Here is a 57,671-nt window from a genome sequence, read left to right on the forward strand (position 1 = left end):
GTACAACAATTAAACTATCTACCAGTTGACGCAGTTCAGCAATTCCTTCATCTGCATTTTTCTTTCGTTTTTTACCTTCCCAAGTGAAAGGTTTTGTAACGATACCGATTACAAGTGCACCAAGACTTTTAGCAATAGATGCAACAATCGGAGCTGCCCCTGTTCCAGTTCCGCCGCCCATTCCCGAAGTAACAAAAACCATATCGCTTCCTTCAAGCATGCGGGTAATCTTCTCCCGATCTTCTTCAGCCGCTTTCCTTCCTACATTAGGATCTGCACCTGCTCCAAGTCCGCGTGTTACATTTGTTCCGATTTGAATTTTATGAGTAGCCAAACTCTCTTCGAGAACTTGAGCGTCTGTATTTACAGCAATAAACTCAACGCCGGTTAATCCGCGTTCGATCATGCTGTCAATTGCGTTGCAACCGCCTCCGCCTACACCAACTACTTTTAATTGTGCTGACATTGGTCTTTGTGTTTCAAGAGTGAAGAATCGCGGTCTCTTTTCCATTGTGGACATAACTCCTCCTTGTTGTGGTATTTTAATTATAGTTTATCAAAAAATTCTTGTAATCTTTTGAATAGTTTGATCACATTTAATTTATGTTCTGAGCCACTTGCTTTTACAGTAGTAAACTGCTCTGAAGATGATTTTCCCGGTATACCTCTAATTAATCCTGCGACAGTTGCAAATTCAGGACTTTCAACTTCATTCGATAATCCTGAACCAAGATCAAGAGGAACACCGATACGAGCAGGCATTCCAAAAACTTCTTCGGCTAATTCCGTACATCCTTTTAGTAAAGATCCGCCGCCGGTAAGTACAACTCCTGCTTTAATTTTATTTTTGAATCCGGCTTGGCGGAGTTCATTATCAATCAGTGCGAATAATTCTTTCATGCGTACACTTATTATTTGAGTAAGTAGCGATAAAGGAATTTTCACGTTTCCTCTTCCGCCAACACCTTTAATAAAAATATCTTCATCTTTAATGATTGCATGTTCAGTTGCGTAGCCATATTCTTTTTTAAGTTTTTCTGCATCGGCAGTTACAATTCCTAAAGTCTCACGAACATCATTTGTAACCTGATTGCCGGCAACTCCAATTACTTTTGTGTGTTTAATTGCTTTACGGTGAAAGACTGCTATATCAGTTGTTCCGCCGCCGATATCAATCAACAGTACACCTAAATCTTTTTCGTTTTCATCAAGCACAGCAAAACTTGATGCGATCGGTTGAAGTACATAATCTTTAACTGTATAACCTGCACGCTCAACAGATTTTTTTATGTTTTGAATAGCAGGTATCGAAGCAAGTACTACATGATTCACAGCTTCCAATCGCGAACCGCACATCCCGATCGGGTCATCAATTCCGCCTTGATGATCAACTGAATATTCTTCGGGAATTATGTGAAGTATCTGGCGATCGGAAGGAATTCGTATAGTCTGAACATCAGCCCGTAAACGATCTAAATCATGCTCAGTTATTTCTCGTTCCGGATTATTAATTGTTACATAATTTCTATGACGTAAACTTGTTATGTGCTCGCCCGCTACACCAACATTTAATTCTTTCACGGTAAGACCTGCTCTGTTGGATGCAATATGCATTGCTTCGGTAATCGCTTCAGCTGTCTTAGAAATATTTGCAACCAATCCCCGATTTAATCCTTCCGAAGGAGCGACGCCGAATCCAAGTATATTCAGATGATTGTCAACCTGTTCGGCAATTATCGCACAAACTTTTGTTGTTCCAAGATCAAGTCCTGCTATAATATTTTTTTTCATGATTTCTTTTGACCCTCCTGGCTATTCTGTTCTGTAATGCCGAGATATACGTGTCCGCCGTAGCGCAAATCCACATACTCCATGTAATTATTTATTTCCTTCCCTTTCAAATAAGTCCAGAAATTATTGAAGTAGATTACTTTTCTAATTTCACTTCCTCTTCCAATAATTACCGGATAATTCAAACTCGAGAAATAGAGAACGACATCATTTCCGTTTTGCATATCAATTGATGATAAGCTGTCATACAATTCCGGATTTAGCAATTTTACTTCAGTAATTATTTTCGATGCTAATACGATGTCGCTAATATTTTTTAGAGAAGATAAGATTCTCACTCCGTTGCCAAGAACCGGATTGGAAATTATCGGGTAGTCAATTTTCTTTGTCTGAGGAAATACAGGAAGTATTTGAAGATTTTCTGTTATGATGTATTGATTAACACTGTCTACTAAAATTGAGTCAAATGTTTTTTCAATTATTTTTACCGAAACCTTACTGTTACCGTCATAACGTACTTCTGCTTGTTGAACGTAAGGATGCTTTTCAATCCTATCTTTTATGATTTGAAGTGTGAGCTTTTCATAATTATTCTTATCGAGCAGATTTGCATAACCTAAATATTGTTCTTTGGAAAGATGAATATTTCCGTCAAGTGAGATTAGACTTATCTTATAATCAATATCGTTTTTCAATCCAACCGATAAGTATATCATCAACCCGATCGTAAGAATTAAAAAAAGTGTGCTTAATATCTTTGCTGTCTTAGTCATTATTTTATTTTTGTTTCTCTTTTAAGAATGCAACAAATTTTTCGCCGTATTTCCATATATCACCGGCTCCCATTGTAATAATGAGGTCGTCTTTCTTATAAATTTTTTGAAGGAGTTCCGGAATTTTTGTTTTATCCGGTTCGTAGTAAACATTCTTATGACCAAAATCTTTTGCAGTATTTGCAATAAGTTCTCCGGTAATTCCTTCGATCGGTTTCTCTCTTGCCGGATATACATCAGTACATATAAATATATCTGAGTTCAGAAATGAACGCCCGAACTCAGCATAAAAATCTTTTGTGCGTGAATACAAATGCGGTTGGAATACTACAACCAATCTTCTATTCCATCCGCGGCGAATTCCATCTAACGTTACATTAATTTCTGTCGGATGATGACCGTAATCATCAATGACCATAACTTCTTTATTATACTTTGTTTCAAATCGGCGGTAAACTCCATTGAATGATTCGAGCGATTTTTTAATAACACCGAACTCAACACCCATTTCTTTGGCAATTGTTACCGCAACAAGAGAATTTTTTATGTTGTGTAATCCGGGAATATTGATTTTAATTCTTCCGAGTTCTTTTCCAAGATAAACCACACTAAACTCAGAATGATTTTCAGAATGGGAAATATTTGTTGCACGAATATCTGCTTGCGATGTTATTCCGTAAGTAAAAATTTTTTTATTGATCTGAGGAATAACATCCTGAAGAGCCGGTTCATCAAGACAAAGAACAACAAAGCCGAAAAACGGAACCTTGTTTGCAAACTCTACGAATGCGGATTTTATATCATTCAAATCTTTATATGTATCTAAATGTTCTCTTTCAAGAGTTGTTAACGCTGCAATTACCGGAGTAAGTTTTAAAAATGTTCTGTCAAATTCATCTGCCTCCACTACTATATAATCGCCTTTACCTAAACGGGCATTTGTTCCGCCAAGCCCGCTCAACTTTCCGCCGACAATAATTGTCGGATCTATTCCCGCTTCTGTTAATACCAATCCGACCATAGAGGTTGTAGTAGTTTTTCCATGTGTACCTGCAATTCCGATTCCGTATTTCATTCTCATACATTCGGCAAGCATTTCAGAACGTTTGATTACCGGAATTTTTCTTTTTAATGCTTCTTTCACTTCCGGATTTTCCAGATTAACGGCAGATGAATAAACAACCACATCGGCATTTTTCAAATTTTCCGGTGAATGTCCTTCATAAACTTTGATGCCCAAACTTTCCAATCGTTCAGTTACTTCAGTTTTATTTAGATCGGAACCGGAAATATTAAATCCTTGGTTTAATAATATTTCTGCTATACCGCTCATTCCAATTCCGCCTATACCGACAAAGTGAACATTTTTAACAGTCATCATCATCATAGTTTCATTCTCATATTGTCTCAGCAAATTTGATTGCACTTTCGGCAATTGTTTTTGCTGCTAATGGTCTAGCAAATAATGAAATATTTTTTTTCATAATTTCCTGACGTGCTTCATTAAAGATTAATTCATTCACCACAGGAAAGAATTCGTCTTTCAAATTTTTATCTTCTATCAATTCTGCTGCGTTCACAACTTTCAATGCTTTGGCATTCATATACTGATGATTTGCAGCAACATTTGCCGAAGGAACGAATACAACCGGCAACGATAGAAATGATACTTCAGCTATTGTTGTAGCTCCTGAACGTGCAAGTACAATATCTGCCGCTGAGTATGCGGAAGACATATCACTGATGAACGGAAATATTTTAACTGATTCGTTCGAGAATTTTTTATAATGTTCATAATAAAATTGGCCTGTCTGCCAAATGACTTGAATATTGTTCGATACTAATTGATCTACATTATCAGCAACAGCTTGATTGATAGATCGTGCACCACCGCTTCCTCCAACTACCAGCAATACTTTTTTCAATTCATTCAATCCGAATTTTTTCTTTGCTTCGGATTTATCACTCAACCTCAAATTTATTCTTATAGGATTACCGCTCAATTTTAATTTCGATTCGTCTCTGAAATATTTTTTTGATTCTTCAAACGCAATATGAATTTCGTGTGCTTTCTTTTCAAGGATTCTATTAGTAATCCCGGGATAACTATTCTGTTCAAGCAACATCACTTTTACACCAAGTACTGATGCCGACCAGACGACAGGACCCGAAACATATGCACCGCATCCTATAGCTACACGCGGCTTGAATCCATAGTTAATAACGAACGATTGAATCGCCGAAACAAATAATTTTACCGGGAACAGTAAATTGTTTATGTCTAACTTTCGTGAAAATCCGCTAACCCAAATTGCCTTGAAAGGGAAACCATATTCCGGTACTACACGTTCTTCAATTTTATTTTTTGCGCCAACAAATAAAATTTCAGATTCCGGTTTCATCAGACGAATCTGTTGGGCAACCGCAAGAGCAGGATATAAATGACCGCCGGTTCCGCCGCCAACAAAAACAAAACGATATGGAGTTCTATTCTTCATTACACTTGAGCAATTTTTAATTCTGTTGTCTTAACCGTCTGTCTTCCAACATTTACAATTATTCCAATTGACACTGCAAAAAGAATAATTGATGTTCCGCCGAAACTAATAAATGGGAAAGTGATTCCGGTTGTTGGAATTAATCCTGTGACTACACACGCATTTATAAAAGCGCTGACTATTATGTTAAATCCTAACCCTAAAACAAGAAGCTGACCAAATCTATCTTGTGCCTTTTTGGCTACGACCAAACAAACAGCGAACAAAAAAAGAAATAAGAAAAGAACTACTATTGCGCCTACAAAACCGAGTTCTTCACCAAGTATTGAAAAAATAAAATCGCCGTATGATTCAGGAAGAAATAAATCGCTCTGTCTGCTGTGTCCTAATCCAACACCTAAAAGACCTCCGCTGCCTAAAGCAATTTTTGCCTGCTTTACTTGTATATTAATATCACCGCCGTTTATCAAACTTTCGATGAATGTTATAACTCTTTCACGTGAGTGTCTGAATATCATCATGACAGAACCCAGAGATAAACCTACAGGAACAATAATGCCGAGTATATGTTTTATCCTAGCACCTGCAACAAATAAAATTACAATTGAAGTAATTACTATGATTAAACTTGTACTAACATTTGGTTGGATTAGAACCAATGCGCTAACAATGGCAACCCAGAATAACGGCAAAAGAAATCCTTTCTTAAAATCTTTTAGTTCGTCTCCCATTTTCTCCAGCATTACAGCCAAGTGAACAATTAAAATTACTTTAGCCGCTTCCGAAGGTTGGAATTGCATAAATCCAAGATCAATCCATCGTTGAGCGCCTTTAACTTTCGCCGCAAAGAGAAAAGTAAAAATCAATACGGTGATAATTAGTATTAATGCCCACTTACTGTACTCGCGGTATTTATCATAAGGGAAGTAGGAAAAAATTATCATCATCCCTACTGCAGCAAATACTTTCCATAAATGTGATTTGAATAAAAAGTAAAAGCTGTTAAATCTAGAAAAGCTGTAAGTACCGCTGGCAGTAAAAACCATAATTGCTCCAAGCATAATAAAACCCACAACTAATCCGATCAATATTTTAACCGATGTATTCATCAAACCAATTTGTTTACTTCTTCTTTGAAAACTTTTCCTCTATGTTCATAATTTTTGAACATATCAAAACTTGCACAAGCCGGTGAAAGCAAAATAACGCTACCCGGTTCTGCTTCTATTCTCGCTGTTTCTACACAAGCTTTAAGAGATTCTTTTATTTCTGTTAATATTACTGAATTGAAATAATCATAAACTTTCTGTGCAGATGAACCGATTGCATAAATTTTCTTAACATGCTGTTTAACTAATTCTTTAATCTGATCGTAATTGTTTCCTTTATCTTTTCCACCAAGTATTAAATACAATGGTTTATCAAAACTTTTTAGCGCTACGTAAACGGAATCTACATTTGTTGCTTTTGAATCGTTATAATATTCAACACCGTTAAGTTCACGTACAAATTCAATTCTATGCTCTACGCCCTTAAATGATGAAAATGCATTTCTAATTTTTTGATTCGGTACATTCAATAACTTTGCTATGATCAGAACAGGAAGTGCATTTGCAATATTATGTTCGCCCTTGATAAACAAATCGCTTGCAGAGCAGATCTCACTAATTTTTCCGAACCATGAAAAGAAGATCTTGCCTTCTTTATAAAAAGCGCCGGCTGGAACTTCGCTTAATAATGAGAAGGCAAGTTTCTGAACTTTTCTGTTCTTCAAATTATTTTTTATGTTTTGATCATCTGCGTTATAAATAAAAAAGTCTTCTTCGTTTTGGTTCTTTGCAATTTTGATTTTTGAAATAATGTATTCATCAAAATTATTGTTGTATCTATCAAGATGATCCGGAGTAATATTTAATATCATTGAAAAACGCGGCTTGAACTCATCTATAAAATCAAGTTGGAAACTTGAAGTTTCCAAGGAAACAAATTCATCTTCTCTCACATCAAGAGTAATCTCTGAAAATGCTTCGCCGATATTTCCCGCTGAATAACATTTTATTCCTGCTTGATTCAATGTGTAATTCATTAAAGCTGTAGTTGTTGTTTTTCCATTCGTTCCGGTTATGGAAATAATACTACCTTTACAAAACCATGATGCAAATTCAACTTCGCTGACTACTTTAATATTTTTTTTCAGTGCACTAGTCAGTACAGCAGAATTAGTCGGAACTCCGGGACTTGTTACGATTAGAGCGCAATCATAAACCTTCTCTGTATGAGCGCCGCATTCATAAGCAATTGATTCAGACTTCAAAACAGAAATTGAATCAACTAAATCTTTTTCCGAACTGCTATCGCTGATAAAAGGAACAGCGCCAAGTTTCTTTGCAAGTTTGGCTGCACCTAATCCGCTGCGTACGGCGCCAATGATCGATATTTTTTTCCCGCGTATATCCATTATCTTATTTTGAATGAAGCTAAACTCATTAATGCTAAAATTATTGTGATGATATAAAACCGGATTACAATTTTCGGCTCTGCCCAATTCAGTTGTTCAAAGTGATGGTGAATCGGAGCCATCTTAAAAACTCTTCTTCCTTCACCGTATTTTTTCTTTGTGTATTTGAAATAAAGACGTTGAATGATCACGGATAACGTTTCAATAAAAAATATTCCGCCAAGAATTGGAATCAGCAAATCTTTTTTAACGAGAATCATCATTACACCAAAAGCACCGCCGAGTGCAAGAGAACCTGTATCACCCATAAATACTTGAGCCGGATAAAAATTGAACCAAAGAAATCCTAGTCCAGCACCGATCAATGCCGCGATGAAAACCGTTAATTCTCCACTGCCTGGTAAATAAATTATATTTAGATAGTCCGAATAGATAACGTTGCCGGTTACATAAACTATTATTGCGAGCGCTAGCATGACAATAATTATCGTACCGATAGCAAGTCCGTCAAGTCCGTCTGTTAGATTTACAGCGTTCGAAAGTGCGGTAATAATGAAAACAACCCACGGTATATATAGATAGGAAAAATCCCAATTCAGATTTTTGAAGAATGGTAAAGTCGTTTGTGTATTGTATTGTGCAAATTCGGGTAAGTAATAAACCGCAAATCCAACAACGAGACCAACAAAAATTTGTCCCATTAATTTGTAACGGGCAATTAATCCTTGAGGAACTTTTTTAACTACTTTCAAATAATCATCTAAGAAACCAACTCCGCCTAAAAACACAGTGCCGAACAAAACCAAAATTATATAAATGCTTTTAATATCGCTCCACAATAGAACCGGAACAATGACCGATAAGAGAATTATTAAACCTCCCATTGTAGGTGTTCCTTGTTTCTTCTTGTGTGTCTGCGGTCCCTCATCGCGTATTGGTTGGTCAACTTGATTTTTCTTTAATCGTCTGATTATCTTTGGTCCGAAGATGAAAGAGATCAACAACGCCGTAATAGCTGCAACCGCAGATCGAAATGTCAAAAAGCGGAATACATCAAATCCGGGTGGACTAAAAACTTTATTAATGTACTCAAGCAAATAGTAAAACATTATTCAAACCTTTTCTCCAATACGTTTACAAATTCCTCCATCTTCATTCCGCGGGAACCCTTTACTAGAATAACCGAGTTCTCAATTTCTTCGTACTGTAAATAGAGAGACAATGCTTCGCGAATGTGAAAGTGGATTGATTTTACTTTTTTCTTTCTGAGTGCTTTGTTCAAATGTTTCATCATATTACCGGTAGTAAGAACAAATAAGTTTTTATCCGACGAAAAAAGCTTTGCTAAATCTTTATGTAATTTTTCAGATTGTTTACCGAGTTCTAACATATCTCCGAGTACGATTATTTTCCTTTTATGTGTTTTAATCTTTTTAATTAGATCTACTGCCGATTCTACCGAAGACGGACTAGAATTGTAAGTGTCATCAATAACAACAGCGTCCTTAAATTTCTTTACTTCTAATCTTCCATGAACCGGTTTAATATTTTTTGTTCCGTTGAGAATTTCTTTTTCATTCAATCCTAGTTTAAGAGCTATTGCAGCAGCAGCTAAGAAATTTTTTGCATTAGCTTCTCCATACAAATGAAGAATAATTTCTCTAAAACCCTCCCTAAAGGCGAAAGAGAGGGTTTTAGATTTAAGCTGAACACGAGAATTACCTTCATTTGTGTAGCCTAATATTTTCCCTTTCACATCTACCGAACCGTTAAATCCATATGTAACTTTGTTCCAATAATTTTTAGAATGTTTTTTTATTACCGCATCGTCCATATTCAGGAAAACTGTTCCGCCATGTATCTCGGTAATATCCAGAAGAGCAGATTTTTCTTTATATACTCCTTCACGATTTTTTAGAAACTCCAAATGTGAATCACCGATATTTGTAATCATTGCGTAATCCGGTCTGGAAATATTTGCAGAGTACTCAATTTCATTAAAATGATTTGTGCCTTGCTCGAGAACTAATACTTCGCATTTTTCATCAGTTCCTAAAATTGTTAATGGGACGCCGATGTGATTGTTATTGTTCGCCACTGTTTTAACAACATTATATTTTTCACTAAGTAGAGAAGCAATCATTTCTTTAACTGTAGTTTTACCATTACTTCCTGTGATTGAAATAACCTTTGCCGAAATTTTGTTGCGCCAAATTTTTGCAAGCTCGCCATATACTCTTGTCGTGTTATTAACAGCGACAACGGGAATTTCGAGGAAGCTAAATTTCTTCAACTTCCTCGAATCAATAATTACTGCATTAGCCCCTTTCTTAAGAGCATCGAGAATAAAATCGTGTCCGTCATATTTTTCACCTTTGATAGCAACGAACAAACTTCCTTTTTTTACTCTGCGCGAATCAATCTCAACGTTCGAAACCGGTTTGAATGCATCGGGATTGTAAATCACCGCAGATGAAATATTAAATAAATCCTCGATCGTAATTTTTATCTTGCCCATTCGGTCAAATATTTTTGTGCAAGTTCTTTATCAGAAAAGTGTTTTCTAACACCGTTAATTTCTTGATAACTCTCATGCCCTTTACCGGCAATGAGAATAATTGCATTGTCTTCGCTTTCAAAAATTGCAGAACGAATTGCTTCTTCTCTATTCTCAATAACTCGATAGTTATTCGATTTGATACCTTTTAAAATTTCATCAATAATAAAAAATGGATCTTCAGTTCTCGGATTGTCCGATGTTACATAAATTCGATCGCTCATAGAAGCTGCGATATCACCCATGATGGGGCGTTTTGTTCTATCGCGGTCTCCTCCACAGCCGAATACAGTGTAAACAGGTCTCTCTTCTTTAACTATATACCGAACAGCGGTAAGAGCCTGCATGAGTGAATCGGATGTGTGTGAATAATCAACAATAACTTTTTTATTTTTCTTTGAGATAACTTCAAATCTTCCGGGTACCTGCGGAGTATTTTTAATTCCTTCGATTGCAATTTGATAATCTATTCCGCTTACAACCGCAGTTTCAAAAGCAGATGCTGCATTGAAAGCATTAAAATGTCCGACCAAACTTGTTGAAAGATGATATTCTTTTCCCTTCCAGCTCAAATCAAAATTTGTTCCTTCGAGTGAATACATGATATTTTTTATTCTGCATGATGCAGTTTCGCTTATTCCAAAAGAAAATTTTTGTGCTGATGAATCTTTTATCAACTTGGTGGAGCTGTTATCATCAATGTTATAAATAATTTTTCCGGTAGAAGAAATCATATCAAATAAAATTTTCTTCGATTCAAGATAGTGTTCAAAAGTTTTGTGATAGTCCATATGGTCGGATGTGATGTTCGTAAAAATTCCGGTCCTAAAATTCAAATAATCTACCCTATTCAATCTGAGAGCGTGAGACGATACTTCCATTACACATTGCGAACAGTTTTCATTCACCATTTGCGCTAATAAAGAATTGATCTCATGTGATTGTGGAGTGGTAAGCAATGTCTTCACTTCGTTCTTGCCGATATAATTAGCAATGGTTCCGATTAATCCAGTTTTAAATCCGGTTTGTTCAAAAATATTCTTTAAAAAAAATGCTGTTGTGGTTTTTCCTTTTGTACCGGTGATACCGATTAGGTTTAATTTCTTTGAAGGTTCTCCGTAAAAAACATTTGAGAACTCAGCGAGTGATTTTCTACTGTCTTTAACAACAATCTTAATGCATCCTGAGTGAGAAAATATTTGATCCGGAATAGCTTTCGGATTTTGTAATACAACAGCAGCAACACCTTTATTAATTACATCGTTAATAAAATTATGTCCGTCAGTTTTGAATCCTTCAATAGCAAAAAAGAGCGAGTTATTAGATGATGTGCGTGAATCAATTGTTATTTCGGTGATCTCTTTCAGTTCGGCATTGCCGGCAACTTGAATAGTTTTCACCTTATTTAACAAGTCAGAAAGCTTCATTCAGTTAGTACTCGCAGTTACTTTTTTAATTAATGGTTCACATTTAAGTAGACAGACAGTACCTGGAATTATATTTGATCCCGGTTCGAGATTTTGCCAAACAACTTTGCCTGTTCCAACAACTTTATATTGCATTCCGATATCATTTAACCGTGCAATTGCATCTCTCATTGATTGATTGATAAGATTAGGCATGGTCGTCGGATTCTCATTATAAATTTTTCTTGTAGAAATATTTGTTAATGATTTATCTCCGATGTTTGAGAATGAAATAGATTTCGTTTTAGGTGTCGTTTTGATATCGGCTACAAGTTGATCTATTAAATTTTGTTTCCTTTCAATTTTCTTTTTGTTCGGAACTAAATTCATATCCGTTCCGATCATTCTTTTTGCAACCTCGCGGAAAATTGGTGCGGCAACTAAACCGCCGTACTGCCCAACTTGAGGAGCGTTGATCAGAATAAAACAAATCACTTTTGGATTATCTGCCGGGAAATATCCTATGAAGGATGAATTATGCTGACTACTTGAATATGATTTATTAACAAGCTGTTGTGATGTTCCAGTCTTACCGCCGACAAGAACATCGGGCAGTTGAGCTTCTATACCGGTACCATGCTCTACAACTCCAACCATAAAATCTTTTATTAAATCCGAAGTGGATTTTTCGATAACAGTTCTAATTTTTTTTGTTTGATTTTCTAATATGATCTTACCGTTTTGGTCAGTAATTGATTTTAAGATGAACGGTTGTAATAATGTTCCGCCATTAACAATTGCACTATAGGCAGCAATCATTTGAAGCGGTGTAACAGCTATCTCATAACCAAATGAAACAAATGGTTTTGTTATGGCAGAAAAACTTCCCGGTTTTTTTAGAAGACCGTTAGCTTCACTAGGAAGATCAACAGAAGTTGCATTACTAAATCCGAAATCGCGTAAATATTTATAAAGAGTTTCATCATCTATCCTTTCGGAAAGTTTCGCCATTCCGATATTACTTGATTGTTCCAGTACCTGACGAACAGTAAGGTTCTCGTGCTTGTGAGTATCTTGAATCTTTACGCTCTTGTAAACGTATGTTCCATTCTCTGTATTAATAACTTCATTCTCTTTTGCTAATCCGCGATCAAATAATATTGACATGGTGGCCGCTTTAATAGTTGATCCGGGTTCGTATGTGTCGGTTATGGCTCTGTTACGTCTTGAGTCTGCTGGAAATAATTCATAGTTAGCCGGATCAAAATCCGGTGAGTTTGCCAGCGCAAGAATCTCTCCTGTATTAGGATTCATTATTATTCCGACAGCAGATTGACCGTTATATTTTTGCAACCCGGTTGATAATTCTTCTTCTAATATTTTTTGATATGTTTTATTAATTGTTAAGTTGATGTTATTTCCCGGTACTGCTGCTTTAGATATGTTTTCATCTATTGAAAGGATTCTTCCCAATACATCACGTTCGTAAGTGTACATGCCGTCGGTTCCCGTCAATTCATTTTCGTAAACTTTTTCAATTCCTTCTACTCCAACCATATCGCGGTTAACATATCCCAAGACATGCGAAGCCAGACTTCCGTACGGATAAATACGGGTAAAGTCTTCTTCGGAGTATAGTCCTTCAATAACATTCTTTTTTATTTGGAAAGCTTTATCCATAGAAACTTTTTTTTCCAGGCAAACATTTGTAAATCCATCATCAATTATTTTTTTATAATATTCTTTCTGTTTGCCAAAGACACGGGAGAAAATGGAAACTACCGAATCAACTCTTTGCGGAGTCATCATTCTTCTGTCCACATAAAATGAAATATTATCCATAGTGTAACTAAGTACTTCTCCGTTCACATCTTTGATCGTGCCGCGTTCAGCTTTAACACTTTGCGGTTTATTCTGTTGTCTATCCGCAATGAGAGTATAATATTCATGTTTGGAAATCTGAATCGTAAATAATCTTGCGATCAATAAAACAAAGACCAGCAGAAGTAATCCGGTTATTATTAGTGCGCGCGAATTAATCATATTTTTGATTTAATAATTTTTCAACCTGTTTTATTTGATCTTTTGAAACAGATATGATTTCTAAATTATCGCTTGGACGAATGAGTCCGATCGAATCCTGAGCATAAACAACAATTCTGTCTTCGGCTGTCCATTTTTGAATTTCTACCATTTTCCCTTCAACTAAATTGAGTTTTACGTTGAGAGAATCTTGTTTACTTATTTTTTGTCTATTCATTCTTTTAATTTCTGTTACACTTGCTACGTAAGTAAAAAGTAAAATTGCAACCGCTGTAATAATTACAATAAAACTTTTAAGTGATGATCCTTTTTTCATTAAACTCTTTCCGCGACACGCATTTTAGCACTGCGAGCTCTACGATTAATATTTATTTCTAATTCATTAGGAGTTAATGCTTTTGTAATCTTTTTTAATCTCTGCTCCTTTTTACAGATACAAATCGGCGTTCCAGGCGGACATATACATTCTAAGCTTTCATATCTAATTTTTTCTTTAACAATTCTATCTTCAAGAGAATGATATGCCAAAACAACTATTCTGCCTCCCGGTTTTAATAGAGTTACTGACTTGTCTAAAAATATTTTCAATTCATTGAGTTCATCGTTAACAAAAATTCTTAATGCTTGAAAAACTCTTGATAAGGTTTTCGTGTGAAATCTTTGAGGTGTTATCTGTTCAATTATCTTTCGGAGTTGAGATGTGCGGGAAAATTTTTCCGTAGTTCTGAAATTGACAATTTTCTGTGCGATCTTTCTGGCGTTTTTTTCTTCACCGTATTCAAATAGGATTTTTGTAATCTCTTCTTGTGAAAATTTATTCAGCAGATCTGAGGCAGTAATTCCTTTTTCAATATTCATCCTGAGATCAAGAGCTGCATCCTCTCTAAAAGTAAAACCGGATTCTACTGAATCCAATTGAAAAGAAGACACACCCAAGTCCGCTAAGATGCCGTCAAAACCGTCAATGAACTCAATCCTTGATATTGAATCAATGTCTGTAAAACTTGTCCTGTAAATTGAAAATCTTTTATCGTTACTAAACTTTTCTTTACAATACTCAAATGTTTTAGAATCCTTATCTGTTGCTATTAACTTTCCGCTGCTGTTTAATTTTTCTAAAATCTTTTCTGAATGTCCGCCAAATCCCGCTGTGCCATCGAAATAAATTCCATCCTTTTTTGTAATTAAATAATCAATGCTTTCTTTCAAAAGCACAGGTGTATGAAAACTCATTTCGGTTTTTTCTGCATTATCTGTTTTGCAATTTCTGCAAACGGTTTTGTGTTCTCTTTTTTCTGAGTTTCGTAAAGTTCAGGATTCCAAATTTCGATCTTCTTATTTTGCCCGAGGATAAAAACTTCCCGTTCTATCCCGGCGAATTCCAATAAATTTTTTGGAACTAATAATCTTGATTGAGAATCAAGTTTATATTCTGCCGCTAACTCAAAAAGCATTCTTTTGAAAGCAGCTTCTTCAGGATCAAAATCATCTAGCTGGTTTACTCGGGTTAGTACTTCTTCTTTCCAAAAATCTTGAGGATAGATATCAATACACTGAACGATTCCGCGGGTCATTACAAAAGTTTCGTTCGCAGATTCATTAACATATTTTTTAAAAATGGAAGGAATACTTATTCTTCCTTTTGCATCAACCGAGTATTTAAAACTACCTATGAACATTGCTTATCCACTATTTGGGATTATTAAACACTATTACCCACCCAGATGCAAAATAACTGTTTTTCATTGGGATTGTCAAGATTATTTTTGCAAAAATGAAAGAAAAGGGGGAATTGTGCTTAAGAGTCAATTAGGGCTTTTGGAAGCATAATGTATAGGAATATTGAAAGAGTTGTAAGGGATTTCGATTGGATAGAGCCACCTGGCGGAATTGAACCGCCGACCCACGCATTACGAATGCGTTGCTCTACCAGCTGAGCTAAGGTGGCTTATTAAGAGAAGATGGACAATGGTTGACGGATGATAGAAAATAATCTACATTAATCATCAAACATCATTCATTACTTTATCTCAATTTCTTTTTGTGACGATTTTTTCTCAAGCGTTTCTTACGCTTATGGGTAGCCATTTTATGGCGTTTTCTTTTTCTACCGCAAGGCATTTACATTCTCCTTTTAATGTGTTTTAATTAATTCTTCTGCTTTTTTACCAATCTCACTTGTCGGATCTATTTCAACAGCTTTTTTCCACCATTCAATTGCTTTAACAGAATTTCCGGCTGTCATGTTTACAACACCTAAATTTAAATGTGCAATTTGATGTCTCGGCTGGTATGTTAATGCCTTTTCCATTGCGGCTATTGCTTCATTATTCTTGCCGGTTTCATAATAACAAACTCCCATATCTACAAGAACATCCGCATTTTTGGGATCATGTTTTAAATAATCGTTATATCTCTCGATCGCTTTTGTTTTCAATCCGGAATCATTTAACAAGTGTGCAAGATGTAATAAAGTTTCTTTATCGCCGGGATTCTTCTTTAGTGTTTCTTCATAAGAATTAATCTGCTCAAGATTATTAAGATCAACACCTGCATGAGGATTGTTTTTATCATTAAATTGAGTTGAAGTTATGGAAGCCAGACTATCAAATATTCCGGAAGAATATATAATCACTCCGCATGCAACTAATAAAAACAAAATTAAGTATATGAGTTTTGTTGACGAAAAAGTTCTTACCAAATTTTCTTGATGACTTGCCTTTTTATTTTTTTCTTTTTGAATATTTTTTTTTGTCTTGGAAAATTTAGATAATATATTGTTCTCTTCTTTGTTCAGATGCTGTTTATCATTTTTTGATTTTACAGCAACACCACATTGAGGACAAAATTTTACTTCATAATTTATTTCTTCACCGCAAACTTTACATTTAATCATTTATTATCCTTATTCATAACAACAAACAACTATTCGTTTACTAAATTATCTTTCATTCCAGAATCGACAGCAGATTTAAAATCTTTTGAAAACTTAAAGGTCGGAACATAATGTTCACCAACATAAACTTTTTCACCCGAACGAGGATTACGGGCATAACGGGCTTTTTTCTTTTTTACTTTGTAGCTTCCAAAACCCCTAATTTCAATACCCTTTCCTTCTCTAAGTGATTGGATTACAGTATTTAAGAATCCTTCAACTATCGCTTCGGTTTCTAGTTTGGTCAATCCAGTTCCGGTAGCAACTTTTTCAACTATATCGGCTTTCGTCATCTCTAACCTCTAATTTTAAGCTAAGTTACAGTAATTGCGAAGCAAAAAATATTAAAAAGCCGAACCAAAACAAATAAATAGAACGACTTTAATTTTTTTAAGTATCATAATAATCTCATTTGTGATTTATTGTTTCACTTTAATACAAGAAACTGACTAAAATATTCTAATAGATGGGAAAACAGCTTGAATTCATAATATTTAACAATGGTATAGCATTTGTCTTAATAAGTAAAAAAAGGAAAAAAGAAATGACCCTTCTTCCAATTATATATACCAGTTTACTCATATTCTCCACGTTTCTTTTGTTTGTGTTAAGTATTTCCTATATAGCATATAAAGCAAAAGCTAGAGGTAAATTACCACGCTCTCTTGAACCGATACTAAATCGCCGTTTAGCTTTAGCAGTTAATACATCACCAGTTAATAATTACGTCAGGAAACCATTCGTAAAACAGAGACAATCAAATCTACCGATTACTATTAACAATAATTTCTCAACCAAAAAACATTTTACACAAGATGTGGGAACTAGGAGAACAGAAAGGCATAATTTAAATCCGAATGAAGATTTCATGAGATTAAATCAACCAGAGAAGAACTACAATACAAACAAGAGTTCTACTGTTAACCCAAGAAACAAAACTACACAGTTTACTGAGCGACGCAGACTTGAAATAATGAATCAAAACGAAAATTTTAGAACAATTGAGGAAAGAAAAAGCTATAAAGAGGATCTTCCAAAACAGGGTCCTAACTTAGCAGAAATGAATTTACTAAATTATTATAGTGATAATAATGAGTATGAGATGGTAACATTATCAGCATCTCGTATAAGTAAAGCAATTTGAAGTTGTGTCTTCCCGTTTGGTTGGGAGGAAAAATATATTTTAATATCTTTCCTATATGGAAATTATACCCATAATATATACTGTATTAATTATTGTTGTTGCATTAACAATTTTTACATTAACTTTTTCTTTTTACTCAGAAAGAAAAAAGCAAAAAGGGGCGGATGAAAATCCAAAATCCGTACCTGTGCATGAAATTCCTCCTCCAAAATCTGTACCCGAACAAAATAATTCCTTTCTAAACAAAAGCGAAAACTTAAAACCCATTTCTATTTTATCTCCTCAGAAAACAATTAATGTAAAGGGGGAGAAAAAGATTAAACCTTCCAGCAAAATCGGACCTGAATTAAAAAAAACAAAGAACGATAAAATTCATAAAGACAATAAAAAGAAATTAATTCGCAATAGTAGGTTAGAAGTATTGAATTCCACACAGAATAAGGATGAGAATAATAATATTCAATATGAAATTAGTAACGAACAAAATTCAAATCTAAAATCGTTAGGCAGTAATATTTTAGATAATTATTCAGATGAAGAAGAAAATGATATGTTTACCTTGAAAGTGAAGGATCAAAAAAAACCTAAAAAAAGCTAATTGTTTTCTTTGAAACTAAGACAATAATCATTCTGATTTCTAAGTAAATCCAAAGCACAATGCAACCGCAAAATTCTTTATATATAAAAAATATGGTTTGCAATCGTTGTATAAAGGTTGTAAAAGAAGAATTTGAAAAGATCGGTGTTAAGATTAAAAAAATTTCTTTGGGTGAAGTAATTACAGAACAGCCAATCAGCAATCTACCTATCAACAAATTAAAATTAATTTTGGAAGAGAACGGATTTGAACTTATAGAAGACAAGAAAGCAAAAACGATTGAGAGAATAAAAAATTGTATTATTAAAATTATTTATGATAACAACTATTTGATAAATGAACCCAAAAAATTTTCTATGCTGATAGAAAAAGAATTGGGATTAGACTATAATTATTTGAGCGGTCTTTTTTCTTCTTTAGAAAGCATTACAATTGAACAATATATTATTTTACAAAAAATAGAACGGGCAAAAGAATTTATTAAATATGGCGAACTCACTCTAAGTGAAATAGCTTATAATTTAGGTTATAGCAGTGTACAACATCTCTCAAATCAATTCAAGAAAGTAACAGGTTTTACCGCTAGTCAATTTAAATTAAAAACCGAAAATATGCGTAAACCGTTAGACAAAATCGGTTAAACGCCACCCTTTTTCTTCTATCAATATCATTAAAATTTTATAACATTATTCCAGAATTATGTAACGCTTATCAATCTATGCTAATCTATTTTGCGTTTAGCAAAAAAATGGAGTAATAACAAAATGACAACTCAAGAATTCATAATTGAAGGAATGACCTGTAATCACTGTGTAATGGCGGTTAAGAAAGAATTATCAAAATTAAATCTTGCAACAATGGAAGTCGGAGTTGGCTTTGCAAAAGTAAATTTTGATGAGACCAAAGTAAGTCCATCTGAAATAGAAATTGCCATCTCTAATTCCGGGTATAAAGTTCAAAAATAAAAGGAACATCATGAAACAAATGAATCTACCAGTGGAGGGTATGACCTGTGCAAGCTGCGTAACACGTGTTGAAAAAATTATCGGTGGTTTTGAAGGCGTTAAAAATGTTAATGTTAATCTAGCTACAGAACATGTTACTTTTGAACTAGAACATGATAATATCAATCTTGATTCAATTGCAAAAGCAGTTGAAGATTACGGTTACAAATTAAAACTAAATCCGAACACTCAAAATGATTCACAAAATATAATCCAAGATAGTATCGAGTTGGAAAAAGATAAATATTATGATCAAATCAAAAAAGATTTTTTTCTAGCTCTGATTTTAACACTCCCCGTCTTTATTATCAGTATGCTGTTTGATTATTCCTTCTTTCAAAACATTTGGAGTTTTTCAGCAGATACTACTCATAAGATTTTATTAATACTAACTACACCAATAATTTTTATTAGCGGAAAAAGATTTTATCAGATTTTCTGGATTAACCTAAAGCATTTTTCTTTTGAAATGAATTCGCTTGTTGCAATTGGAACAGGTGCAGCGTACGGATACAGTGTAATTGCAACTTTATTTCCTTCGGTAGTTTCCATTCATGATGAATCACCTCATGTTTATTTTGAAACCGCCGGAGTAATTATCACACTGATCTTAATGGGTAAGCTTTTAGAACATAATGCTAAACAAAAAACTAATTCCGCAATAAAAAAACTAATAGAGCTAAGACCAAAAACAGCAAAGGTTCTGATCAATAACAAAGAAACTGTTGTAAATATTTCTGATCTAAAAGCGGGAAATGTTGTAGCAATAAAACCCGGAGAGAAGATTCCAACGGATGGAATTATTATCTGGGGAAACTCATCAGTGGATGAATCAATGATTACCGGGGAAAGTCTTCCGGCCGAAAAGACAATCGAATCTAAAGTTATTGGTGGAACTATTAACAAAAATGGCTCATTCAATTTTAAGGTAACTGAAATCGGAGATAATACTGTACTTGCTCAAATCATAAGATTAGTTGAACAAGCGCAAGCTTCAAAACCACCAATACAAAAATTAGTAGATAAAATTGCTTCCGTATTTGTGCCGGTTGTAATTGTTATTGCACTAATTACTTTTTTAATCTGGCTTTTTATTGGTGGTCATAATTCTTTCAGTCAAGCATTGGTTAATTTTGTGGCAGTGCTTATTATCGCTTGCCCATGCGCGCTGGGATTAGCAACTCCAACTGCAATAATCGTAGGTTCGGGTTTAGGGGCATCAAATGGAATATTGATTCGGAATGGCGAAAGTCTTGAACTCGCACAAAACATTTCTACTATTATATTTGATAAGACAGGAACAATCACTGAAGGCAAACCGGTTGTTTCTGAGATCGTTATAAATAATATTTCAGAAGATGAACTGATTTACCTTAGCGCTTCTCTGGAATCAAAATCAGAACATCCTTTAGCGCTTGCAATCGTTGAAAAAGCGAAATCAAAAAATATTTCACTTTTGCAACCGGAGTCATTTCAAAACTTATCCGGATTTGGATTAACAGGAATCGTAAATAATCATTCCGTGATAATCGGAAACCTAAATTTGATGAATGAGTATTCGATCAAAACAAATGCAATGAATGAACATTATGATAAATTAATTGAGAGCGGAAAGACAATCGTATTTGTAAGTGTAGACGGAGAATTAAAAGGATTGATTGCTATAGAAGACAAATTAAAAGTAACATCTGCCGAGGCGATAAAAGAATTAGGTAAAATGAAAATCAAAACAGTTATGCTTACCGGAGATAATTCTAAAACTGCAAGACTGATTGCGGACAAAGTTGGAATTACAGATTACAGATCTGAAGTTTTACCGGACGAGAAAGCAAATATTGTGAAGGAATATCAGAGTAAAGGTGAAGTTGTCGCAATGGTGGGTGATGGAATCAATGATTCACCTGCGCTTACACAAGCAGATGTTGGAATTGCTATCGGTACAGGAACAGATGTTGCCATTGAAACTGCTCAGATAACATTAGTACAAGGAAATTTATTAGCCGTAGTTAAAGCAATTAATCTTTCGAAGAATACGATTAAGGTAATCAAACAAAACTTATTTTGGGCGTTTGTATATAATACCGTTTTAATTCCATTGGCTGCTTTCGGAATGTTAAATCCTATGATCGGTGCTTTAGCTATGTCGCTAAGTTCGGTTTCGGTTGTAAGTAATTCATTGCGGTTGAAGAGAGTAAAAATATAATCCGTAGAGACGCTGCATGCAACGTCTCTTCTAAAGAAATTGTATGAAATATTATTTACGCGGCAATCTTTCCAAATAAGAACTTGTGCTGAGAACACCGAACGTATTTATCTTTTTCAATTCTTCTAAAGATTCACAATTCAAATAGCTCATCGCACTTTTTAATCCATCCGATATAGCATTGATAACACTCTTAACCGCTCCTTTATACGGAACCATTGTTTCTTCGCCTTCAATAAATTCACCTTTCATTTTAACACCAAACGAAGCGGATCCGCGGTACTTTTTCCAAAGCTGATCGCTGTATTTGATAACTTCTCCCGGTGTTTCTTTTGTCCCCGCAAGCATTCTTCCAAGCATTACAATATCTGCACCGGAAGCCAAAGCTTTTACAACATCACCGGGACTTTTTATACCGCCATCCGCAATTAATTCTATCTTTAATTTTTGTTCCTCGCGTGCAAAGTAAGTATCTAACACGGAAGAAACTTGTCCAATTCCAATTCCCGTTTGAACTGAAGTAGTGCATACACTTCCGCCGCCTATACCAATACGAACTGCATCTGCACCGGCATCAACAAGCTGTTTCAATGTTCCGCCGTGCGCAATATTCCCGACAATTACTTTTACTTTGTATTTCTTTTTTATCTCTTCACATTTATTAAGTACATGAGCATTGTTTGCATTTGCGGTATCAATACAAACAATCAAATTGTTCGCTGCAATTTTTTCCAAAAGCTGATCTTCAGCAGTTAAGCTGACAGAAACAGCTTGAATACCTTCAACAACATTTCCTTTTGAAAACAATTCACTTAATGAAGAATCAAATCTATTGACAATTCCGATACATCCAGAATTAGAAAGTTCTTTCGCCATAGCAATTCCGGTTACAGTATCCATTGGACTTGAAACAACAGGTACAGTTAATTCCTTTTCAAGAAATTTTGATTTTATATTTACTTCCAATCTGGTTTTGACGCGTGATATTTCTGTTGGAATTAAACTGATGTCGTCATAAGTCAAAGAAAGCGAATAATTGTTTAGTTCATGTTTAGAATAAATTTTCATTTTTGAACTCCAAGCTTAAACAATATGATTTTAGTAATTCTTTTATTTCCGGAGTTGAATCTATACAATTTTTCTTTTCAAATCTCTATGTAGCAAGAATAGTGAGTGTGACCTAGTCTGTAGGATTAACTTTCATAGAATCACTAATCACAATATTTTTTCGATACGGGAACGAATGGTTCCCGTTTTTATTTGCTGCAATAATTCTGATCGGGTATGTACCGGGCTTGATTATTTCTGTCCTCACTGAAACAACATTTGTTGTTTTATCAAATGAAAATTCTTTCTCTTCTTTGTTAAAATAAATTTGAATTGACTTAGAATTTATTCCAACAGAATCTTTGAGTACAAATGAAGCATTCAATATGTTATTATCTAATCTCAAACTATCCTGAAGAAAATTAATTTCCGGTCTGCCGGCTCGAAAATATTTAGCAAGCCCTCTAAATATTCCCCATGCCTGAATCTGGTTAAACTCCTCATTATTCAAACGAAGTTCTTCAAAGTGATTTGTGTGGAAAGCACATTCAACAAGTACTGCCGGTATATCTGTTTTTCTTAGTACGGAAAATCCTTCACCCGGATAGATATTGTAGTCACTATATGTGCCGTCAAAAGAACCAAGTCCTCCCGGAGTTCTCATTACATAAGAAAGATCGCGCTGAATGTAACGTGCTATATCATGATTACAAGGTTCATATTCGTAATCAGTTTCTCTTGCATGAAAATAAGTTGAAGTGTAGTTGGTATAATTGTCTTCTGTTTTCCCCGGTGCATTATGATGAATGCTGATAAAAATTTCCGCGCCACTATTATTTGCCCATTCAGAACGATAAGCAAGTTGAACTGTAGTGTCTTTATCTCGCGAGATAATTACAATAGCACCGGCTGCTTCAAGATATTTTTTTAGATTTAAGGCAACTCGTAAATTAACGTCAGCTTCTATCACGTCTCCTTTACTATTTTTATTTTTTCTATCTTCCCCGCCGTGTCCTGGATCTAAAAATATTTTTCTTCCGCTAAGATATTGGGAATAATCTAAAATTGTTTTTTCTCTTTCGTTAATATTTTTCCAATCTGTGGGATATTCGTAAAGTGGAATGATTGGCTTGGACGAACAGGCAACCAGGAGTATTGTTATTAATAAAGTAAATATTTTTACGAAAATATTTTTATGCATTTGTTTCCTTCCAAAGCGTAATGACAAGAAGAACAATGATGTAAGTTTGGTTCGTAATCACTGTTGTAAATCTTACGGATACTTTCATCCAGCTCACTACTGTATTTATCCAAATCAGTACGATTAATATCTTTTACAATTAGTTCATCGGTAAATTTTAAGAATACTAATCTAAGCTGAAAATTCTTATATGATTTATAAAGCTTTGATAACACATAAGCATAAAATGTAAGCTGTGGTATATAACTTTCCACCCGGGTATTAAGTTGATCATAACTAATATTGTCGGTTTTGTAATCTATAATAATCAATTTATCTTTTTCAATAATTAGTTTGTCAATAATGCCGTAAAGGTAATGTTCTTTTTCTTCGCAATATACTTCGAACTCGTTTTTATAATTATCACTTTTAGAAATCGTTTGATATGTATTTGAGTCGTAATACTTTTCGATTTCTTTCAATAAAGAAATCTGAAAATCATTTCTTTGCAAATCATTTGCGAATGATTCCAGTGATAGATGAGTCGTTAAATATTTAGATAGTTCTTCTCGGGAAACTTCCTCTTTCAAAACAGTGTGGATTAATTTCCCTTTCAATTGTGCATATTGCCGTAATTCATCATCTTCAATTTGACTGAATTCGAATTCATTCGACCTTTCTTTAACAAGATTGTAAATCGTTGAGAATCCCAACTCATAAGTAAGCTGATACTTAACCGGGCATTGAGTAAATATTGATATCTTAGTCGCTGATATTATCTCACGTTTAGGTCTATCATAAATTTTCTGAGTGAGAATAATTTTTTCCTCGAGAGCAGACTTCTTTTTGATCTCTATTGTTTTAACTTCTTCAGTCTCTCTAATAATCGGGACATTCAATGAAACGTTTTTATTATAAAATTTATATTCACCATCCATCAGTTTCATGAATTGAACTTTGGAAGATAAATTAAGTTCATTCGCAGAATAATCAGCATTGAGTCCTTTTAGTATTAGATCAAGAAAAGAGTTTTTATTCGGTTCTTCTTTTTTCAATTCTGCACTGATAAATAAGTAATTCTTAGCACGTGTCAATCCTACATATAAAAGCCGTTTTATCTCAGCAAGATTTTTCCGGTAAATAATGTAATTATAGAGCGAGACTATCGGAGCCATATCATATTTATTGAAATAATTTCCATTTGTAGGAACTTTTGCAATCACTCCAAAATTTTTGTCGCAGATCAATGATTTCGATTTTACAGAACTATCTTTTACGGTATCGTTGCAGTTGTAGAGGAATACAGCTTTAAATTCTAATCCTTTCGCTTGATGTATCGTTAATATCTTTACTGAGTTTTCATCGCGTGTAACTTGTGCTTGCCCTTCGTCTTCATGGTCTCCGATTGACTCACGCATCGAAACGGTGAAATCGTATAAATTCTTAAAACTCTTTTGGGTAAATGCCCGCGCTAATAACAATAATTTTTCTACATTTGCTATTTCTTGAGATGAATTCTTTTTAGATGCAATCACAGCCCAGTAGCCGCTTTCTAAAAGAATTTTTCTGATAAGCGAATAAATCTCGGTGCTGGATGCAATTAGTAAATTTTCGTTTAATCTATTGTAAACTTCTTCTAATTTAGAATTTTTTCCTAAGCTGTTCATTAGTTTTTCATAAAATGTGTCCCCTTCTTCTAGGGATATTTTATAAAGCTGAAGATCGGAAATATTAAAAAATGGTGATCGTAATATTCCTATTAATGCGGAATTATTTTCATGCTTCAGTAAAAAAGAGAGATAATTATAAATATCATAAATGATTTGGCGTTGATAGAATCCTTTTCCGCCGACAATAGAATAAGGAATATTTTTCTTTACAAACACTTTTTCCAATTCTGCAAATGAATCACGTTTACGGCAAAGTATTGCAATATCTTTTAATTCAACTTCTTTATCAGAAACCAACTTGGAAATCTTTTCTGCTACAAGATCATATTCTTCTGTTTCAGTATCTGCTTCAGATAATAATATTTCAACTTTGCCAATTTCATTTTCATCTTTGGCACAAACCAACTCGCTATGTTCAACTTCGTTAAAAAAATGATCCGGATTATTAAAGAGGTTTGAAAATATTTTATTGATAAACAGTACAAGTGAAGGTGCCATTCTAAAACTGTGAGGTAAACTTAGTAACCTGCCGATTTTTTCAGTTCCGCAAATTTCTTTTTTTGTTTTATTGAACACTTCCAGTTCTGCATTACGGAACATATATATACTTTGTTTCTCATCGCCAACAACAAATAGATTTCCGCTGCGGAGATTATCCAGAATAGGCATGAATATTTCATATTGCAGTTCATTAGTGTCTTGATATTCATCTATCATTATGTAACGAAATTTTTCCCGAAGATATGTTTGTACTTCTTCTCTTTGAAGAACTTGTTGAGTAAATATTAAAAGATCTTCAAAATCGAGATAACCTTTTTGTTTTTTCTTATCAGCATATAATTTATTTGTACTATTAAAAAATTTAAGAAATGCTTTGCCAATTCGAGCTAATTCTTTTTCCGGTTTTCTCCCTTCTTCTAAAGAAAAGAAAGGAATAAGTTCTTGAAGAAGCAAATTGATTGCGTCTGATTGCTTATGATATTCTTCGTGTCCTTTATCCAAATAGTCCTTTATACGAACCGTGTATTTTTTTGTAAGTGCAGAATCAACTAGTCCTTTTAGAAGTACTATTTGACTGACAGAAGATAAATTAGGACGAAACTGATTTAGAACATATTCGGTATCTAATGCATATTTATTGGTTTTGTTCTGTTTAAGGACAAAGTCATTTATTATTCTAATCAATATTATAATTTCTGAAATCTTTGCGGAGAAAATCTTATCGAAAACAGTTTCGAATTCTTGACGAAAATAATTTGCTATTTCATTTTCTGATCTTAAATATAATTTCTTGGAAATCTGGTCAATCGTATTCTTTTGATTCAGTGAATTCTCTAATTGCGAAATGAACGCTTTTTTAGAACCGAAATAACGGATGATATATTTTAATTCTTCTGAACTTTCCGGGTTTTTAATATTAGTGTTTATTGAATCTTCAACGCATAACTGAAAAATTTCATTTGCTGTTGATTGATCAATAACATTAAAGTTTGGATCTATTTCTGCTTCAGGGGAAAATTCCTTTAAAATGTTAATACAAAAAGAATGTATCGTTGATATATTGGCTGAAACTAATTGTCTTCTTATTTCCTCAAGTTTCTTACGCTTGCCGGAGTTTTCTTCCGAAAGAATTCTTTCGTCTATTTCACGAGCAATCTTTTTATTAAGCTCGCCGGCAGCTTTATCGGTAAATGTAATTGCAACTATACTTGATAGATCTATCTCCTCATTTAGTAAGATCTCGACAAATCTTTTAGATAGCACAAACGTTTTTCCTGAACCGGCGTTAGCAGTCAACGAAATGTGATTCTTATAATCGAATGCTTCTTTCTGTTGTGGAGTTAGATCGAACATTATTCAGCTAAGGGAATTGTTAATAAAAATGTAGTGCCGGCATCTGATGTTGATTCTACAGAAATATTTCCTCCGATATTATCAATGAATTTTTTTGCCAAGCTCAATCCTATTCCCATACCTTTTGTTTTAGTAGTAAAGTTTTCATCGAACACCTTACTAATATATTCTTGGGAAATGCCTTTTCCATTATCTTTTATTCTCAAACGACAATACCCATTGTCCGTATCAATAGTAACAGTGATAATAGTTGAATTAGCTTGGATGGAATTTCTTATAAGATTTACAATTGTTCTTTTTAGATGATCTTTATCAGCATTAATAAATATTTCAGATTTTTTCGTATCAAATATTATTTTCCTCTTTTCTTCAATAAATAAATTTAAGGTTTCTTTTATAATAGAAACTGCATCAAATTTTGAAATGCTCAATTTAGGCATTTGTGCAAAGTTTGAAAATTCTGATGCAATATTTTTAAGTATCTCTATTTGTGTGATGATTGATGAAGTAACTTTTTCAAAAATAGAATTGAACTTTGGTGATTTATCTTTATGCGCCGTAATCAATTGCTGAACATTAAGTCTCATCGGTGTAAGAGGATTTTTAATTTCATGAGCAACTTGTTTTGCCATCTCTTTCCAAGCTGTCTCTCTTTCAAATTGCGCAAGTTCAATTTGACTCTGCTTAAGTCTTTTAACCATCGCATTGAATCCATCTGTCAAATCCTTAATCTCACCGCGTGTTCCGCAATTAATTTCAACATTCAAATCTCCTTCGCCAACGGATTTTGTTCCCCCGGTTAACCGTCTTATCGGTGAAGATATTTGTTCTGCAAGTATGGTGCTAAATATGGACAGAAGAATTCCAGCCAATGAAAATATTCCGAACAAGATAATATCAAGTTCAATATCAGATAAAGGAAGATCAACCTTATTAAATAGATCGGAGACCTTGATTATATATTCGTCACCGTTAATTGAAGAACGATGATAAATTGAATTGATCGCGTGATTCTCAAATTTTTCTTTCTCATAGTAATTTTGATTTACACTTAACATGGCTTCATTATAAACCGGCGCCGGAAGCGTTTTGGGAAGCAATCCGATTTCGTTATAAATATTATTCGTACTATAGATCATATTAATATTACTGAAAAGAGAATAGGAAATATTAATATCAATCGCCGCCTTTTCATATATAAGTTGTGAATTGATGTTTGATTCTGTAGAATAAAGTGATAAATATGACTCAACTTGTTGAGCAAGTTCAGTTAATCTTTTTGTGAGAAGTTCGGAATTTTTTTCTTCTGTCAAGTTTCTAAAGTAAACGGCAACCAAAATTAAAGGGATCAAGGAGACAATCATAAATGCGCCTATTAGCCGTGTTCGATATGCTGATAGAACAATTATAGTTTGTTTCATTTTTACGATAGAGACTATTAATAATATGGATAAAATGATTATCGTGTGAATAAAAAATATTTTAAAGAAATCAGTTAGACTCCAAGAAAAGTTTTTTTCTTCTACTGCAACTGCAATTATTTTATGAATTGAAGGTGTGTTTATTTCAAGAAGATAGAAAAGATAGTTCTCATTATTCAGTTCAAGATTCATCCACGCTTCGTTAAACGAAGTAAACTGTGCGTTAAGAATAGAATGCTGACTTGAATCCGATAAAGTTATGTTACCGTAAGATCGTACAAGTTCGCCGTTATGAAAATCAAATATTTTTAACTTATCATAGTCAATAGCTGAGGCAATACCTGCTCTCTGTGGAATTAAAAATTTTGGTAATTCGGCATAATGAAAATAATCTTCATTATATATTGCTGAAACTAGAACATACCCGATGATTTTTTCTTCTGATAGAATAGGTGAAGTTCCAATAAATGTTACTCTATCACCGAACATATTTAATTGCTTACTTATTTTTAAGCTATCCCCCGATTTCTCAATAATTTGCTGCAGCTTATCGGCTAATAATTCATTAGATGATGAAAATCCGCCTAGATATTTTTTTTGATCATCATAGAAATATATAGAAGAGCTAAGCCCTTCTTTATAAAGCATACTGTTTGTCCAAACAATAAATGCATCCGCCGAAAGATCTGCATCATTGAAAAATGAATTAGCAATTTTGTCGCTGGTTTGAATTTCACTTAGAGTTTGATAAACCATAAACTCAATCAAGTTCTCATCTGTTCGGGTGATATCGTGAGCCGTAGTTTTTAATGATTCCCTTTCAATTTCGGAATTGTAGAATGTTAATAAACTAACCGATAGAACTGAAGCAGCAAATGAATAATAGACATAATGCAGTATTGATTTCTTTCCAGCATTAAGAATGATTAGTGAAAGCAAGAAAGTTATAGTGATAAAAATAATTCTAATTAACGGAGTTCCTTGAGGTTCGCTTTGTATCAGATCGAACAGCCATCCCGAGATTTGGATAATTAAAAAGTATATCAAATAAAATGTGAACCTTTTTTTAGGGAAAAACTTCGGCTTATAATTTAGAATTAACAGAATAAGTATTACTGAAAATAAAACTACCGATGATGCAAGTAATAAAATATTCAAACACATTAGCAAAACAGATGATTCGGGAATTAATGAAAAATCTTTGAAGTACCTGATATTTGAATCAAAAATCACACTTCTAATTGATGCAGCAAGTCCGCGGTAAACCAATAAATAAATAAACAGCGAAAAGATTAAAGTAATAACGTGAACAACTCTTTTTTTCTCTTTTAGTTTATTCTCATAATAATATTCGAGAAAATAATTATATCCTTTAATCACTGCTGTAAGTAAAAAAAGGACAGTAATAGTAAACTCAAGTGGAGAGCGGACAATCCCATACCCAAAAACTGAGGAAAAATTTGAAGAATCTGTTAGCGAATTAAAAATCAGTGAAGAAGGTATTTCAAAATAGAACAATGCAATCCGCAGTACTGCTAGATAAAAAGTTAATAATAATATTTTAAGAACCTTGCTTTTAACTTTGTTAAAATAATCTTTACCGAAGAATCCTAAAGTTAATAGAGCAAAAATTAGAGATAGTGATTGCATCAGCCATATCTGATTCTTTATCAAATTGATAGAAGTTTCTAACGATGGTTTATCAAATGTTGCAATGCCAATTTTATTTTTGAAATTATTTAATAGCGCATAGGAATATTTTCTACCATCTTTGGAATTTTTAGCTAACGGTGAATAATCAATATTTATTCTCACAGAAAGTTTTTTGGATAAAGAATCCGGAAAGTTCTCGAATGAATTATATTTATTAGATAGTGAAAAATGTTTCTCGATTGGAGTACTTATTACAATGGTGTAGTCGTGGTTACTAATTTTTAATGAATCACTAAATGATAAGTATGAAATAAGTTTTTTCCCGCTAAAAAAAGTTTGTCCGTAATAATACTTTACATTTGATATGCTTTCTTCATCCATTACCGGTTGAGCATTCCATCCGATTAATATATTTGAACCATTGTATAATTGGATCAATATTTTTTCGTTATCATAAATAGAAAACAGTTGAATGATCTTTTTGTTATCAACATTCGTGTAAGATAATATCTTTGAAAGAGTTGGTTTAATTGAATCGAACGATCTAATAAGCAAATCTGATTTTCTGTCTAATGCTCGATCAATATTCGTTTCAGTAGATTCAATTTTATCGGTTAATATAGTTTCCCAATTATTTCTTTCTTTATTGATAAAGATTGGAGACAAGATTGCAGATATAATAAATATCAAGAATAGAATTAAAAATAGAGTTGTAAATATTAGTTTCCGATTCAAGAATTTGTTTATCATTCTAGTTAATTGTTATCTGAGAAATTTTCCACTCGCCATCAATGAAATGCAGTGAGATAAAAACAATTGAGCTACCTCTAACTCCCTTTGTGCTATATTTTAAGATTCCGGATGCAAACGGAGTCGCAGTTTCAGTAACAATATTAGTTAACTTGAAGGATGTAGGTTGGTATATACTTAGAAAATCTTTTATTACATAGTAAGATTGATTTGTGCTGTAATAACCAGATGCCCCATTTGAAAGACTTAGATAATTCTTAATCCCAAAATATTTTGAAAATTTGTCAACTGTTGCACCGGCTACCCCTTCTTCAATACGTAAGAAAACTTTTAAGGCATTTTTTCCGGTTGATCCTTGTGCTTTAATTACCACCGAATTAAAATTAAGAATTAGCAGCAAACTACTTATTAAAAGTATGACTCTGTTTTTATTATTTGATTTCATTTTCTTCTCTAATCTTACACCAAAATAATTAAAAGAAATAAAAAAGCATACCATTAAGGTATGCTTTTTCAACAAGGAGAAGGAATGCATCGAGGTTAATATTTTCTTTCAACTTTGTCTGGTACTAAATTTCTTTTCGATGAGAGATTTCCTCTCTTTAATTCCCTATTACCTTCAACTAACTGATACGCCCAATCAAATACCATTCTTTCGTTAGTAATGTTTTTGATCCTTACTTTGGCAAAGTGATTATCCCAAGTCCATATTACATAAGTATGGCCAACTATTGCTTGAGTATATTTTACATTTTCACCTTGTTTAACAGGAATCCATCCACCAATAGGCGCATAACTGATATCCCATATATCTTGTGTCAGTCCCATATCTTGAAGATCAGAGTCAACCGCCCAGACATTTAGATAAAAGGTGCCGTTATAATTTTCGAAGAACATATCAGCGTTAGTATCATTGTAAGATAAAACGAGGTATTTACTAAAATCATAACCGGCATTATTTGGAGATTTGTTATAATCGAAAATTGCCTGATTAAATCCTTCGGGACGTGGTGTATCATATACAACATCTTCACTTAAATCGCTTTCGTTGCCGTTATAATCATATGCACTTACTGCATAATAATATGTTGTTCCATTCTTAGCTCCATCATCAATAAAATGAGTACTCTGTGTACTGCCTATTAAAGTATATTTTCCATTATAGGAATAACTGTAATAAACATTGTAACCCGCAACATCTCTTTCCGGATTTTTATCCCAATAAAGATCAACTCTGTTATCTCCGGTTACTGTACTTATATTTATTGGTTTTGAAGGCGGTGTGTTATCGTAATCATGCAAATGATCACAGCCAGTTATCAATAACATGGTGAGTAAAAATATTCCGCTAAAAAATAATCTTAAGGTTTTCATAACATCCTCCGTAAATTTCTGATTATGATAGTACAATCATAATGCCAATTATCTTTCTAATTATTCAGAGGTAGAACTTGCTTTTTTAGTTCGATTTTGAGGTTAAATACTTTACTGAAGTTTAAGGGAGGGATAGAACAATCAGAGTTGTCTTGTTGATTGAACAGCACTGAACATTTTTTTGAATTTTATATTGAAGTAAATTTATCTTCGAAGAACATTTTACCTTTGTTAATCACAGCAATTGATTTACCTGTCATAAGACGTTTATCAAATGGTGAGTTTTTCGCTTTGGATTTAAATTTATTTATGTCAGCAGTCCATATCTGATCAGGATCAAAAATTGTAAGATTAGCAACCTCACCTATTTTTATTTGTGGAATTGGAATGTTTAAAATCTTTCTGGGATTAATTGCCATTTTCTCAATTATCTGAGAAATGGTTAAATGTTTTTTATGAACTAACTCACTCATCACTCAACTGAGTTCTGTTTCAAGTCCAATTATACCATTTGGTGCAAAAATAAATTCCATTTCTTTTTCTTCTATGGCGTGAGGGGCATGATCACTTGCAATACAATCAATCGTTCCATCTTTCAATCCTTCAATCATTGCTTCTACATCTGTTCGTGTTCGCAGCGGAGGATTCATTTTGTAATTCGTATCATAAGTTTTTAATAAGTCATCAGTCAATGTAAAATGATGCGGCGTTACTTCAGCAGTAACACTAATTTTATTTTTCTTTGCTTGTCTGACAAGCTCAACAGATTTTTTCGAACTGACATGAGCAATATGAACTTTACCGCCGGTAAATTCAGAAAGCATAATATCTCTCATAACTATGAGATCCTCTGCAACCTTCGGAATTCCAGGTAATCCTAATGTAGTTGAAGTTAATCCTTCATTCATTACACCGTCTGCCATTGATTCGTCTTCACAATGTTCAATGATAGGAGTTCCAAAGTTGATAGAGTATTCAAGAGCATTTCGTAAAACACCTGCGTTCTTAATAGCAACACCATCATCAGAAAACGCAACTGCACCGGCTTCGAATAATTCATACATTGGTGAAAGAGCTTCTCCCTTTCGTGCAAGAGTAGCTGCAGCAACAGGATAAACATCAACTAAGTGATCTTTGGCTTTCTCTTTAATAAAACGTACAATTTCTGCTGAATCTATATTTGGATCCGTATTTGGCATACAAGCTACTCCGGTAAATCCTCCGGCGGCGGCGGCATTGCTTCCTGTTTCAACAGTTTCTTCATCCTCTCTTCCCGGTTCTCGTAGGTGAACATGCATATCAAAAAATCCCGGGGAACATAGTTTATTATCAAAATCAAAAACTTTCGATGATTTGAAATCTGCTTCTTTCAGTCCATCAATCTTTTCAATAATCCCGTCGTTAATCAGTAAATCACTTTTTTGATTTAATTTTTGTTCCGGATTTAATATTAAAACTTGTTTAAGAATAATTTTCATTTCTCACCTTTTGGCTTAATGCATTGTACCGAGTAAGTATAAAACCGCCATGCGAACAGCAACACCATTAGTAACTTGATCAAGAATTACTTGATACGGACCATCAGCAACTTCAGATGAAAGTTCAACTCCGCGGTTAATTGGTCCGGGATGCAGTATTACAATTTCTTTGTTAAACTTTTCTATTCGATCGGAAGTAATTCCAAAATATTTATGATACTCTCTTAACGAAGGAATTCTTGTTCCGGCGTTTCTTTCAAGCTGAATTCTCAAAACGTTGAGAACATCGTTCTTCGTGATAGCTTCATCTATGTTTGTAAATATTTTCACACCTAATGATTCAATTCCTAAGGGAATCATTGTAGCAGGTCCGCAAACCGATACAATAGCACCCATTGATTTCAAACCAAAAATATTTGAAAGTGCTACACGGCTATGAGCAATGTCCCCAACTATACAAACTTTTAGTCCTTCAAGTTTACCAAGACGTTCTTTAATCGAATACATATCAAGCAATCCTTGAGTAGGATGCTCGTGGAGACCATCTCCCGCATTAATGATATTCGCTTTAGAGATTCGAGTTAAGTATTGCGGCACACCGGCTGATTTATGACGAACAACTATCATGTCTACTTTCATTGCTTCAATGTTACGGACAGTATCTTTAAAAGTTTCACCTTTTTTAACGCTGCTTGTCGAAGTGGAAAAATTTATTGTATCGGCTGAAAGACGTTTCTGAGCGAGTTCGAAAGAGATTCTTGTACGTGTAGAGTCTTCATAAAAAAGATTTACTATTGTTTTCCCTTGAAGTGTCGGTACCTTCTTGATCGGCCGTTCAAGAACTTCTCTAAACGTAGTTGCAGTATCAAGGATCAATTGAATATCTTCTTTGGGTACACCATTTAGACCTAATAAATGTCTGCTTGATAATGACATGATTCTCTCTCTAATTTTTACTTGGAGCGTTAACTAAATAAACAGCATCTTCACCGTCTGTTTCTTTTATGCGTACACGGACTTCTTCATTAATTGATGTTGGAATATTTTTCCCGACAAAATCTGCGCGGATTGGTAATTCTCGGTGACCGCGATCTACTAAAACACAAAGTTGAATAGTATTTGGCCGCCCAAGATCCATTAATGCATCAAGTGCCGCACGAACAGTTCTGCCAGTGTAAAGAACATCATCAATAAGAATTACATCCCGATCATTAATATCAAATGTAAAGTTGGTTACAGAAATTTCCGGTTGTTTAAGACGTGTCCGGAAATCATCGCGGTAAAGAGTTACATCAAGTACACCATAACTGGGAATTGATTTATCAATTTCTGTAATTTTTTGTTTGATTCTTTCTGCAATAAATTCACCGCGAGTTCGCATACCAATTAGTACAAGGTTTTTTGATCCTTTGTTCTTTTCTAAAATTTCATGTGCAAGGCGGGTCAGCGTTCTGTTCAATCCTTCTTCGTCAATAATTTTTGCTTTTATATCCATAGGGTTAGCCTCTGGCTAATAAAAAAAATCCTCGTTGACTTTTCAGTCGCCGAGGTCTCAATTTTGTTTCCTATTTTAATTTTGTTTTTCATCCCTTGCCTATCTCTCCGGATAAAGTTAAAGGAAAATCTCTTGCGTAAAGTTAGACTAAATTCGATTTATTACAAAATAAATTTAAAACTATAAAAAAGGCCACGTATTTTTCGCAAGCTGAGCATGGCTTATATCTGTAGCGATAATCAAGAAGAACTAAACAATTAAAGAAAGTTTTTTATTATTATTTCACCTTTAAGTGAAAGATTTTTTTCTATTCAAATCTTTCGATTTTTTTATCAATTCTAAAAATTTTATCTTTGCCCCGTTAAATACGGGGTGTAGCGCAGCCCGGTTAGCGCGCTTCGTTCGGGACGAAGAGGTCGGGAGTTCGAATCTCCCCACCCCGACAAAAATTTATTAACTAAATTATTAGAAAATAATTTATCTCATTGATTAAAGTCAAGGAGCAATTTATGGCTTCAAATCATTCATTTGATATCGTTTCGGAAATTGATTTTCAAGAAGTAGATAATGCTTTAAACCAAGCTGCTAAGGAAATTCAACAGCGTTATGATTTAAAAGACTCTAACACGGAAATTATTCTAAACAAAAAAGAAAAATTAATTACACTTAACACAAAAGATGATTACTCACGCAAACAATCTATAGATATTCTGCAGACAAAATTTATAAAACGCGGAATTTCTATTAAGGCATTGAAATTTCTTGAACCGGAACCCGCAGCGAGCGGAAGACTGAAACAAGTGATTAATCTACAAAGCGGAATATCTAAAGAAAATGCCAAGCTGATTACGAAAATGATTAAGGAAAGTAAGCTCAAAGTAAATTCACAAATTCAAGATGAACAGATAAGGGTACAAGCTCCTAAAATTGATGACCTACAAGCAATCATGAAACTTGTAAAAGAATCCAATCTAGATTTCCCCGTGCAATTCACTAATTACAAATAAATTCGTTCCTAAAATAAAGAACCCCGATAAAAATCGGGGTTCTTAATAACTTCTATTCAATTAAGAATTAGAAAGCGTATCTAGCTCCTAACTGCATTTGCCAGCGTGAAGAAAGATCACTAAAAGAATATGCTGTACCGTTTACTGGTTTTGAAAAACTATAAACCGGTACGTTAGCATTTCCGTTATAAGTAACTCTTCCACGATATGAAACGATATTATAAGTATCATTACCACTAGCAACGTCTTGTACTTGACCCCAACTTGGATTAATTAAATTGAGAACATTTTGAATATCCAAATAAACTAAGAAAGCTCCCATTCCCCAAAGGTCCGGGATTGCTTGTTGGATATGCATATCAAGATAATATTGCCAAGGCGCGGTAGCTCCATTTCTTTCAGCGATTTTACCACGATTCTGACTTAAGTAGTCATCATTTTTAATGAAGGCATCAAGGTCAGCAAATGTAGTACCTGCTGCTGTTGCCGGAACAAATTGATTATTTGTAATTGATCCTAAAAGAATTTCATTAGCGTTTCTTGGAATGTAGAATAAATCATTACCAGGATAATTATCACCATTAAGATCAGTAGTACTTGTACCAGTAGTAATTGAAGAACCACTAGCACAGAAAGCGAATTTTCTTCCTGACTGACCATTGTAGAATAATGATATTGTTGTTGGAGCGTTCTTCAAGAATTCCCAAGTGAATGAAGCTGAAATAAATGCTCTATGTGTAATTTCCCAATCACTAGTTGTTAGTGGTGGAGAATTTGGATCTCCGGCTACTGCCAAGTATGCCATTTGAGATTGAGCTTGAGAAGAAGTTACGCTGTTACGGTCAAAAGCCTGCATATAATTATAAGCAGCACTTAGCGAAAGACCTCTTGCAACACTTCGTTGAATTTGGAAAGACAAATTATATTGATAACCATCACTAGTATTGTATGTTTGAAGTACATCTGTAAAATTGTTGTTCTTTAAGTTTTCTCCACCGAAGATAGGTCTCCCTATTGTGCCGTTTTCCAAACCTCCGTTCGGTAATCTAGTATAGCCGATTATCGGGTTCAGATTAAGTTTTCTATATAACATATCGTTAATCGTTTTTGAATATAGAAACTCTACAGTACCAACAAAGTCAAGTGGTAATTGTTGATCAACGGCAGCATTTAATTTCAATAGTTGGGGCATCTTAAGATTAGGATCTGCTAAATCAATTTCAGATCTAACACTTGGTGCACCAAGTAATGGGCTTGAACCTGCAGTATATTGGTTAGTAGGATCCGGCCTGAAAACTAAATTTGTTCTTGCGGTCTTCAGGTCAATTTGCTGTGTCAACATTCCTGAATTACCATAGTTATTAGAAATCCATACGTATGGAACGCGTCCGGAGAAGATACCAAGACCACCTCGTAATTGAGTTGTTCTATCACCGGAAACATCCCAGTTAAAACCAACACGTGGTGACCATAACATATTTCCTGTAGGAGCAGTACTGGTGTTAATTCCAGGAAAATATTTTGATACTGAGTCATTTTGTGCCGGACCTGTGGGGAAGGTTGGTATATCAACTCTTAATCCATAAGTAATCTTCAACTGAGGTAATACTGCCCATTCATCTTGAATATAAAACCCTAATTGAGCAACATTGAAACTAGCAGCTGGTCTACCATTTTGATCACCAAACCTTGCATATGTTCTCGTGTAACTTGCTGGAAGGTCGGCCTCAAAATCTGCTAAACTATTATATGAATAATTTCCAGCAACATTTCTTATATATAAATTTGTGAACTTGAAAAATTCATTGTGAGTACCTAAAGTAATCGTATGATTACCTGTATAGTATGAGAAGTTATCTGTGAATTCTATAACATCTTGGTCGAGTGCATTCGCAGCGGAGTAGTTGTCAAGACCAGCTGTCATTGTAAAAGTAGTATTCAATTCTTTAACTACGACTAAAGGTGTAATACCACCAGTTGCAGTTCTTTTTTCTCTGATTGTTGTATAACCAAGAATTAATTCATTAGACATATTATTACCAAAATGGCTATTCAATAATAATGCTGTTGAGTTAGTTGTACTGTTGAAACGGTAATTATATGAGTCGAAACTCATTGATTGAGTTCCTCTTCCTGATAAATTATCTTGATAAGCATCTACGTAATTATGTCTTAAAGTTAATTGATGATTATCTGCTAAGTTGTAATCAAATTTTATCATAAATTTTGTGCTAGGAGCTTTTCGTGTAAAATCAGCAGAACTTCCTGGCTCCATTCCTTTAGCTCTTAAATCAGCAGCAAATTGATCAACCTTTGCTTGTAACTGAGCAGGAGTGTTGGCACCAAAACCAGCTTGTAAAGATGGAGTAACTACGGGTCTATTATCAGCTGTCATTTCACCATTAACAAAAAAGAAAAGTTTATCTTTCATAATTGGTCCGCCCAGCCTAAAACCATATTGCGAACTTGAAAAATCTGTCACTGCAACATCCTGACCTGTAGTGGGATTTCTCTGACCGGTAAAAGCTTGATTCCTTCCGTAGAAGAATAAAGAACCATTGAATTGGTTAGTACCGGAACGTGTAATTGCATTAATACCTGCGCCCGTAAACCCACTTAATCTTACATCATAAGGTGCAATAACAACTTGAAATTCCCGAATAGCATCAAAGCTTATTGGGTTAGCTCCAGCTGAACCACCAGGTGTACCCGATGAAGACAAACCGAAGATATCGTTGTAAGCTGTTCCGTCAATCTGGATATTATTAAATCTGCTTGATCTACCTGCAGCTTGAAGTGAAGTTCCCGAGAATAGTGGAGACAATTTCGCGAAACTAGCGAAAGTTCTATTAAGTGTAGGAATTTCTTCAATCTGTTTTAGAGATACGTTCTGAGCAGCACCTGTTCTTGCTTGGGATAGGACCGCACCTTTTTCTGCAGTAACTGTTACACCTGTTAGTTGAACTGCTTGTTCCGGAAGTTTGAAATCGATTTTCAAGTTCTGACTTAATGCCAAAGAGAATCCTTCTTCAACTTGAGTTGTGTAACCGACAAATGAAACTGTTACTTTGTATGGACCGCCAACTCGTAAGCCAACTAAATTATATTTTCCATCAAGTCGAGTTGATGTTCCAAACTGAGTTCCTGTTGGTTGATGAATTGCAATAACATTAGCGCCCGGTAATGCATTTCCAATTTGATCAACTACAGTTCCGTTGATCGATGCTGTAGTTTGGGAATACATTAACTGAGAGCTAAACAATACAACCGTAAACAGGGAAAAAGAAATCAATTGTTTAACTTTTCTCATACATTACTCCTTTTAGGGTTAGTGAATTATAAATTAAAGCGGATTTTTTATTAGAATGATTTTTATACAGATGATAAAGATTACTAACATGTGTGTATGAATTCATTTTTAGATTCATAGAGTATAAACTTTAATTAACTCACTTCTTTTAATCAATGAGTTGATTGGAGATTTTTTTTACACTGGAAGATATGAAAATCTTATTAATGTCAAAAGGATTTAACAATTTTTTAATTTTCTAAAAATCCACTTTTTGTTCTCAACAAAATTGGAATTTCTTAGTTTAAAAACTATCTTTTCATCCATCTCATCTGTAGAATCTTAATTTTAACTTATACATTCTTATATTTACCTTTATTATTAGCAAGGATTACCAAATGAAAAAATTGATCATTTTCTTATCGCTATATCTATCTATTTCTATTTGTGTTTTTGCAGGTTCAAAACCATATGTAATATTAGTTTCTTTTGATGCATTTAGATGGGATTACTTAAAAAGAGAAATTACTCCCAACCTTGATAAGATTAAAGTAAACGGAGTATCCGCTCTTTCACTGCGTCCAACATTCCCATCAAAAACCTTTCCAAATCATCAGTCTATAATAACAGGAATGTATCCGGCTCATCATGGAATTATTGCTAATACTTTCGGCGATCCTTTCAATAAAACTATTTATAGAATGGGAGATACGAACGCTGTTCGAGATGGCAGATGGTACTTAGGAGAAGCATTTTGGGAAACTGCTGAAAGACAGGGAATAATAACTGCAAGTTATTTTTGGCCTGGGTCAGAAATTCTTATCCCTTACCGGAGACCAACTTATTATGAGAAGTATGTTCACGAACGGCCATACGTGAAACGTGTTGAAGGTGTTATTGATTGGTTAAAATTACCAATAGAAAAAAGACCTCATTTTATTACAGTCTATTTTCATGAAACAGATACACAGGGACACAAATTCGGTCCAGACTCTCCTGAAACTAATCAAGCAATTAAAACTCTTGATAATATTGCCGGATTGCTTTTCCATAAACTAGATGAAATAAAAATGCGTGATAGTGTCAACGTTATTTTTGTTTCCGATCATGGTATGACTGAAGTCTCACAAGAACGGACTATTAATATTGAAAAGATAGCTGGTTCGCCTGATTGTAAATTTTTCGACGGCGGTCCAATCATGTTTGTTGAACCGAAAAAAGAAAAGGTCAACGATGTTTACAACATTCTGAAAAAAAATGAGAACCATTACAAAGTTTACTTACGCAATGAAGTTCCGGAATATTATCATTTTAATGATCATCCTTTTATTCCTCAAATAGTTGTTGTTGCCGATTTAGGTTGGACGGTTCTTTCAAATAGAAAATCCGACTTGGATGGAAAAGGAAATCACGGTTATGATAATAACCAACTAGATATGCATGGAATATTTTTAGCAGTTGGTCCAAATTTTAAAAAAAACTACCATGCAGGAACTCTTTGGAATATTGATATCTATCCTTTACTATGTAAAATTTTTGAAATCTTTCCGCGAACAAATATTGACGGCAAGCTGGATCGTATAGAGTTTATATTGAATGATTAATCCGACAAACCAATTGATGACAAAAAACTTACTCAAAATTGATTACGAGAAATATTCTCTAGCCAACGGATTACAGGTGATTCTTTATCCCGATCTTTCAATTCCTCTAGCTGCAGTTAATTTGTGGTACCGAGTCGGTTCAGCTAACGAGAGAAATGGTAAAACCGGGTTCGCTCATTTGTTTGAACATATGATGTTTCAAGGTTCACAGAATGTTCCTAAAGAAGGACATTTCAAATTTATACAAGAAGCCGGCGGAAGTTTGAACGGTTCTACAAGTTTTGAACGGACTAATTATTATGAAACTGTTCCTGCAAATTATCTTGAACTTGCTTTGTGGTTAGAATCTGATAGAATGGGATTTATGCTGCCGGGATTGAATCAAGAGAAACTCGATAATCAAAAAGATGTTGTAATGAATGAGAGACGGCAGCGATACGAAAATCAACCGTACGGATTAGCATGGGAAAAATTATTTTCAAATTTGTTTTCTCAAGATCATCCGTACTCCTGGCCTACAATCGGTTGGATGGATGACATTGCAAAATTCGAACTTGATGATGTAAAGAAATTTTTTGAGAAATATTATTCACCAAGCAATGCTTCTTTAGTAATCGGCGGAAATTTTGATAACTCCAATGCTAAAGATCTTGTTGAAAAATATTTTAGTGAGATAAAAGGAACTGTACCGATTCCGGAGATTGAGGCACAGAAACAATCTCGAGACAAACCCAAAAAAATAACTTATGAAGACAATGTTCAACTGCCAAGGATCTATCTTGCATGGCACACAGTTAAAGCATTTCAAGAACATGATGCAGTACTCGATCTGCTTTCGGATATTTTAACGTCATCAAAAAATTCCCGGCTTCACAAATCGCTTGTCTTCGAAAAACAAATTGCCCAGGATATTTCATCGTTTCAATATTCCGGAAAACTTGACGGTTCATTTATAATCGCATCAACGGCAAAGCCGGGTATTACTCTTGAAAAAATTAAAGATGAGATCACAAAAGGAATTGATGAACTAATATCCAAAGGCATTACTGAAAATGAGTTAATGAGAGCTAAGAATAATATCAAGTCTGCTTACATCTTCTCATTGCAAAAAATTGATTTAATAACAGATCATATTAATCACTATAATTTTTATCTGAATGAACCCGATTCATTTCTATTTGATCTTTCGCGTTATGAACAAGTAACTCGCGAACAGATTATAGATGCTGCACAAAAGTTTTTAACGAAACCACTTATCGAACTAAATATTATTCCTAAAACGAAGTGATGATAATGCTTAACAGATCTGTTATACCTACACCTGCAAAAGAATTGTTATTCAATATTCCAGAGATAAAATTTTTGAAACTCGGAAATGGTATTGATATAAGTTTTGTCCACAAAAAAAAATTACCAATTGTTTATTCCGAGATAATTGTTTTTTCCGGCTGCAGGTTTGATCCGACAGAAAAAAAGGGATTGGGATATTTAACTTCACTTTTGATGGATGAAGGAGCCGGAGAATTTGATGCTCTTCAATTAAGTGAAGAGTTTGAAAAACTTGGTACCGTATTTTCTGTTTCAACCGATCATGATACCGCCATTCTTTCCATTTTATCACTAACCGAAAATTTTGAGAGATCACTTGAGCTAGTTTCCAAAATTGTTCTGAAGCCACGGTTTGAGGAAAAAGATTTCCAGCGTGAAAAGAAAAAAGTCTTAGACAGAATTCTTCAGTTAAAAGATGAACCTTCCTTTATTGCTTCATCTGCATTCGAGCATCGTGTCTTTGGTGATTCATACTACGGATTTCCGGAAATCGGAATTGCCGAAAGCGTAACAAGAATTTCTAATGATGATGTTAAAGATTTTTTTGCGCGGACATTCACTTCTTCCAATGCAAAAATTGTTAGTGTCGGAAATTTGGGAGAAACAGAAATTGTTAAACTATTCAATAAATATTTCAACGAATGGACTACTTCATCAGATAACAATCAATATTTTAAAACTCCACTGCGTAATAAAACATCATATTATTTTATTCACAAGTCTGATTCCGCACAAAGCGAAATCCGTGTTGGGCATATTTCTAATAAACGGAACTCAAATGATTTTATTCCTACAAGAATTATGAACACTATTTTAGGCGGACCGTTTTCAAGCAGAATAAATTCAAACTTGCGCGAGAAAAGAGGATTTACTTACGGGGCTAATTCTTCTTTCCATTATTATAAAGAAATTGGATTGTTCGAAATTTCAACAGCGGTAAATATTGAAAACACTGGTGAAGCAATTATTGAAATTTTAAAAGAGCTGAACGGGATTCGCGAACATATCTCTGATGAAGAAATAAATTTTGCAAAATCTTATTTGATAAAACAGTTTCCTTCGCGTTTTGAAACATTGAATCAAATTGCAAACAATCTTGAGTCACTATTAATTCATTCACTTCATGTAGATGAACTTATTAATTATACAAAGAAAGTTAAATCAGCTACTAACGAAGAAGTAAAAGTTTCTGCCATTAATAATATATTACCGGATGAACTGGTTGTAGTTGCAGTTGGTGACCGTAAAAAAGTTTTTGATCAGTTAAAACAAATCCCTGGAGCAGAACCAATTGAATTAGACTTGCAGGGAAACTTCCTCACTTAGTTTTTACACCAACAGTATTTTTTGCAAGATATGTTTTTGAAAGCGGAATGATCTTATTACCCTTCTTTTTAATTTTTTCAATCTCATTCTGAATTTTTAAAAAATTATCGAATGAACTGAAAAAAATTTTCTGATGTACTCCCGTTGTGTCCTCGCAGTAAAATTTAAACTTTGAAACCAGTTCTGAATCTTCCTGTGCCTTTAATTCTATTAACTCGGAACGTGGATATAGAAAAATGCTTTGGCGTTTAAAATCATCTCGAATATAATTATAGATTGGAGAATTATACAATGTGGAACTTTCATCTATGATGTATGCTTTAGCATCTCTAAAACTGGAAACAATATTTTGCATCGAACCGCGCAGTAATTCCTTTTGATAATCGGATTTTAATTTCATCTTAGGATCGCTGATATCATTGTTCAATAAAATTGCATATTCTTTCGTGTAATCTTTAAGAGAATCAGCTTTGATGACCAAATCATGACCCGGAACGACAGTGCAAGAAAGCGGATGGTGAATACTCAAAAAGTTGTTAAAGTTCTTTTCGCTCAGATCGAATACATCATTTATTACAAATGAAAGCTCATTTCTCTTTCTGATAATTTCTTTATCAGGAATTAGTGTTGTTTTCAATTTCAGAACTTCATTAGTATAAATACGAATCTCAGTTGTTCCGTATATCTTTTTTTCTTCTGATACGAATCCGGTAATGTCTTTTTCAATAACTTTATTAATATCTTTTATGATTAGTGGAACAGGCATATCTGCCGGAATTTTTACTACGTACTCGGTCTTTACAGAATCATAATCTGCGGACTTATATTTTTTTCTTGTTATCCACTTAGTTTCAATTCCATATTCATCAAGAACTTTAAAGAAAACGGTTTCGATTTGAAAAACTGAAAGCTCATGAATTGCAATTACTTTTTTGGGTTTTTTGAGCGACTCAATTGTAATGTTTACAATAAGTAGAATTACCGCTGCGGCTACAAGATATTTAATAAATTTTTGTTTTTGGTTTGTCAAATTATTGATCGCAGCACAGATTCAAAATCTGTGCGTTACTTTTTAGGCGCAGAATATGATTCTGCGCTACGAGTTTTTAAAATTGGGTTTACGTTTTTCCAGAAAAGCTGTTGTTCCTTCCTTAAAATCTTCCGAGCCGCAGCCTTCCGCAAATAATTTTGCCTCATAATTAAGACCGTCAGATTCCGAAAGTTCATCACAACTAACAATTGCAAGCAATGCTTTTCTAACTGCGATTTGTCCTTTCGAAGAAATTTTTTCTGCAAACTCAGTTGCTTTACTAATTAATTCTTCTGAACTGAATATTTTGTTAACTATACCAATTCTCAAAGCTTCATTTGCATCAATTAAATCTCCGGTTAAAATTAATTCTGCTGCACGACCAGAATTAATCAATCGGGTTAATCTTTGTGTTCCGCCATATCCCGGAATTATACCAAGGTTGACTTCTGGCTGCCCGAATTTTGCTTTCTCGTTTGCAAATCTTATATGACATGATAATGCGAGTTCACATCCACCGCCAAGTGCAAATCCGTTCACAGCGGCAATAACAGGTTTACCAAGATTTTCGATCAAGTTGAAAACCGCTTGTCCGTTCTCTGAAAATTTCTTTCCGGTTGATTCGTCCAATTTATTTAATTCGGAAATGTCTGCGCCGGCAACAAAAGCTTTTTCTCCGGCGCCGGTTATAATTACAACATTTATACCTTCATCATTTTTAATTGCAGTAAAACATTCTTTCAATTCGGTAACAGTGGCATCGTTAAGTGCGTTTAACTTATCAGTGCGATTAATTGTAACAAACCCGATCTTATTTTTTACTTCAAATAAAATATTATTGAAACTCATAAATCCCTCATTACATTTTTACAAAAATTGGAATGTTAGCTCTCAGATTAAAAGACAGATATTGATTTTGGGGTAAGTAATTATAATAAGTAACAACATCCAGAATGAACATAGAAAAACCTGCACCGATATGAAAACCGAATTTATTTATATCTTCAACAAAATTTTGTTTACCGCTGTCAATCTTGAACTGATGCCAATTTTCGAAGAGAGCATACTCGGCACCGATATCAATTATAGGCATTAGCAAAACAACATTTTCCAAAATTGGTTTGAAATAATATCTTACTCCAGGAGCTATCATAAAAACATTACTTGAGAACGATGCATAGTCGCTTCGTTTATAAAAATCTTGTCTTCCCGGATAATGTTGGTAACCGATCATTGTGTAAAGAAATACAGGTAGGAACTCGTTATCACTGTAAGAGAAAATAACTTCAGCGCCAATTCCAATATTCTGCGCATCTGCAAATTCTCCAATTGGAAATCTTGGACCTACAGCTATTCCCATAAATAAACCTTTGGCTGCACCGAATTTGAATTGACCAAAAGTGACAGAACTAAAAAGTATTAGAAAAAATAAAAGTTTTTTCATTTCATTTTTATTTATGGATTACTTTCCAAAAAGTTGAGTCCCAATTCCGTATTTAAAAACTAATTCACCGCCGTGTATTCCTGTTATATATATTAGATAACAACCCGCTAATCCAATAGGAATAAAAATGTGTTTCCAATTGGACTCAAATTTCTTTTTGAGAATTAAATACGTTCTTAAAACTAAAACTGCAAAAAAATACCATAGTGTTATAGTTGCATTTTGTTCGTGCCGTTCAATTATTTCATTCAGCAAATTTGTTTTTCCTTTGTAGAGAAATTTTGCTGCCTCATGTGCTTGATTTCCAGTCAACACTGCAATTACCGCCGTTACAATTCCTACAATTAAAATTATATATGCCGATTTACTCAAGTAATTTTTCTTAAGCAGAAGACCAAACACTTCAAGAAAAAAATATAATATAAATAATACCACAGGAAAGTGAACGATGCGCGGATGAAGTTCAGCTAAAAATTCCATTTGTAGTTTTTCTTTTGTCTGTTACTATAATCAACTCAATTCAAATATATGATAATGAACCCAATATTCAAAAGCTCACATATTTACCCACATAAAACACTTCCGCCGTTTACATTAAGAATTTCACCATTGATATGTCGTGCTAAATCAGATGCAAGAAATAAAGTTGGTCCTGCAATATCTTCGGCAGTTGCAATTCTTCCAACGGGAATCCCTTTCCTGATACTTTCTTTATAATCTTTATCAGCAAAAACATCATCGTTCATTTCTGTATCAACCCAACCTGGAGCTATGGAATTTACGGTTATATTATTAGAAGCCAATTCCACAGCAAGAGATTTTGTGAATGAAATCATACCGCCCTTTGAAGCAGCATAATGAGAATGAAATGCTTCTCCACGCTGCCCGGCAGTTGATGTTATTAAAATTATTCTTCCAAATTTATTTTTCTTCATGTAAGTAGTTACAGCTTTGCAGAATAAAAATGTTGAAGTGAGATTTACTCGTATGAGTTCGTTCCAATGATCGAGCGTCATTTTTTCAAGAGTTCCGTCATTCCAGATCCCGGCATTATGAACGAGCACATCTATCTTTCCAAAATCTTTAGCAACTTTTTTTACCATTTCAAAAATTTCTTTCTCGGATTCCATATCAACACAATAAGCTTTAACATTTTTACCAAGTTCTTTTTCTAACTTTTCTGCTTGTGATTTTGCACTCTTAAAAGTAAAAGCAACTTTGCTGTTCGCTTTCAAAAATAATTTTACACATGCTTCCCCTATTCCTCTGGAACCACCGGTTATAATTGAAACTTTGTTCGATAGATCTATCATTTCAATACCTCACCTTAAATAAGAATAATCCTTTAGCTGGTACAGATTCATCCGCTTCTTCTCTATTTTTTTCTTTGAGAACTTTTAATAAATAATCTTCACCAAGTTTTCTTTCAGCAGCAAATATAAGTGTTCCAATAATTGTTCTTGCCATTCCATGCATAAACCGATTTGCCGAGATATAAAAAGTTGAGATAGTTTTTCCTTTGTGCCAAATAATATCTTTAACCTCACAAGTTTTGTCTTCAATCTCAATATCCTTTCTTGAGAAAGATGTAAAATCATGTGGACCTAATAATGCTTTTGAAATTTTGTTGAGGTATTTGAAATCAAGTTTCGAAATGGAAGGAAAATAATAAGAGTAATTATTATAGAATGGAGATTTGTGATCGCAAAAAAGATAAATGTAACTCCGGTTCTTGGCATCAAACCGGGAATGAAAAGATTCATCCACTTTTTCCATTTTCAGAACTGAAATGTCATTCGGCAAAATAGAATTAAGCGAATAACGGAATCTATAAAGATCTAATTCGCTTTCAATTCTGAAATTAGCTACTTGTCCAAAAGCGTGTACACCGGTATCTGTTCTGCCGGATCCGATTAGATTAATTTTTTCTTTCAGAATAACTTCGACGGCATCAACAATTTTTTGCTGAACACTAACAGCATTGCTCTGGATTTGCCATCCCGAATAATTTGTTCCGTCGTATTGGATTAATAATTTGTAATTATTCAATTTGAATTAATTCTTGTTCAATCCAAAATTATGAAAATTCTTCGATGGTTGTTAGTATAAAGGTGAGAATTGTCAGTGGTCATTAATCGGATTAATGACCACTAACTATATCATTAAAATGATTTTACAAAATTAAAAGTTATCGAAGTCGGTAGGGTTGGATGATTATTCAAACCAACAGAAACATTCCAGCTAACTTCTTGCGAAAGATTTTTATTGTAAGCAGAAACCAACCTAACAGCATTAACGGCGCTGATCAAACGGTTAAGTATTAAAGCACCAACAACAAACCTAACATTAGTATAAGCGGATTCGCTTGAAGACCATAAATCATGGTACTCTTTGCGTTGATCATTATCGTTCCATTTCCAATAGTATGATGCAACGTTATAAGTTTTATCAAAATTGCGATTTAATTCCATAGCAGTATTATAATCACCTATACTTTGGTAGATTCCAATGTTAGCAAAATATTCTGCTTCTTTACCGCTGAGATTGACTCCGCCTTTTGATTCGGCGAATGATTTGTAATCATTCTCTTTCCATTTACCATAGATTTCAAATCCGGCAAACGCTCCCCAAAGAACACCATCGGCAATTGTAAAATATTTTCCGCTATCATAATTCCCGGCATATAGTTCGCCCATTCCTGGCAATAACATAGAATATAAAATTGCCAGCGCTGGATTTTTCTTCTGGTTATCAGATACTTGATACTGGATGCTGGATGATGGATGATGGATGTTACTAGCTGAAAGCTGATTGCTGATAGCTGATAGCTGTTTTAATTCGATGAGACTTTTGGTTTGTTCGCTCTGCGCAAATGATATTGATGAAACAAGCACAACAAGAGAGATAATGTTTTTCATTTTCAACCTGCCTGAATGTTTATTGATTCATTAATTGAAATATTCTCTGTTGTACAAATATTTTCATCAACCTCCTTGATTTTTACCTTCACAAATTTATTAATTAATTCATGATCAAACGAATGTTTTACACGGACATAATTTGATGAGAATCCTTTCATCATTCCGTTATGATCTTCGTGTTCGAAAAGTATTGTTAATTCTTTTCCAACCATTTTTTGATAGAATTCGTGTTTTTTCTTTTCGCTCAAAATTCTAAGCATATTACTGCGCCGCTTCCGTTCAATAGGATCAACAGAATTTGCCATCTCAATTGCTTTTGTTTCCGGTCGTTCAGAATAAGTAAACACATGCAAATACGAGATCGGTAAATCTTTTAGAAAATTATATGTCTCAAGAAAATTTTCCTCCGTCTCTCCGGGAAAACCGACGATGACATCAACACCAATTCTAAGATCATTAACTTTTTCAACAGCTTTATAAATTAATTTTTCATAATCCTCAACTTTGTAACGACGTTGCATTAGTTTTAATATCTCACCGCATCCGCTTTGTAACGGAATATGAAAATGATTGCACATTCTTTCATCCTTCGCGGTCAAATCTAAAATTTCATCGGTTAGAAGATTAGGTTCGATTGAACTGATTCGAATCCGGTAATCACCATCTACTTTCAACATTTTTTTAAGAAGTGCATACAAATCAATATCAAAAGAATTTCCATAATCGCCAACATTAACACCGGTTAAAATTATTTCTTTGTATCCGGCTTTCAATAATTGTTTAAACTCATTAATTACTTCTTCCGGACTTGCACTTCTGCTCTTACCGCGTGCTAAAGGAATTGTACAGAATGAACATTTATAATCGCATCCATCTTGAATTTTGAAAAATGCTCTTGTGCGGTTATCTGCATCGGTTGAATAAGAAGGATTGAATGAATCCAAATTTTCTGTCGGAGAAATAAAGATGCATGATAATTCCTTCTTCTCAAAATTTTCCAGATAAGAGAACAGATTAAATTTTTCATTACTGCCAAGTACTGCATCAACTCCATCTATCTTTGCAATTTCATAGGGACGAAGTTGAGCATAGCATCCGGTAACAACAATAAATGAATTCGGATTATTTCTTAGCGCACGGCGAACAATTTGCCGGCATTCACGATCTGCATTATCCGTAACAGTGCACGTGTTGATCACAAATACATCTGATTTTTCTTTTTCATCAACAATACTGAATCCATGTTTCAGAAATTGCTGCCCGATTGTTGAGGTTTCAGAAAAATTAAGTTTACAACCTAATGTATGGAAAGCTACTTTGGACATGATCTCAATCATTAAATTTATAATTGATATTTATTTATTGTTAGTGGTCAGTTGATGGTTGTCAGTTATAAAATATAAAACACAACCGACCACTGACAACTTTCCAAAAACAAAATGGGCTGCATCCAATCTAAAAACAAATTTGATTAAATACAGCCCGAATATTTCTATTACAGTTAATAGCCAATGGCTAAAAGCTATTCATCTTTCTTCTTCTCTTCCGCCGGTGGAGCAGGAACTTGCGGTTGAGGTTTTGTATCCTCGTATAAATTAAAATCTGATGAATCGAATTTACCGGCATCCGCTTGTTTCAAATCAGCAGCTGTAACTTTTTCCAATTTGAAATCGGTAATGTATTTGGAAATTTCTTCATCTGATTTTTCTTTTAATGCTGCAAGTGCACTAAGAACAATTTTCTTATTCTCTTTATCGAACTCAACTACTTTCAATTCAAGTTTTGTTCCGATTGGAAAACAGAAAGAAAGATTTTTGATCTTAGAAGTAGAAAGTTGTGTCGCCGGAATAAATCCGTCAACATTCAATGGAAGTTCAGCAATCAATCCTTTTTCGATTATGCGGACAATCTTTCCATCGGAATTCTTTCCAATTGCATATTCTTTCTCAAAATTATCCCAAGGATTTGCATTGATTTGTTTATGTCCGAGAGAAATTTTTCTTGAATCCGTATCAACACCAAGAACAACAACATCAATCTTATCGCCTTTCTTAACAACTTCACCGGGATGACGGATTTTCTTGGTCCATGAAAGATCACTGATGTGAACTAATCCGTCAATACCTGGTTCGAGTTCAACGAACACACCAAAGTTTGTCAGGTTGCGTGCAATACCTTGATGTTGTGTACCGACAGGATATTTCTTTAATAGATCCGACCATGGATCAGGAGTTAATTGTTTCATACCGAGTGAAATTTTCTTTTCTACTTTATCGAGACTCAATATAACTGCATCAACAACCTGTCCCATCGAAACAAATTGGGATGGATGGCTGATATGCTGTGTCCAGCTCATTTCCGAAATGTGAATCAATCCTTCGATACCTTTTTCGATCTCTATGAAAGCGCCGTAATCTGTAAGTGAAACAACACGACCGGCAGCTTTATCTCCGATCTTTAATTTATCTTCTATTTTTTCCCATGGATGCGGTAAGAGTTGTTTTAAGCTGAGAGAAATTCTCTTACGTTCCATTTCAAAATCAGTAACAACAACTTTAATCTTCTCATCAAGTCTGACAACTTCACTAGGATGATTAATTCTTCCCCAGCTTAGATCTGTAATGTGAATAAGACCATCAACACCGCCGAGATCAATGAATACACCGAAGTCAGTAATTGCTTTAACAGTACCTTCAAGAATTTGTCCCTTCTCGAGCTTATCAAGAATTTCTTTACGCTGATCGGAAATTGTTTCTTCAATAAGAACTTTATGAGAGACAACAATATTTTCCGTAGGGATATTTACTTTTACAATTTTGAAATCCATCGTTTGGCCGACGAATGCATCAAAATCACGAACAGGACGAATATCAATTTGTGAACCCGGTAAGAATGCTTCAATTCCCATCAAGTCAACAACCATTCCGCCTTTAATTCGTTTAAGAATTTTTCCAGGAAGAACTTTTTCATTTTCGAAAGAATCCATAACTCTTCCCCAAATTTTAAGGAAGTCTGCTCTCTTCTTGGAAAGAACTAAGTTTCCGTCTTCATCTTCAACGCTTTCAATTACAACATCAACTTTCTCACCGATCTTAATTTCTTCGGTTGAGTTGAATTCTGATTTTGAAATTGTTCCGTCTGACTTGAAACCTACATCAACAACAACGTTATCGGTATTTACACCAACGATTGTACCTTCAAGAATTTCACCTTCCTTTATATCACGGAATGAATGCGCATAAAGTTCAGAAAGTTCTTTAAGATCTTCAGGAGAGTATTCATCTGCATTGATGTACCTTTCTCTTTTGGGTTTAGATACTTTTTTCTTAGTATCTTTTTCTAACTCTAACATTTTAACTCCTACTGCTGTTACTCTGCTTCGAACATTCCGCCATCTTGAATTTTCTCGGCAGTTTTGGTTTAGTTTAACATCTGTTATGATGGCATTTTATTTTTTTAGAATCTCGTTAATTTTCTTATGCAAGAATTCATAATCCTGTTCAGGAGTTAATGCGGAATTATCAAGCTCTATTGCATCATCAGCTTTTTTTAACGGAGAGATTTCTCTTTCGCTGTCAATTCTATCTCTTTTTTCCAAATTAGCTTTAACTTCTTCAAATGTGATCGAAATGTTTTTATCTTGAAATTCTCTTAATCGTCTTTTAGTTCTTATATCAATCGAAGCAGTAAGGAAAATTTTTAGATCTGCATTAGAAAACACAACTGTAGTAACATCTCTTCCTTCAGCAACAATATTTCCTTCATCACCTAATCTTTTTTGAATCTTAACTAATTCTGCTCTTACTTCTGGTATTCTGCTTATGTCGCTAACCTTTCCGTTAACTTCTGCAGTCCTAATTTGTTCGGTAACTTCTTCGTCATCAACAAAAACTCTTGTTATGTTGTTTTCAAATCTTAGCTTTAAATTGATCCGCCTTGCCATTTCAATAACAGCAGGAATATTTTCGGCGATGCCATTTCTTAGAGCAATAAAAGTAATAGCGCGATACATCGCACCGGTATCCAAATATGTAAAACCAAGTTTTTGTGCAATGTTTTTAGCAGCAGTACTTTTGCCTGAACCGGCGGGACCGTCTATTGCTATGATTATTTTCTTTAACATTTGGCTGGCAAAAATAGGAAAACTACCCCCCCACCGCAAATTTAAAAGATGAGAATAATTTGGACTTAACCCCCTCTTAATGCACCAACAATATTTAACCTTGAAGCACGAACTGCAGGCAAGAATCCACCGAGCAGTCCCATAACAACCGCAAAGATTAAACATGAAATAATTATTGATGGATTTAAAGCAAACGCAAATGATAAATCAGAGAATGAATTAAAGTTTAGTGTTGAGATTGTAAATAACTGTAAGAATGATGCTAAGAACAATCCAACTGCGGCACCGATCAATGTAATCAGTAAAGATTCACTTAAAAATGCGAGGAGAATACTTCTACGTTTGAAACCAAGTGAGCGCATCGTTCCAATTTCAACTGTTCTGTTAGCAACAGCGGCATACATTGTAATAGTTGCGCCAATAATTGCACCGAAACTAAATATTACTGTAATAAAGGTTCCGAGAATTCGAATGAATGCTGCAAGAAATTCCGATTGCATCTCGAAGAATCTTTGTTCAGTCATTACTTCAAATTGTTGAAGTCTTCTGTCTGCATTAAATTCTCTTTGGAATTTTTCAAAGTTATTCGGGTTATCTAATTTAATTGTCATAGTTGAAACAGTATTACCGCGATTAAATGCACTCTGCAACTGAGTTGCATCGCCCCAAACTTCGGATTCAAATCCGCTTCCGTTTGCTTCGAACAAACCAACAACGGTCCAGTTATCACCGGCAAATTTTATTTTACTTCCTATCTCAGCTCCGGCAAATTTATTTGATATTGATTTACCGACAATCAATTCCCTTAAAGAAGGGTTGAACATTCTTCCTTCGGTTATTTTCAATTGCGAACGCAAAATATTAACCAATTGCGAAACACCACGAACTGTTATGTTACTCATTCCGCCTTTTTTTATTTCTAAATTAATTATCACTACCGGTTCGCCGGAAATTATTTGTCTTCCGTCGTTTGTTTTCGCTATGTATGGAAATGTCCGAACAACATTTTGTGTTTCACCATCAACGATGCTGGAAATTTCACCTTGTGAAGATTTTCTCATCACCATAACATTTTCTTTTGATCCCGTTGCAACTAAAGTTTTTTCAACACCGTAAGCCATCATAAGCACAGCCGCAAATACAAACACAACAAGCGCAATACCTGCAACTGTAATTAATGTTGTAAGTTTTCTAGTTATCAAACTTCTTATAGTGTATTTGAATGGAACTGCCATGTTAACCTCTTTTTGTCATTCCGCACTTGATGCAGAATCTATTTAAAATTTATCCGACAAACCTAAATCCATCAACAATCTTTGTTCCAAGTGCACGTTGAATCGGGAATATTGCAGCAAGCAATCCAACTAACAAAGTTGCTATAACTGCAAGAACAATAGTGATCGGTTCAATAAAGAAGAACGGGAAAAATCCTTTCGGCATTGCCTGTTCAAATCCCGACACAACTGGGAATGTTAGAGCTAAACCAATTCCTCCGCCAAGACAAGCGATCAACATAGATTCACCAAGAATCAAACCGGTTAAGTGAAGAGCTGAAAATCCAAGTGTTTTGAATACTGCATACTCACGTGTTCTTTCCCGTGCAGACATTATCATTGTGTTAGCAACAACTAATAAAATTATTCCTATGATCATGAAAGACATCCAGTTCATTGCTGTTATGATTGCACCGGAAGCAGAAATAAATCCCTGTGTAAATGCTTTTTCTGTTTCTGTTTTTGTTTCAGCGGTTGAATTCTTGAACATCTCATCAATCTGATTTGAAATTTGTGCAGAGCGATTCGGATCATCAATCTGAACCATATACCACATAACTTGATTAGCACGTGGCGGAGTTTCTACTTTCATTCGTTCGTTTATATAATCCACATGAAAAACCATTTGAGTTGCATCTGTGTTTTTATTCTTAGGTTTATATATTCCGCGAACTTCGAATTCCCATCTACCGGGATAAATATCTCCGTCGAGCACCATTTGATCGCCGATTTTCAAATTATATTGTTTTGCAATTAGGGAACCAATGACACATCCGTTTCTTTGTTTCTTATATGATTCGAATTCTGCTTTCGGTAATAAAAATTCAGGATAAACTTCGAACATGTTATCATCTACAGCCATTCTAGCAAAGAAATTCTTTTTGTCTTTGTAAACTCCACCAAACCAAATTGCACCGCATACATTGGTAACTCCAGGGACAGATTGAATTTTATCTTTATACGCAAATGGTAATGGAAAAATGAATGAAACTGATTGACGGGTTATCAACCGGTTCGCCATTGTTGCATCAACACTTGAATACCAAATGGTAACCACAGTTCTCAACAAACCAAATGCAATGATCGCAATTGTAATTCCAAGAATTGTAAGGGATGTTCTCAGCTTGTGTCGAAGTGCATTCTTAAAAATTAATTTAAATATTTTCATATCGGCTCCTTACACCAAATCGCCTTTATCGAGATGAAGCTTACGGGAAGCTTTCTCGGCGGCGTGCGGATCGTGAGTAACCACTATAACAGTTTTTTTGAATTCTTTATTTAATCGGTCAATCAATGTTAGAATTTCTTCAGCAGACTTTCTATCAAGATCACCGGTTGGTTCATCAGCAACAAGTATTACCGGATCGGTAACAATAGCGCGTGCAATTGCTACACGCTGTTCCTGTCCGCCGGAAAGTTGTTTCGGATAATGACTCATTCTATCGCCAAGTCCAACAATATTTAATGTTGCTTCAACGTGTTTTCTTCTTTCGGATTTGGAAAGTTTTGTAAGAAGAAGCGGAAGTTCAACATTTTCAAATGCAGTAAGAACAGGAATTAAATTATAAAATTGAAAAACAAAACCGACATTTGATGAACGCCATTTTGCAAGAGCTGATTCGCCAAGTTTTGCTATGTTCGTTCCTGCTACTGTTACTTCTCCATTTGTCGGACGGTCAATACCGGCAATTAAATTTAACAATGTTGTTTTACCGGAACCGGAAGGTCCCATCAGTGCAAGAAATTCTCCTTCTTGAACATCAAGAGTGATATCATGAAGAACAGGAATTTCCAAACTGTTTCGCCAGTATGATTTCGATAAATTTTTTACTTGAATAATTGCACTCATTCAATACTCCTTTCAAAATAATTTCTTGACCACTTAAAGTCCTCGCCTTTGGAGAGGATTTAGGTGAGGCTTTTATTTATTAATTTTAACTTTCGCACCATCTTTAATTTCAGCAGTAACATTATCAATAATTTCATCACCGTTTTCCAATCCATTAGTGATTTCAATAAAAGAACCAAAATCTTTTCCGGTTGTTACTGCAACTTGAACAACTTTCTCATCACGAACTTTGAAAGTAAATTTCTGATCTCCTCTGGTAACAACCGCAGTTTTAGGAACAACTAAATTCGGTTTTTCATTTTTCAATTCTTCTTTCATTGCTTCACGAAGGAAGAGAACTTTTGCGCTCATTTCCGGAAGAACTCGTTTATCATAACTCTTAAATCCAACTTTAACCATAACTGTAGCTTTACCGCGGTCTGCTGTTGGAACGATCTTAGCAACATAACCGGCATAATTATGCCCGGGGTATGCATCAAGTGTGATCTGGCAATTCTGATTTGGTTCGATCTTTTCAATATTCGACTCGCTCACATCTGCTTCGACTTGCAAAGAATTCATATCAGCCATAGTTACAACGGCGGCTTTGGAATTTACGCCCGCACCCATCGGTGCAACAACTTCGCCAACATCTGCATTTTTTGTAAGAACGGTTCCATTGAATGGTGCCCGCACCAAAGTATTTTCAAGAGCAACTTCTGATTGCGTAACTAATGCTTTAGCAACTTCAATTGATGCAAGCACTCTATTATATCTTGTCTCAGCGGCATCAAATTCCATTTGACTTGCAGAACCGGTTCTTAATAAATCTTTTTGACGATTATAATTTTTTTCGGCATCATTTAAATCTGCTTGACTAAGTTTTAAATTTGCTTTCGCTTGATCAAGTTGAGCTTTGATATCGCTGTCTTCCAATCTTGCTATAACTTGGTTAACCGAAACTTTATCGCCCTCAACAACTCCAAGATAAACTAAACGTCCCATTCCTTTTGAAGCAACTGCAGCTTTTCTTTGTGCAACTACATAACCGCTTGCTGTTAATATGGCGCTACTTTGCGCTGATGATTGCGTCGCTGCATAAGTCATCTTCACTTCTATAGCCGGACTTGTGTAAGATTTAAATAGAAATACAATGACAAGTAA

At 34.3% G+C, this 57,671-nt stretch carries 50 protein-coding genes and 2 tRNA genes (1 of these 52 running past the window's edge); 10 read left to right on the plus strand and 42 right to left on the minus strand.

What is annotated here, in order from left to right; all coding sequences use genetic code 11:
* The 17 genes from NTZ27_04515 to NTZ27_04595 form a co-directional block, all read right to left on the minus strand.
* Nucleotides 1–520: cell division protein FtsZ (locus tag NTZ27_04515; GenBank protein ID MCX6174003.1), on the minus strand; the 520-nt coding region annotated here is incomplete at its 3' end.
* A gap of 26 nt (nt 521–546) precedes the next feature.
* Entirely contained in the window at nt 547–1,791 is a 1,245-nt protein-coding gene (gene ftsA / locus NTZ27_04520; protein ID MCX6174004.1) for a cell division protein FtsA, read from the minus strand.
* Nucleotides 1,788–2,564: an FtsQ-type POTRA domain-containing protein gene (locus NTZ27_04525; GenBank protein MCX6174005.1), complete on the minus strand. Its 777-nt coding sequence runs from the start codon at nt 2,562–2,564 to the stop codon at nt 1,788–1,790. The genes ftsA and NTZ27_04525 overlap by 4 nt, the downstream gene beginning before the upstream one ends.
* Before the next feature lie 4 nt (nt 2,565–2,568).
* Complete coding sequence (gene murC / locus NTZ27_04530; protein MCX6174006.1) at nt 2,569–3,990, minus strand: UDP-N-acetylmuramate--L-alanine ligase; 1,422 nt, start codon at nt 3,988–3,990, stop codon at nt 2,569–2,571.
* The gene (gene murG / locus NTZ27_04535; GenBank protein ID MCX6174007.1) at nt 3,962–5,062 is read right to left on the minus strand and encodes an undecaprenyldiphospho-muramoylpentapeptide beta-N-acetylglucosaminyltransferase; all 1,101 of its coding nucleotides are present in this window, start codon (nt 5,060–5,062) and stop codon (nt 3,962–3,964) included. The genes murC and murG overlap by 29 nt, the downstream gene beginning before the upstream one ends.
* Nucleotides 5,062–6,171: an FtsW/RodA/SpoVE family cell cycle protein gene (locus NTZ27_04540; GenBank protein ID MCX6174008.1), complete on the minus strand. Its 1,110-nt coding sequence runs from the start codon at nt 6,169–6,171 to the stop codon at nt 5,062–5,064. The genes murG and NTZ27_04540 overlap by 1 nt, the downstream gene beginning before the upstream one ends.
* Nucleotides 6,171–7,520, minus strand: a complete 1,350-nt coding sequence (gene murD / locus NTZ27_04545; GenBank protein MCX6174009.1) for a UDP-N-acetylmuramoyl-L-alanine--D-glutamate ligase — start codon at nt 7,518–7,520, stop codon at nt 6,171–6,173. Before murD ends, NTZ27_04540 begins: the two co-directional genes overlap by 1 nt.
* Nucleotides 7,520–8,629 carry a phospho-N-acetylmuramoyl-pentapeptide-transferase gene (gene mraY, locus NTZ27_04550; GenBank protein MCX6174010.1) on the minus strand — a complete coding sequence of 370 codons (1,110 nt, stop codon included), beginning with the start codon at nt 8,627–8,629 and terminating at the stop codon, nt 7,520–7,522. Before mraY ends, murD begins: the two co-directional genes overlap by 1 nt.
* Nucleotides 8,629–10,038, minus strand: a complete 1,410-nt coding sequence (locus NTZ27_04555) for a UDP-N-acetylmuramoyl-tripeptide--D-alanyl-D-alanine ligase (protein ID MCX6174011.1) — start codon at nt 10,036–10,038, stop codon at nt 8,629–8,631. The genes mraY and NTZ27_04555 overlap by 1 nt, the downstream gene beginning before the upstream one ends.
* Nucleotides 10,026–11,504 (minus strand): UDP-N-acetylmuramoyl-L-alanyl-D-glutamate--2,6-diaminopimelate ligase, encoded by a 1,479-nt coding sequence (locus tag NTZ27_04560; GenBank protein MCX6174012.1) that lies wholly within the window; start codon nt 11,502–11,504, stop codon nt 10,026–10,028. The genes NTZ27_04555 and NTZ27_04560 overlap by 13 nt, the downstream gene beginning before the upstream one ends.
* The gene (locus NTZ27_04565) at nt 11,505–13,526 is read right to left on the minus strand and encodes a penicillin-binding protein (GenBank protein ID MCX6174013.1); all 2,022 of its coding nucleotides are present in this window, start codon (nt 13,524–13,526) and stop codon (nt 11,505–11,507) included. It lies immediately after the preceding gene.
* Nucleotides 13,519–13,842, minus strand: coding sequence for a hypothetical protein (locus tag NTZ27_04570; GenBank protein MCX6174014.1), 324 nt, complete (start codon nt 13,840–13,842; stop codon nt 13,519–13,521). Before NTZ27_04570 ends, NTZ27_04565 begins: the two co-directional genes overlap by 8 nt.
* Nucleotides 13,842–14,759 (minus strand): 16S rRNA (cytosine(1402)-N(4))-methyltransferase RsmH, encoded by a 918-nt coding sequence (gene rsmH, locus NTZ27_04575; protein ID MCX6174015.1) that lies wholly within the window; start codon nt 14,757–14,759, stop codon nt 13,842–13,844. The genes NTZ27_04570 and rsmH overlap by 1 nt, the downstream gene beginning before the upstream one ends.
* Nucleotides 14,756–15,205, minus strand: a complete 450-nt coding sequence (gene mraZ / locus NTZ27_04580) for a division/cell wall cluster transcriptional repressor MraZ (GenBank protein ID MCX6174016.1) — start codon at nt 15,203–15,205, stop codon at nt 14,756–14,758. Before mraZ ends, rsmH begins: the two co-directional genes overlap by 4 nt.
* A gap of 196 nt (nt 15,206–15,401) precedes the next feature.
* Nucleotides 15,402–15,474: transfer RNA gene (locus NTZ27_04585), tRNA-Thr, on the minus strand.
* Nucleotides 15,475–15,660: 186 nt separating this feature from the next.
* Nucleotides 15,661–16,422, minus strand: a complete 762-nt coding sequence (locus NTZ27_04590) for a tetratricopeptide repeat protein (GenBank protein MCX6174017.1) — start codon at nt 16,420–16,422, stop codon at nt 15,661–15,663.
* Nucleotides 16,423–16,451: 29 nt separating this feature from the next.
* Nucleotides 16,452–16,754: an integration host factor subunit beta gene (locus tag NTZ27_04595; GenBank protein ID MCX6174018.1), complete on the minus strand. Its 303-nt coding sequence runs from the start codon at nt 16,752–16,754 to the stop codon at nt 16,452–16,454.
* 251 nt (nt 16,755–17,005) lie between these two features.
* On the opposite strand from NTZ27_04595, the gene NTZ27_04600 reads away from it, so the two are divergent.
* The 5 genes from NTZ27_04600 (at nt 17,006) to NTZ27_04620 (ending at nt 21,410) form a co-directional block, all read left to right on the plus strand.
* Nucleotides 17,006–17,605 (plus strand): hypothetical protein, encoded by a 600-nt coding sequence (locus NTZ27_04600; GenBank protein MCX6174019.1) that lies wholly within the window; start codon nt 17,006–17,008, stop codon nt 17,603–17,605.
* Nucleotides 17,606–17,660: 55 nt separating this feature from the next.
* Complete coding sequence (locus NTZ27_04605; GenBank protein ID MCX6174020.1) at nt 17,661–18,203, plus strand: hypothetical protein; 543 nt, start codon at nt 17,661–17,663, stop codon at nt 18,201–18,203.
* Between the two features lie 59 nt (nt 18,204–18,262).
* The gene (locus tag NTZ27_04610; protein ID MCX6174021.1) at nt 18,263–18,844 is read left to right on the plus strand and encodes a helix-turn-helix transcriptional regulator; all 582 of its coding nucleotides are present in this window, start codon (nt 18,263–18,265) and stop codon (nt 18,842–18,844) included.
* Between the two features lie 123 nt (nt 18,845–18,967).
* Nucleotides 18,968–19,168 (plus strand): cation transporter, encoded by a 201-nt coding sequence (locus tag NTZ27_04615; GenBank protein ID MCX6174022.1) that lies wholly within the window; start codon nt 18,968–18,970, stop codon nt 19,166–19,168.
* Between the two features lie 10 nt (nt 19,169–19,178).
* A complete protein-coding gene (locus NTZ27_04620; GenBank protein MCX6174023.1) occupies nt 19,179–21,410 on the plus strand; it encodes a heavy metal translocating P-type ATPase in 2,232 nt (743 codons plus the stop codon).
* 51 nt (nt 21,411–21,461) lie between these two features.
* Here NTZ27_04620 and NTZ27_04625 read toward each other — a convergent pair whose 3' ends face one another.
* The 10 genes from NTZ27_04625 to pyrR all read right to left on the minus strand — a co-directional run bounded on the left by NTZ27_04625 (nt 21,462) and on the right by pyrR (nt 35,332).
* Nucleotides 21,462–22,478, minus strand: coding sequence for a guanosine monophosphate reductase (locus NTZ27_04625; protein ID MCX6174024.1), 1,017 nt, complete (start codon nt 22,476–22,478; stop codon nt 21,462–21,464).
* 112 nt (nt 22,479–22,590) lie between these two features.
* Nucleotides 22,591–23,658 carry an N-acetylmuramoyl-L-alanine amidase gene (locus tag NTZ27_04630; GenBank protein ID MCX6174025.1) on the minus strand — a complete coding sequence of 356 codons (1,068 nt, stop codon included), beginning with the start codon at nt 23,656–23,658 and terminating at the stop codon, nt 22,591–22,593.
* Nucleotides 23,637–27,161 carry a UvrD-helicase domain-containing protein gene (locus NTZ27_04635; protein ID MCX6174026.1) on the minus strand — a complete coding sequence of 1,175 codons (3,525 nt, stop codon included), beginning with the start codon at nt 27,159–27,161 and terminating at the stop codon, nt 23,637–23,639. The genes NTZ27_04630 and NTZ27_04635 overlap by 22 nt, the downstream gene beginning before the upstream one ends.
* Nucleotides 27,161–30,901: an ATP-binding protein gene (locus tag NTZ27_04640; GenBank protein ID MCX6174027.1), complete on the minus strand. Its 3,741-nt coding sequence runs from the start codon at nt 30,899–30,901 to the stop codon at nt 27,161–27,163. Before NTZ27_04640 ends, NTZ27_04635 begins: the two co-directional genes overlap by 1 nt.
* An 85-nt stretch (nt 30,902–30,986) precedes the next feature.
* Complete coding sequence (locus tag NTZ27_04645) at nt 30,987–31,430, minus strand: DUF4783 domain-containing protein (protein ID MCX6174028.1); 444 nt, start codon at nt 31,428–31,430, stop codon at nt 30,987–30,989.
* Nucleotides 31,431–31,525: 95 nt separating this feature from the next.
* Nucleotides 31,526–32,359, minus strand: a complete 834-nt coding sequence (locus NTZ27_04650; protein MCX6174029.1) for a hypothetical protein — start codon at nt 32,357–32,359, stop codon at nt 31,526–31,528.
* 188 nt (nt 32,360–32,547) lie between these two features.
* On the minus strand, nt 32,548–32,832 hold the full coding sequence (locus tag NTZ27_04655) for an amidohydrolase family protein (protein ID MCX6174030.1): 285 nt from the start codon (nt 32,830–32,832) through the stop codon (nt 32,548–32,550).
* A 3-nt stretch (nt 32,833–32,835) separates the two neighbouring features.
* Complete coding sequence (locus NTZ27_04660) at nt 32,836–33,837, minus strand: dihydroorotase (protein ID MCX6174031.1); 1,002 nt, start codon at nt 33,835–33,837, stop codon at nt 32,836–32,838.
* A 15-nt stretch (nt 33,838–33,852) separates the two neighbouring features.
* On the minus strand, nt 33,853–34,773 hold the full coding sequence (locus tag NTZ27_04665) for an aspartate carbamoyltransferase catalytic subunit (GenBank protein ID MCX6174032.1): 921 nt from the start codon (nt 34,771–34,773) through the stop codon (nt 33,853–33,855).
* 10 nt (nt 34,774–34,783) lie between these two features.
* Nucleotides 34,784–35,332, minus strand: a complete 549-nt coding sequence (gene pyrR / locus NTZ27_04670) for a bifunctional pyr operon transcriptional regulator/uracil phosphoribosyltransferase PyrR (protein MCX6174033.1) — start codon at nt 35,330–35,332, stop codon at nt 34,784–34,786.
* Between the two features lie 368 nt (nt 35,333–35,700).
* Between pyrR and NTZ27_04675 the strand changes: the two genes are divergently transcribed.
* Nucleotides 35,701–35,775, plus strand: a tRNA-Pro gene (locus NTZ27_04675).
* A gap of 66 nt (nt 35,776–35,841) precedes the next feature.
* Nucleotides 35,842–36,339, plus strand: a complete 498-nt coding sequence (locus NTZ27_04680; GenBank protein ID MCX6174034.1) for a YajQ family cyclic di-GMP-binding protein — start codon at nt 35,842–35,844, stop codon at nt 36,337–36,339.
* A gap of 67 nt (nt 36,340–36,406) precedes the next feature.
* On the opposite strand, the gene NTZ27_04685 is transcribed toward NTZ27_04680, so the two are convergent.
* Entirely contained in the window at nt 36,407–39,649 is a 3,243-nt protein-coding gene (locus NTZ27_04685; protein MCX6174035.1) for a carboxypeptidase regulatory-like domain-containing protein, read from the minus strand.
* Between the two features lie 377 nt (nt 39,650–40,026).
* Here NTZ27_04685 and NTZ27_04690 point away from each other — a divergent pair, with 377 nt between their 5' ends.
* Genes NTZ27_04690 through NTZ27_04700 form a run of 3 tightly spaced genes read left to right on the plus strand, consistent with a single transcriptional unit; the run spans nt 40,027 to nt 43,887 of the window.
* On the plus strand, nt 40,027–41,232 hold the full coding sequence (locus tag NTZ27_04690; GenBank protein ID MCX6174036.1) for an ectonucleotide pyrophosphatase/phosphodiesterase: 1,206 nt from the start codon (nt 40,027–40,029) through the stop codon (nt 41,230–41,232).
* Nucleotides 41,225–42,520, plus strand: a complete 1,296-nt coding sequence (locus NTZ27_04695) for a pitrilysin family protein (GenBank protein MCX6174037.1) — start codon at nt 41,225–41,227, stop codon at nt 42,518–42,520. Before NTZ27_04690 ends, NTZ27_04695 begins: the two co-directional genes overlap by 8 nt.
* A gap of 5 nt (nt 42,521–42,525) precedes the next feature.
* The gene (locus tag NTZ27_04700) at nt 42,526–43,887 is read left to right on the plus strand and encodes a pitrilysin family protein (GenBank protein ID MCX6174038.1); all 1,362 of its coding nucleotides are present in this window, start codon (nt 42,526–42,528) and stop codon (nt 43,885–43,887) included.
* On the opposite strand, the gene NTZ27_04705 is transcribed toward NTZ27_04700, so the two are convergent.
* From NTZ27_04705 to NTZ27_04770, 14 genes are all read right to left on the minus strand, one after another.
* Nucleotides 43,880–44,917, minus strand: a complete 1,038-nt coding sequence (locus tag NTZ27_04705) for a hypothetical protein (protein MCX6174039.1) — start codon at nt 44,915–44,917, stop codon at nt 43,880–43,882. The two genes, NTZ27_04700 and NTZ27_04705, sit on opposite strands and share 8 nt — an antisense overlap.
* Nucleotides 44,918–44,983: 66 nt before the next feature.
* Nucleotides 44,984–45,766, minus strand: coding sequence for an enoyl-CoA hydratase-related protein (locus NTZ27_04710; protein MCX6174040.1), 783 nt, complete (start codon nt 45,764–45,766; stop codon nt 44,984–44,986).
* A gap of 10 nt (nt 45,767–45,776) precedes the next feature.
* Nucleotides 45,777–46,361, minus strand: a complete 585-nt coding sequence (locus NTZ27_04715; GenBank protein MCX6174041.1) for a hypothetical protein — start codon at nt 46,359–46,361, stop codon at nt 45,777–45,779.
* 18 nt (nt 46,362–46,379) lie between these two features.
* On the minus strand, nt 46,380–46,841 hold the full coding sequence (locus NTZ27_04720) for a hypothetical protein (protein MCX6174042.1): 462 nt from the start codon (nt 46,839–46,841) through the stop codon (nt 46,380–46,382).
* 83 nt (nt 46,842–46,924) lie between these two features.
* Nucleotides 46,925–47,674, minus strand: coding sequence for a 3-oxoacyl-ACP reductase FabG (gene fabG, locus NTZ27_04725; protein MCX6174043.1), 750 nt, complete (start codon nt 47,672–47,674; stop codon nt 46,925–46,927).
* Between the two features lies 1 nt (nt 47,675).
* Nucleotides 47,676–48,410, minus strand: coding sequence for a tRNA pseudouridine(38-40) synthase TruA (gene truA / locus NTZ27_04730; GenBank protein MCX6174044.1), 735 nt, complete (start codon nt 48,408–48,410; stop codon nt 47,676–47,678).
* Nucleotides 48,411–48,523: 113 nt separating this feature from the next.
* The gene (locus NTZ27_04735) at nt 48,524–49,279 is read right to left on the minus strand and encodes a hypothetical protein (protein ID MCX6174045.1); all 756 of its coding nucleotides are present in this window, start codon (nt 49,277–49,279) and stop codon (nt 48,524–48,526) included.
* Nucleotides 49,280–49,281: 2 nt separating this feature from the next.
* The gene (gene mtaB / locus NTZ27_04740) at nt 49,282–50,607 is read right to left on the minus strand and encodes a tRNA (N(6)-L-threonylcarbamoyladenosine(37)-C(2))-methylthiotransferase MtaB (GenBank protein MCX6174046.1); all 1,326 of its coding nucleotides are present in this window, start codon (nt 50,605–50,607) and stop codon (nt 49,282–49,284) included.
* A gap of 197 nt (nt 50,608–50,804) precedes the next feature.
* A complete protein-coding gene (gene rpsA, locus NTZ27_04745; GenBank protein ID MCX6174047.1) occupies nt 50,805–52,634 on the minus strand; it encodes a 30S ribosomal protein S1 in 1,830 nt (609 codons plus the stop codon).
* A gap of 96 nt (nt 52,635–52,730) precedes the next feature.
* Nucleotides 52,731–53,405 (minus strand): (d)CMP kinase, encoded by a 675-nt coding sequence (gene cmk, locus NTZ27_04750; GenBank protein MCX6174048.1) that lies wholly within the window; start codon nt 53,403–53,405, stop codon nt 52,731–52,733.
* Nucleotides 53,406–53,470: 65 nt separating this feature from the next.
* The gene (locus NTZ27_04755) at nt 53,471–54,640 is read right to left on the minus strand and encodes an ABC transporter permease (protein MCX6174049.1); all 1,170 of its coding nucleotides are present in this window, start codon (nt 54,638–54,640) and stop codon (nt 53,471–53,473) included.
* Nucleotides 54,641–54,689: 49 nt separating this feature from the next.
* Entirely contained in the window at nt 54,690–55,847 is a 1,158-nt protein-coding gene (locus tag NTZ27_04760; GenBank protein MCX6174050.1) for an ABC transporter permease, read from the minus strand.
* Nucleotides 55,848–55,856: 9 nt separating this feature from the next.
* The gene (locus NTZ27_04765; protein ID MCX6174051.1) at nt 55,857–56,528 is read right to left on the minus strand and encodes an ABC transporter ATP-binding protein; all 672 of its coding nucleotides are present in this window, start codon (nt 56,526–56,528) and stop codon (nt 55,857–55,859) included.
* Between the two features lie 72 nt (nt 56,529–56,600).
* Nucleotides 56,601–57,671, minus strand: the 3' portion of a protein-coding gene (locus tag NTZ27_04770; GenBank protein ID MCX6174052.1) for an efflux RND transporter periplasmic adaptor subunit. 123 nt of this gene lie beyond the right edge of the window; 1,071 of the gene's 1,194 nt are visible here — the last part of the coding sequence; its start codon lies off the right edge, out of view; it ends in the stop codon at nt 56,601–56,603.

This window comes from Ignavibacteriales bacterium, from assembly GCA_026390775.1.
Classification (GTDB): Bacteria; Bacteroidota; Ignavibacteria; order Ignavibacteriales; family Melioribacteraceae; genus Fen-1258.

Excerpts from the sequence above, each read along its gene's own strand:
- NTZ27_04600 (MCX6174019.1), top strand. The coding sequence starts at position 17,006 with ATGACCCTTCTTCCAATTATATATACCAGTTTACTCATATTCTCCACG.
- NTZ27_04635 (MCX6174026.1), bottom strand. The coding sequence starts at position 27,161 with ATGTTCGATCTAACTCCACAACAGAAAGAAGCATTCGATTATAAGAAT.
- cmk (MCX6174048.1), bottom strand. The coding sequence starts at position 53,405 with ATGTTAAAGAAAATAATCATAGCAATAGACGGTCCCGCCGGTTCAGGC.
- NTZ27_04560 (MCX6174012.1), bottom strand. The coding sequence starts at position 11,504 with ATGAAGCTTTCTGACTTGTTAAATAAGGTGAAAACTATTCAAGTTGCC.
- NTZ27_04735 (MCX6174045.1), bottom strand. The coding sequence starts at position 49,279 with ATGAAAAACATTATCTCTCTTGTTGTGCTTGTTTCATCAATATCATTT.
- rsmH (MCX6174015.1), bottom strand. The coding sequence starts at position 14,759 with ATGAGTTTTCATACACCTGTGCTTTTGAAAGAAAGCATTGATTATTTA.
- ftsA (MCX6174004.1), bottom strand. The coding sequence starts at position 1,791 with ATGAAAAAAAATATTATAGCAGGACTTGATCTTGGAACAACAAAAGTT.
- NTZ27_04650 (MCX6174029.1), bottom strand. The coding sequence starts at position 32,359 with ATGAAAACCTTAAGATTATTTTTTAGCGGAATATTTTTACTCACCATG.
- NTZ27_04610 (MCX6174021.1), top strand. The coding sequence starts at position 18,263 with ATGCAACCGCAAAATTCTTTATATATAAAAAATATGGTTTGCAATCGT.
- NTZ27_04710 (MCX6174040.1), bottom strand. The coding sequence starts at position 45,766 with ATGAGTTTCAATAATATTTTATTTGAAGTAAAAAATAAGATCGGGTTT.
- NTZ27_04620 (MCX6174023.1), top strand. The coding sequence starts at position 19,179 with ATGAAACAAATGAATCTACCAGTGGAGGGTATGACCTGTGCAAGCTGC.
- NTZ27_04590 (MCX6174017.1), bottom strand. The coding sequence starts at position 16,422 with ATGATTAAATGTAAAGTTTGCGGTGAAGAAATAAATTATGAAGTAAAA.
- mraZ (MCX6174016.1), bottom strand. The coding sequence starts at position 15,205 with ATGTTCATAGGTAGTTTTAAATACTCGGTTGATGCAAAAGGAAGAATA.
- NTZ27_04690 (MCX6174036.1), top strand. The coding sequence starts at position 40,027 with ATGAAAAAATTGATCATTTTCTTATCGCTATATCTATCTATTTCTATT.
- NTZ27_04605 (MCX6174020.1), top strand. The coding sequence starts at position 17,661 with ATGGAAATTATACCCATAATATATACTGTATTAATTATTGTTGTTGCA.
- NTZ27_04655 (MCX6174030.1), bottom strand. The coding sequence starts at position 32,832 with ATGAGTGAGTTAGTTCATAAAAAACATTTAACCATTTCTCAGATAATT.
- NTZ27_04615 (MCX6174022.1), top strand. The coding sequence starts at position 18,968 with ATGACAACTCAAGAATTCATAATTGAAGGAATGACCTGTAATCACTGT.
- NTZ27_04630 (MCX6174025.1), bottom strand. The coding sequence starts at position 23,658 with ATGCATAAAAATATTTTCGTAAAAATATTTACTTTATTAATAACAATA.
- NTZ27_04685 (MCX6174035.1), bottom strand. The coding sequence starts at position 39,649 with ATGAGAAAAGTTAAACAATTGATTTCTTTTTCCCTGTTTACGGTTGTA.
- NTZ27_04665 (MCX6174032.1), bottom strand. The coding sequence starts at position 34,773 with ATGTCATTATCAAGCAGACATTTATTAGGTCTAAATGGTGTACCCAAA.
- NTZ27_04555 (MCX6174011.1), bottom strand. The coding sequence starts at position 10,038 with ATGGGCAAGATAAAAATTACGATCGAGGATTTATTTAATATTTCATCT.
- NTZ27_04645 (MCX6174028.1), bottom strand. The coding sequence starts at position 31,430 with ATGAAATCAAATAATAAAAACAGAGTCATACTTTTAATAAGTAGTTTG.
- NTZ27_04595 (MCX6174018.1), bottom strand. The coding sequence starts at position 16,754 with ATGACGAAAGCCGATATAGTTGAAAAAGTTGCTACCGGAACTGGATTG.
- NTZ27_04695 (MCX6174037.1), top strand. The coding sequence starts at position 41,225 with ATGATTAATCCGACAAACCAATTGATGACAAAAAACTTACTCAAAATT.
- NTZ27_04715 (MCX6174041.1), bottom strand. The coding sequence starts at position 46,361 with ATGAAAAAACTTTTATTTTTTCTAATACTTTTTAGTTCTGTCACTTTT.
- fabG (MCX6174043.1), bottom strand. The coding sequence starts at position 47,674 with ATGATAGATCTATCGAACAAAGTTTCAATTATAACCGGTGGTTCCAGA.
- rpsA (MCX6174047.1), bottom strand. The coding sequence starts at position 52,634 with ATGTTAGAGTTAGAAAAAGATACTAAGAAAAAAGTATCTAAACCCAAA.
- NTZ27_04765 (MCX6174051.1), bottom strand. The coding sequence starts at position 56,528 with ATGAGTGCAATTATTCAAGTAAAAAATTTATCGAAATCATACTGGCGA.
- NTZ27_04760 (MCX6174050.1), bottom strand. The coding sequence starts at position 55,847 with ATGAAAATATTTAAATTAATTTTTAAGAATGCACTTCGACACAAGCTG.
- NTZ27_04700 (MCX6174038.1), top strand. The coding sequence starts at position 42,526 with ATGCTTAACAGATCTGTTATACCTACACCTGCAAAAGAATTGTTATTC.
- NTZ27_04525 (MCX6174005.1), bottom strand. The coding sequence starts at position 2,564 with ATGACTAAGACAGCAAAGATATTAAGCACACTTTTTTTAATTCTTACG.
- NTZ27_04540 (MCX6174008.1), bottom strand. The coding sequence starts at position 6,171 with ATGAATACATCGGTTAAAATATTGATCGGATTAGTTGTGGGTTTTATT.
- murG (MCX6174007.1), bottom strand. The coding sequence starts at position 5,062 with ATGAAGAATAGAACTCCATATCGTTTTGTTTTTGTTGGCGGCGGAACC.
- mraY (MCX6174010.1), bottom strand. The coding sequence starts at position 8,629 with ATGTTTTACTATTTGCTTGAGTACATTAATAAAGTTTTTAGTCCACCC.
- NTZ27_04625 (MCX6174024.1), bottom strand. The coding sequence starts at position 22,478 with ATGAAAATTTATTCTAAACATGAACTAAACAATTATTCGCTTTCTTTG.
- NTZ27_04755 (MCX6174049.1), bottom strand. The coding sequence starts at position 54,640 with ATGGCAGTTCCATTCAAATACACTATAAGAAGTTTGATAACTAGAAAA.
- NTZ27_04570 (MCX6174014.1), bottom strand. The coding sequence starts at position 13,842 with ATGAAAAAAGGATCATCACTTAAAAGTTTTATTGTAATTATTACAGCG.
- NTZ27_04565 (MCX6174013.1), bottom strand. The coding sequence starts at position 13,526 with ATGATTAATTCGCGCGCACTAATAATAACCGGATTACTTCTGCTGGTC.
- murD (MCX6174009.1), bottom strand. The coding sequence starts at position 7,520 with ATGGATATACGCGGGAAAAAAATATCGATCATTGGCGCCGTACGCAGC.
- mtaB (MCX6174046.1), bottom strand. The coding sequence starts at position 50,607 with ATGTCCAAAGTAGCTTTCCATACATTAGGTTGTAAACTTAATTTTTCT.
- NTZ27_04680 (MCX6174034.1), top strand. The coding sequence starts at position 35,842 with ATGGCTTCAAATCATTCATTTGATATCGTTTCGGAAATTGATTTTCAA.
- NTZ27_04720 (MCX6174042.1), bottom strand. The coding sequence starts at position 46,841 with ATGGAATTTTTAGCTGAACTTCATCCGCGCATCGTTCACTTTCCTGTG.
- NTZ27_04660 (MCX6174031.1), bottom strand. The coding sequence starts at position 33,837 with ATGAAAATTATTCTTAAACAAGTTTTAATATTAAATCCGGAACAAAAA.
- pyrR (MCX6174033.1), bottom strand. The coding sequence starts at position 35,332 with ATGGATATAAAAGCAAAAATTATTGACGAAGAAGGATTGAACAGAACG.